The organism is Streptomyces sp. NPDC028635 (assembly GCF_040637635.1).
Lineage (GTDB): Bacteria > Actinomycetota > Actinomycetes > Streptomycetales > Streptomycetaceae > Streptomyces.
Window position 1 is genome coordinate 1 of sequence record NZ_JBEZWX010000024.1, and the last position, 56,827, is coordinate 56,827.

The following is a 56,827-nucleotide window of genomic DNA, read 5'->3' on the forward strand; positions in this document are numbered from 1 at the left end:
TGCGTTTCCGACTCTATCAGATCTTTTCTCGATCCGATTTCCTCGGTGCTTTCCAGGTTTCCGCTCTCGCGTTTCCCTTTCCGGCGGTTCCGACTCTATCAGATCCTTTCGGCGTCTGATCCCCGGTCAGCGGGGTTTGTCTTCCCGGCTGTTGGGCCGTTCCGACGAGTGAGACTTTAGCGGATTCCCGGCCCCCGAGCTAATCGGGGCCCTGCGTCCTTTCGAACGCGGATTCCTCATTTCGCAAATGCGCGCACCGACGACACGACAGCAGCACAGACATACGACTGGCCGTCGAGTAGCTGGTGGGACTTGCGGAATGGCTGTCCGGGGACCGACCGGAGTCGGCTCTCACGTCGGACAACTCGAAGAACCTTACGGATGCCACCGGGGCGTGTCAACTCGCGGCGGGAGCACACCCCGGCGGGCGTTCCGGACCTGCGGCCCTGCCTGCGGGCGGGCTCAGTCCTTGGTGCCGGAGGCCAGCTCGCGGCTGCGGTCGCGGGCGGCTTCGAGGGCGGCGATCAGGGCAGCCCGTACGCCGTGGTTCTCCAGCTCGCGGATGGCGTTGATGGTCGTACCGGCGGGAGAGGTGACGTTCTCGCGCAGCTTGACCGGGTGCTCGCCGCTGTCGCGGAGCATGGTCGCGGCGCCGATCGCCGACTGGACGATCAGGTCGTGGGCCTTGTCGCGGGGCAGGCCGAGCAGGATGCCGGCGTCCGTCATGGCTTCGACGAGATAGAAGAAGTACGCCGGGCCCGAGCCGGAGAGTGCGGTGCAGGCGTCCTGCTGGGACTCCGGGACGCGGAGCGTCTTGCCGACGGCGCCGAAGATCTCCTCGCAGTGGGTCAGGTGCGCCTCGGTGGCGTGGCCGCCGGCGGAGATGACGGACATGGCCTCGTCGACGAGGGCGGGGGTGTTCGTCATGACGCGCACGACCGGGGTGCCCGCGGCGAGGCGCTCCTCGAGGAATGCGGTGGTGATGCCCGCGGCGCCGCTGACGACCAGGCGGTCGGCGGGGACGTGGGGGGCGAGTTCGTCGAGGAGGGTGCCCATGTCCTGCGGCTTGACCGTGAGGATCAGGGTGTCCGCGGTCTTGGCGGCTTCGGCGTTGGTGACCGGGGTGACGCCGTAACGGGTGCGGAGTTCGTCGGCGCGTTCCCGGCGGCGGGCCGTGACGAGGAGGTCGGCCGGGCTCCATCCGCTGCGGATCATTCCGCTGAGCAGGGCTTCGCCGATCTTGCCGGTGCCGAGAACTGCGACTTTCTGCGTCATGGCTGGGGATGCCTCCGAGGGGTGCGTCGTCCTGGAGGCATCCTCGCACCCGGGGCGGGGGCGGGCCCGGGTTGTCCGGTGGGCGGGACGGCGTGCGGGGCGGCGTGCGGGGCAAAGGGCCGGACGTCTCGGTGGCCGTCCGCCGTCAGGCCGTACGGCGTCGCAGGGTGGCCGCGCCGAGGGCGAGGACGAGCAGGGCGCAGCCGGCCACGATCAGGATGTCGCGGACGAAGGTGGCGGTCATGTCGGTGTGGTGGAGGACCTCGTTCATGCCGTCGACGGCGTACGACATGGGGAGGACGTCGGAGACGGCTTCGAGGGCGGGGTGCATGTTCGACCTCGGGGTGAACAGGCCGCACAGGAGGAGCTGGGGGAAGATCACGGCCGGCATGAACTGCACCGCCTGGAATTCCGAGGCCGCGAAGGCCGAGACGAAGAGGCCGAGGGCCGTGCCGAGGAGGGCGTCGAGCAGGGCCACCAGGAGGAGCAGCCAGGGGCTGCCGGTGACGTCCAGGCCGAGGACCCACAGCGCGAGGGCGGTGGCGAGGGCGGACTGGACGATCGCGACGGCGCCGAAGGCGAGGGCGTAGCCGGCGATCAGGTCGCCTTTGCCGAGGGGCAGGGAGAGGAGGCGTTCGAGGGTGCCCGAGGTGCGTTCGCGCAGGGTGGCGATGGAGGTCACCAGGAACATCGTGATCAGCGGGAAAATGCCGAGCAGGGACGCGCCGATGGTGTCGAAGGTGCGCGGGCTGCCGTCGAAGACGTAGCGCAGCAGGAAGAGCATCACGCAGGGGGTGAGGAGCATCAGCGCGATGGTGCGCGGGTCGTGGGTGAGCTGGCGCAGGACCCGGGTGGCGGTGGCGGCGGTGCGCGCGGGGTGCAGGGCGCGGGTGGGGGCCGGTGCGGTCGTGGTGGTGTTCATCGGGTGGTCTCCTGGGCGCGGGCCGCGGCGGTCGCCTGGTCGACCAGGTGGAGGAAGGCGGCTTCGACGGTGTCTGCGCCGGTGCGCGCGCGCAGGGCGTCGGGGGTGTCCTCGGCGAGGATGCGGCCGTCGCGCATGAGCAGCAGGCGGTGGCAGCGCTCGGCCTCGTCCATGACGTGGGAGGAGACGAGGAGGGTGGCGCCGCGGTCGGTGAGGGTGTGGAAGAGGTTCCACAGGTCGCGGCGCAGGACGGGGTCGAGGCCGACGGTGGGTTCGTCGAGGACCAGCAGTTCGGGGGTGCCGAGCAGGGCGACGGCGAGGGAGACGCGGCTGCGCTGGCCGCCGGAGAGGTTGCCGGCGAGGGCGTCGGCGTGGTGGGTGAGGTCGACGTCGGCGAGGACGCGGTCGACGTCGGCGCGGCGGTCGGGGGTGGCTTGTGCGGGGTTGAGGACGGCCGCGAAGTAGTCGAGGTTCTGGCGGATCGACAGGTCGTCGTAGACGGACGGGGCCTGGGTGACGTAGCCGATGCGGGTGCGCAGGGCGGGGTGGCCGGCGGGGTGGCCGAGGACGTCGAGGGTGCCGGTGACCTTGGCCTGGGTGCCGACGATCGCGCGCAGCAGGGTGGATTTTCCGCAGCCGGACGGGCCGAGCAGGCCGGTGATGCGGCCGCGCGGGACGGAGAAGTCCAGGCCGTGCAGGACGGTGCGGGGGCCGCGGACGGCTGTGAGTGCGGTGGCGTGGACGGCTGGGGGTGGTGACGGCACGGGGTTCGTCGGGGGTGTGCCGGACACGTAATTCATCATGCGATGAATAATGCGCCGGGTGCCGGAGAACGTCAAGCGCCCGCGGGGCTCGGGCCTCGCGGGCGCAGGGAGTGGGTGTGAGGGGGTGGTTGTGGATGGGGGGTGGGCGTGAGGGGGTGGGTGCGGATGGGGGCGCGTGTGGATGGGGGGGTAGGTGTGGGTGGGGGTGAGCGGTCAGGCGGTGCGGGCCACCAGCAGCTCCACGTCGTACGCCTCCTCCACCACGCCGTCCGGGAAGGCGGTCAGCAGGCGGGCGCGCTCGGCGGTGAGGAAGGCACGGGCGCCGGCCTCGCCGTGGACGAGGAAGACGGAGTGACTGCCGATGTTGGCGAGGTGGGTGTCGACGGGGACGCGGCGGCTCCAGCGCACCCGGCGGTGTGTGAAGCGGAGGCGGCCGGTGGGGTCGGCGGCGGCCGGGTCGAAGGCGCCCTTCTTCACGTGGGCGTCGTCGATGCCGAAGTGGCGGGCGATGCGGACCGACTGGTCGGCGATCCACGGCACGTCGAGGACGGTGGTGTTCCACCACAGCGCCAGCGCGCCGCCCGGGCGCAGCACGCGCAGGGCCTCCGGGACCGAGCGGACCGGGTCGGTCCAGTGCCAGGACTGGGCGTAGGTGAGGAGGTCGACGCAGGCGTCGGCGAGCGGCAGGGCGTTGCCGTCGCCGCGGACGAGCCGCACCCCGGGCAGACTGCGGCGCAGCTCGGCCGCCATGCCGGCGCCCGGCTCCACGGCGAGGACGTCGGCGCCACGGCGGGCAAGGAGTCCGGTCGCGATACCGGTGCCCGCGCCCACGTCGGCGACGCGGGCGCCGCGCAGGGGGCGGCCGGCGAGATCCTGGACGGCGTCGAACAGCGTGTCGGGGTACGACGGGCGGTGGGCGGCGTACTGGGCCGCGGCGGCGTTGAAGGAGTGGGCGCGGGCGGCGTGCAGGTGAGCGAGGTCGCGGGGCTCCCCGGGGGCGACGCGGGCGGGTTCCGACGTGGAGGTCATGCGGCCATGGTGGCCGAGCCGCCGGCCGGGAGCAGGCGGATTTCGCCCACCGTCCTCCCGCCCCGCGGCGGCTCCTAGGAACGCCGCTTCTTCTTGGTGGGGTTGCCCGAGCGCTTCGTGGAGCGGCGTCGGTGCCGGTCGAGGGCTTCCTCGTACTCGGCGCGGTGCAGCTTCTCGCCGGGGGCCTCGCTCAGGGAGCGGAAGAAGTAGGCGAGGAGCGAGCCGACGAAACCGATGGCGAGCAGGCCGCGAAGATTGGCGTGCCGTTCCGGGTCGGGCCGCTTGCCGAAGGAGTCCCAGGTGTGCCGGAAGGCGAGCGCGCTGCAGATCGCGAACATCGCGACGACCAGTACGGTCACGAAGCTGCCGGTGTCGGCGAGCGCGAGCCCCTCGTAGGCGAAGCGCAGCACCAGGCAGGCGGCCGCCGCGGCGACGAGGGAGCCGACGGCCACGCCGAGGCGGCGTGCGGTGTAGCCGTGCGTGTGGTCGACCCAGGTGGTGCCGAAGAAACGCAAGGGTTCCGGCCGGGGGCCGGCGGACGTGTCCAGGGTGCCGTTCTCGTCGCTCACGCCCTCGATTATGGCGCTGTGCGCGCGCCGGCCCCGGGTCGCGGCTCCGCCATGGCACTGCTGTACGTGCGCCGGCCTTGGGTCACGGCTCCGCGCCGGTGCCGGGGTCGGGGCCCGGTGCCTGGGCCCAGGGCCCCGGCCGGGGCTGTGTGGCCGGCGGGGCTGTGTGACCGACACGGGACCGTGTGGCCGACGCGGGACCGTGTGGCCGACGCGGGGATGTGCCCGGCGGCCCCGCTCAGGCGCAGCGCGGGGCTATGTAGCCGTCGCTGCCCGTGTGCACGTACGCGTCGGAGACGAACTCTCCGTTGCCGATGTTGTCCCAGATGCTGGTCGTGCCGTAGTAACCGGAGACCCGGGTGCCCGGGGTCTGGCAGTAGACCGGCACCTTGATGCCTTCCGGCAGGATCTTGACGATCGGGTAGCCGGTGCCGGGGCCGCTGCGCACGTTCAGCCGGACGCCGGGCGCCACGTCGTAGTAGCGCAGCGCCGTCGCGGCCTGGGTCCGCAGTGCCTCACCTGCGGTTTCGTCGACATGGTCGACCGACATGATGACCTCCCCCGTTGCACCCCACGGCAGATGTGGGGCGCGTCGATTCCCTCTTGTCGCGCGGTGGAACACCTGCGCGCGACTCGCACGCGAACGCTAGCAAGCCGCCTCTGTCTTGTTCGAGTCATCGACTAGGCTCCGTGCGTCGCGCGCGCGGACGAAGAGCACGGGGGGTCCCATGGCGCCACAGAGGAACACCGGGGCGGGCGCGGAAGCGGAACTTCCGGAATACGCCGGTCACTATCTGCTGGAGTCCCGTCTGGGCTCGGGCGGCATGGGCGTCGTCCACCTCGCCCGCAGCGCCTCGGGCATGCGGGTCGCGGTGAAGGTCGTGCACGCCGAGTTCGCCCGGGATCCGGAGTTCCGGGGCCGTTTCCGGCAGGAGATCGTGGCCGCGCGCCGGGTGAGCGGCGCCTTCACCGCGCCCGTCGTCGACGCCGATCCGGATGCCGAACGGCCATGGATGGCCACCCTGTTCATCCCCGGGCCGACGCTGTCCGAGCACGTCAAGCACAACGGCCCGATGCCTGCGGCGGAGTTGCGCCGGCTGATGGCGGGGCTGGCGGAAGCGCTGCGCGACATCCACCGGGTCGGGGTGGTGCACCGGGACCTGAAGCCGAGCAACGTACTGCTCGCCGAGGACGGTCCGAAGGTCATCGACTTCGGCATCTCCCGGCCCAAGGACAGCGAACTGCGCACCGAGACCGGCAAGTTGATCGGGACGCCGCCGTTCATGGCACCGGAACAGTTCCGCAGGCCCCGGCAGGTGGGGCCCGCGGCCGACGTCTTCGCGCTGGGTTCGGTGATGGTGCACGCGGCGACCGGGCGGGGCCCGTTCGATTCCGACAGTCCGTACGTCGTCGCCTACTCCGTCGTGCACGACGAACCGGATCTGACCGGCGTGCCGGGGAACCTGGCGGCGCTGGTGGGACGTTGTCTCGCCAAGGAGCCGGAAGAGCGGCCGACACCGGACGAGCTGATGCGGGAGCTGCGCTCGGTGGCGGCCTCGTACGACACACAGGCGTTCATACCGGCTCAGCGGACGGAGGCCCGGCGGACCGGGGGCGGACCGTCGCCGTCCGCGTCGAAGGAGAGCCCGGACAGCGAGGCGGCGGGAGGTGGCGCAGGGGCACCGGACGGCGGGGAGACGGGAGCAGCGGAGACGGGAGCAGCGGGCGCGGGCGACCGGGCGCGCGGGCGCCGGCTCGGGCGGATCGCCGCCGCCGTGGGCGCGGTGGCGCTGGTCGCGGGCGGTGCCTTCGCCCTCGTACCGCTGATCGACGGCGGACCCGCGGCGGGGAGTACGGCGCCGCGGTCCGCGCGGGACGGCCTCGCCGGGTGGGAGGCCGCGGCGGTGGCGGGGAGCGGCGGTGCCGCCGAGTGCGCCCCGGGCGCAGGGCGGCTGCTGTGCGCCCGGCCCGGTGTGGTCTTCGCGCTCGACCCCGAGGACGGCCGGCTGCTGTGGCGGCACCCCGCCGCACGGGGACGCGCCGGCGGCCCGCCGGTCGTCGCGGGCGGGCTCGTGTACGCCCCCGCGGACCAGGGCCGGCGACTGGAGGCGCTCGATCCGGCCTCCGGCGACGTGCGCAGGCAGCAGGCCGTGCCCGCGTACGCCGGGTTCCGGGCCGTCGGGGACATGCTGCTGCTCACCGGTGCGCACGGCACGGTGACGGGCGTGAACGCGGCGACGGGTGCCACGGTCTGGAGCCACCGGATCGCGGGGCAGGCCATGCCGTCGTTCGAGTCGTTCGCGGGGGACGCGCTGGCGTTCGCGGCGAGCGTGTCGGGCGACGGGAAGCACACCCGCCTCACCGCCGTGGATCCGCGCACCGGTGCGGTGCGCTGGGAGACCCGGCTGGACGGGATGCTCGACCTCTTCGGCGCCCGGGACGGCTCGGTCTACCTGCTCGCCCTCGACCGGGCCTACGGCGAGGCGGCGGCCGTGGTCCGCTACTCCCCCGCGACCGGGGAGACGCGCCGGGTCACGCTGCCCGTCGCCCGGCAGGGGGTGCAGGCCGCGGTGCGGGGGGGCGTCGTCTACCTCATGGGGGTCGGAGGCTCCCTGGACGCGGTGGACATGGGTGCGCGCAGGCGGCTGTGGTCGCTGGAGACCTCGGTGAGCCGTGCCTCGGCGCCGGCCACCGACGGCACCCATGTCTACGTCACGGCGGCCGACGGACGGCTGCTCGGCGTCGACGCCCGCACGGGCCACCTCGTCGGCCAGACCCGCGCCCGGCTGGGCACCGGCACGGACCGCATCGCCGCGAGCCTGCCCACACCGGTGATCACCGACGGCCGCGTGTACGCCTCGGCCCCCGACGGCACGGTGTTCGCGGCACCCGCGGGGGCGCCGGGGGCCTGGTAGCGACGGGGCCGGCGGCGGACGGCACGGTGTTCGCGGCGCCCGGTCGGGACCGGCGGCCGCCTCGCCCTCGGCCGGTCCCGGGCAGCCCGCACTCGGTCACGGGCAGGCGCTAGCAGCGCCGTCCGGACACCGGACACCGGGCCCGGTGTGGCCGTACGCGGGCCAGGCAGGCGGAAGGGCCGCCCCCTGGGGAGCGGCCCTTCGTCGTCGTAGTAGCCCTTCGTCGCCGTACGGACTGGCCCGTCGGCCGGAGGCGGTCAGCCCAGCTTGGAGACGTCCCGGACCGCGCCCTTGTCGGCGCTGGTGGCCATCGCGGCGTAGGCGCGCAGGGCCGCCGAGACCTTGCGGTCGCGGTTCTTCGGACGCCAGGCGCCGTCCAGGGCCTGCTCGCGGCGGGCCAGTTCGGCGTCGTCGACCAGCAGCTCGATGGAGCGGTTCGGGATGTCGATGCGGATGCGGTCGCCGTCCTCGACGAGGGCGATGGTGCCGCCCGAGGCCGCCTCCGGGGAGGCGTGGCCGATCGACAGGCCGGACGTGCCGCCGGAGAAGCGGCCGTCGGTGACCAGCGCGCACGCCTTGCCCAGGCCCCGGCCCTTCAGGTACGAGGTCGGGTAGAGCATCTCCTGCATGCCGGGGCCGCCCTTGGGGCCCTCGTAGCGGATGACGACGACGTCGCCCTCCTTGACCTGCTGGGTGAGGATCTTCTGGACGGCCTCCTCCTGCGACTCGCAGACGACCGCGGGGCCCTCGAAGGTCCAGATCGACTCGTCGACGCCGGCCGTCTTCACCACGCAGCCGTCGACGGCGAGGTTGCCGCGCAGGACCGCGAGGCCGCCGTCCTTGGAGTAGGCGTGCTCGGCGGAGCGGATGCAGCCGCCCTCGGCGTCGGTGTCCAGCGCCTCCCAGCGCTCGGACTGCGAGAAGGCCTCGGCGGAGCGGACGCAGCCGGGCGCCGCGTGCCACAGCTCGACGGCCTCGGGCGACGGGGAGCCGCCGCGCACGTCCCACGTCTTGAGCCAGTCGGCCAGGGACGGGCTGTGCACCGAGTGCACGTCCTCGTTCAGCAGGCCCGCGCGGTGCAGCTCGCCGAGGAGGGCGGGGATGCCGCCGGCGCGGTGCACGTCCTCCATGTAGTACGTGCGGTCCTTGGCGACGTTCGGCGCGACCTTCGCCAGGCACGGGACCCGGCGGGAGACCGCGTCGATCTGCTCCAGGCCGAAGGGCACTCCGGCCTCCTGGGCGGCGGCCAGCAGGTGCAGGATCGTGTTGGTGGAGCCGCCCATCGCGATGTCGAGCGCCATGGCGTTCTCGAACGCCTGGAAGGTGGCGATGTTGCGCGGCAGGACCGACTCGTCGTCCTGCTCGTAGTAGCGGTGGACCAGGTCCATCACGGTGCGCGCGGCGTCGACGTAGAGCTGCTTGCGCGCGGTGTGGGTGGCCAGCACCGAGCCGTTGCCCGGCAGGGACAGGCCGATGGCCTCGGTCAGGCAGTTCATCGAGTTGGCCGTGAACATGCCGGAACAGGAACCGCAGGTCGGACAGGCGTTCTCCTCGATACGGAGGATGTCCTCGTCCGAGATCTTGTCGTTCACCGCGTCGGAGATCGCGTCGACCAGGTCGAGCGTGCGGACCGTGCCGTCGACGAGCGTGGCGCGGCCGGACTCCATCGGGCCGCCGGAGACGAACACCGTCGGGATGTTCAGCCGCAGGGCCGCGTTCAGCATGCCCGGCGTGATCTTGTCGCAGTTGGAGATGCAGACCAGGGCGTCGGCGCAGTGCGCCTCCACCATGTACTCCACGCTGTCCGCGATCAGGTCACGGGAGGGCAGGGAGTACAGCATGCCGCCGTGGCCCATCGCGATGCCGTCGTCGACGGCGATCGTGTTGAACTCGCGCGGGATGCCACCGGCCTCCTTGATCGCCTCGCTGACGATCCGGCCGACCGGCGCCAGGTGCGTGTGACCCGGGACGAACTCGGTGAAGCTGTTGGCCACCGCGATGATGGGCTTCCGGCCGATGTCCGCACCGGGTACACCGGAGGCGCGCATCAGGGCGCGGGCGCCCGCCATGTTGCGGCCGTGGGTGACTGTGCGGGACCTCAGCTCGGGCATCGTCGCTCGCTCCTTCTAAGACCTTCGGTCAGAGAATTCTGACTGCACTCGAGCGTACGCCGGTCATCCAGGGACCGGGACGGGGTGTCCGGAATGCGGGACGAGTGTCTCGCCGTTCAGTTCCTTCCAGCCGCTCCTCGGCGCCGTGCGGCCGCCGCTCATGGGCCCGTCAGGTGCGTCTGTACGACCGGGGCGAGGCGGGCGACGATCTGTTCGACGTCCACCGAGGCCAGCGGCTCCACCTTGATGACGTACCGCAGCATCACCGTACCGACCAGCTGCGCGGCGGCCAGCTCGGCGCGCAGCTCGGCGTCCGCGGTCTTCAGCTCCCCGGAGACCCGGCGCAGCAGCTGCGCGGAGACCAGGCGGCGCAGGGCGGCCGCCGCGGTCTCGTTGTTCACCGCCGAGCGGACGATGGCGAGCAGGGGTGTCCGGGTGGCCGGGTTCTCCCACAGGCTCAGGAGGAGCCGGGTCATGCGCTCACCGACATCGGCGAGCGGGCCGGCGAGGGCCGTGTCACGCAGCGCCAGGGCCGGGGCGAAGGCGACCTCGATGGCCGCCTCGAAGATCTGTTCCTTGGTGCCGAAGTAGTGGTGGACGAGCGCCGAGTCGACGCCGGCGGCCTTGGCGATGCCGCGCACGGACGTCTTCTCGAAGCCGCGCTCGGAGAACTCCTCGCGGGCCGCGGTCAGGATGCGGTCACGGGTGCCGGCCGACTCGGTGCGGGGCGGGCGTCCCCGGCGGCGGGTGCCCGCGGCCGCCTCCGTGGCGGGGGCGGCGTCGCGCTCGGTCATCGCCGGGGCACCTTCACGGCGGACGCCAGGTGCAGGCGGGTGAAGGCCAGGGCTTCGGCGAGGTCGGCCTCGCGCTCGGCGCCGGACATGGCGCGGCGGGTGTTGACCTCGATGACGACATGGCCGTCGAAGCCGCTCACGGCGAGCCGCTCGAGCACCTCCGCGCAGGGCTGCGTGCCGCGGCCGGGCACGAGGTGCTCGTCCTTGGCGGAGCCGCGGCCGTCGGCGAGGTGGACGTGGCCGAGACGGTCGCCCATGCGGTCGATCATCTCTATCGCGTCGCTGCGGGCGGTCGCCGTGTGACTGAGATCGATCGTGAAGTGGCGGTAGTCGTCCTTCGTGACGTCCCAGTCGGGGGCGTACGCGAGCATCTCGCGGTCGCGGTAGCGCCAGGGGTACATGTTCTCGACGGCGAACCGCACGTCCGTCTCGTTCGCCATGCGCCAGATTCCGTCCACGAAGTCCCGGGCGTACTGGCGCTGCCAGCGGAAGGGCGGGTGGACGACGACCGTGCTCGCGCCGAGCTTCTCGGCCGCCGCCTGGGCGCGCTGCAGCTTGGTCCACGGGTCGGTGGACCACACCCGCTGCGTGATCAGCAGGCAGGGGGCGTGGACGGCGAGGATCGGGATGCGGTGGTAGTCGCTGAGTCTGCGCAGCGCCTCGATGTCCTGACTGACCGGGTCGGTCCAGACCATGACCTCGACACCGTCGTAACCGAGGCGCGCGGCGATCTCGAAGGCCGTGGCCGTCGACTCCGGATACACCGAGGCCGTCGACAACGCGACCTTCGCATCCGGGATCCGCACGACTGGCTCTGCCATGGGGGACAGGTTACGGGGTGCGGGTGCGAGGACGTGGGGTCCCTGTTCGCCGTTGTGGGCATTGCCATACGCGGCTGCGGGCGGGGGTGCCGGCTCTGCGGGTGCGGCGAGCGTCGGGCGGCGGCGGTGGGGGCGGGGGCCGCGCTTGTGTCGTTGCGGCGAACGCCGGGGGCGGCTGCGGGACGTCAGGGGCGCTCGTCCACCGCTGCGGGCGAGCGCCGCTCGCGGCCGTGGGCTAGGGCGGGTCTACGTCCCCCTACGACCGGGACGTCGCACGCCGCTGCAGTGAGCGGCGTGCGCACAGGAGCCGTACACCCGCGCCGCCCCCGCGCCAGGGTTACGCCGAACCCATGTGGTCCAGGCGTCGGAGGATCACTCCCTCGCGCAGGGCCCATGGGCAGACCTCCAGGGCCTCCACCTCGAACAGATCCATCGCGCCCTCGGCGACCAGCGCCCCGGCGAGGAGCTGGCCCGCGCGGCCCTCGGAGACGCCGGGGAGCTCGGCGCGCTGGGCGGTGGTCATGTCGGCGAGTTTGGGGACCCAGGCCTCCAGGCTCTCCCGCTTCAGCTCCCGCTGGGCGTACAGGCCCTCCGCGGAGCGCGCCGCTCCGGCGATGCGGGCCAGCTGCTTGAAGGTCTTGGAGGTGGCGACCACGTGGTCCGGGGCGCCGAAGCGGCTGAATTCGCCGACCGTGCGGGCGATCTGCGCGCGGACGTGACGGCGCAGCGCGCGGACGTCCTCGGGGTCGGGCGGATCGCCGGGCAGCCAGCCGGCGGTGAGACGGCCGGCGCCCAGCGGCAGCGAGACCGCCGTGTCCGGTTCCTCGTCCATGCCGTAGGCGATCTCCAGGGAGCCGCCGCCGATGTCGAGGACGAGCAGTTTCCCGGCGGACCAGCCGAACCAGCGGCGGACGGCGAGGAAGGTGAGCCGGGCCTCCTCCTCGCCGGTGAGAACCTGCAGCTCGACGCCGGTCTCGGCCTGCACGCGCGCGAGGACGTCGTCGGCGTTGCCTGCCTCGCGGACGGCGGAGGTGGCGAAGGGCAGCAGGTCCTCCACGCCCTTGTCCTCGGCGGCCTGGAGGGCCTCCTTGAGGACGGTGATCAGTTTGTCGATGCCCTCGGCGCCTATGCAGCCGTCGTCGTCCAGGAGTTGGGCGAGCCGCAGCTCCGTCTTGTGCGAGTGCGCGGGCAGCGGGCGTGCGCCGGGGTGCGCGTCCACCACCAGCAGATGCACCGTGTTCGATCCCACGTCGAGGACACCGAGTCTCATGTAGGGAACGCTACTGCCAGCGGCGCTGTGTTCGGTCCCCCGTGCGGTGCCGGGACGGGCACCCGGCGACTTACCCTGGACGGGTGCCAAAGACGAAAAAGGCGAAGGACGACATTTCGGCCAAGGCGGCGAAAGCCGGTAAGCCGACCAAGGACTCCAAGGTTCCTTCGCAGGCGAAGGTGGTGAAGGCGGCGAAGAAGCCGAAGAAAGCCATGCCGGGCCCTCCGGCACCGGTGGCCGACGAGAAGGGCCTCGACTTCGCACGCGCGTGGGTGGAGTTCCCGGATCCGGCGGACGACGAGCAGGTCTTCCGGTGCGATCTGACATGGCTGACCTCTCGCTGGAACTGCATCTTCGGCAGCGGCTGCCAGGGCATCCAGGCGGGCCGCGCGGACGACGGGTGCTGCACGCTGGGCGCCCACTTCTCCGACGAGGACGACGAGAAGCGGGTCGCCGGGCATGTGGCGCGGCTCACGCCGGAGATCTGGCAGCACCACGCCGAGGGCACGAAGAACGGCTGGGTGTCCGAGGACGAGGACGGTGAGCGGCAGACCCGTCCCTACCAGGGCTCCTGCATCTTCCAGAACCGGCCCGGCTTCCCGGGCGGCGCGGGCTGCTCGCTGCACATCCTGGCCCTGCGCGAGGGCCGCGAGCCGCTGGAGACCAAGCCGGACGTGTGCTGGCAGCTGCCGATCCGGCGGACCTTCGACTGGATCGAGCGGCCCGACGACACGCGCGTGCTGCAGATCTCCATCGGGGAGTACGACCGCCGGGGCTGGGGTCCGGGCGGCCACGACCTGCACTGGTGGTGCACGTCGGCGACCTCGGCGCACGGCGCGGGCGACCCGGTGTACGTCTCCTACCGGGCGGAGCTGACCGAGCTGATGGGCAAGGCCGGCTACGACCGGCTGGTCGAGCTGTGCGAGGAGCGGCTGGCGTCCCGGCTGCCGCTGCTCGCCCCGCACCCGGCGGACCCGGCACGCTGACCCGGCCCGCGAGCGCGGAGCCCGTGGACGCGGAGCCCGTGGCGGGGTCCGTGGGCGCGGGGTCCGTGGCGGGGTCCGTGGGCGCGGGGTCCGTGGGCACGGGGTCCGTGGGCGCGGCAGCCGCGAGGTGGGTTTCGGCGCCGTACGCGTAAGGCGTACGGCGCCGTATCGCGTCCGGCGTCACGACGCCGACGGGCTCGGGTCGCCGCCGTCGCCGGGCGGCGGGGTCGAGCCCCCGGGGTCGGTGGAGCCGCCCGGGTCGGACGGCGTGGACGCGGTGGGCGTGGGGTCGGGCGACGACGGCGGGCTGCTCGGGGTGGGCGAGCCGCCGGAGTCCGTGGGGGCCGAGGTGGTGGGCGTCGGGTCCGGGCCGGACGAGGGCGGGTCCGTGGGGCTGCCCGGGCCGGTGCCGGGGTCGGAGGGGCTGGGCGCGGTGCCGTAGCCCTCGATGGAGACGACGGCGCCGGCGGGTGCGATCGCCACCCGCGCGCTCCAGTGGCCGGACGGCTCGCGCAAGGGGTCGACGTGCACCTGGATCGTGAACGACTCACCGGGCTGGAGCGTTCCCGAGGACTGACTGAGATAGAGCCAGGGGGCCGCCGTGGTGGCCGACCAGCGCACGGGGTCCGAGCCGGTCGCGGTGAGGGTGATCAGCGTGGTGTCGCCCCGGCCGGCGGCGGTGACCTCCAGGTCCGCGCCCTGGGTGCCGGCTCCGGCCACGCTGACGACCTCGACGGAGACGTCACTGTCGGCGCCCTGACCGAAACGGGCGCCGGGCCGGGTGCTGGCGTTGCCGGCGTTCTCGTAGCCGCCGCTCGCCGTCTCGCCGTCGAGCATGCCCGCGCCGTGGTCGTGGCGGGTGGTGGCCGGGCCGCCGGCGGTGTCCTCGCCGGCCGGTGCGCCCCGGTAGGCGGCCCACAGGGCGAGCACGGGAGCGGCGACGACCGTGGCGACGACGGTCGTGGTGACGGCACGCGCGCGCAGCCGGTCGCGGCGGGCCGCGCGGTCCTTGGGATCCATCGGGAAGCCGCGCCGGTCGAAGCGCGGCACGGCGAGACCACGCGCGCGTGGGTGGTGCGCGAGGGCGACGTGCAGGGCCGCGCGGGGCGCCTCCAGCACCGGCAGCTCCGCGGGGGTGACGCTGGCGCCGGGCCAGCGGCCGGGGACCGCGCGCTCGGCGGTGCGGCGGCAGCGGGGGCAGTCGTCGACGTGCCGGACCAGTTCGCGGCGCAGGGTGCTGCTCAGCACGAACCGGCCGTCGCCGGTCAGGCGGGCCACGCTCGCGCAGGCGCCCGTCTCCACGACGGCCAGCGCCGCGCGCGTGCGCTCCACCTCGCAGGCCGCGGCGGCCAGGAGCTCGCGGGCGGCGGCGAGATCCATGCCGAGCACGGCGGCGACCTCGTGGGCGGCCAGGTGGTGGCGCACGGCCAGCTCCAGGGCCTCGCGCTGCTCGGGCGTGGTGCCGGCGGCCTCCGGCCAGGCGAGCAGGCCCAGTTCACGGCGCCGCTGCTCCTGGACCTCCGGGGAGACCGGCACGGTGTCCTCGGGCTGCCCGCCGGTGCCGGGACGGCCCGCGGCGTGGGTGGCCTGACGTTTCTGCTTGGCCTCGGCGAGCTTGCGCTGGCACGCCCAGCGGGCCAGCGCGTACAGCCAGGCGCGGCGGTCCCCGGCGGCCTCCGGCACGCGCGTGCCGCGGCGCTCGGCGAGGGCGAGCGCGTCGGCGAGGGCGGCGGTCGCCGAGTCGTGGTCGCACAGGACGGACAGGCAGTAGGTGAACAGCCCGTCGAGATACGGCTCGTAGCGCGCGGGCGGGCGCTGCGCCAGCGTGCGCGCCGCAGCGCGGTCGCGCGCCTCCCGGTGCGCCCGGTGTGCGCCGGTGGTGCGGGTCGAGGTCTCCGGACTGCTGCTCATCACCCGTGCGACCGTAGGCGGCACGAGCAGGGCCTCTCGGGCGCCTTGAGCACTTTTAATCCGTACGGGTGAAACGATCCCTCAATAGGGGACAGGAGCTCTCCGTTCCGTGGCCGGTTCCGGGCGCGGGGTGGCCGGTTCCCGTCGCGCGACCCCTTCGTCGGCGGTACGGCCGCACAGGCGCGGGACGGCCCGCTGTCAGACCCGGCCGCTACGGTGTGGTCCATGGCTGCCCGTACCAAGACCACCAAGGACCGTCCCTCCTACCGCTGCACGGAATGCGGCTGGCAGACGGCGAAGTGGCTCGGCCGCTGCCCCGAATGCCAGGCCTGGGGCACGGTCGAGGAGTACGGCGCGCCCGCGGTCCGTACGACGACGCCGGGCCGGGTCACCACGTCCGCGCTGCCCATCGGCCAGGTCGACGGCCGGCAGGCCACCGCCCGACCCACCGGCGTCCCGGAGCTGGACCGGGTCCTCGGCGGCGGCCTCGTCCCCGGCGCGGTCGTGCTCGTGGCCGGTGAGCCCGGCGTCGGCAAGTCCACCCTCCTCCTCGACGTCGCCGCCAAGTCGGCCAGTGCCGAGCACCCCACCCTCTATGTCACCGGCGAGGAGTCCGCGAGCCAGGTCCGGCTGCGCGCCGACCGGATCAACGCCATCGACGACCACCTCTACCTGGCCGCCGAGACCGACCTCGCGGCCGTGCTCGGCCACTTGGACGCGGTCAAGCCGTCGCTGCTGATCATGGACTCGGTGCAGACGGTGGCCTCGCCCGAGATCGACGGCGCGCCCGGCGGCATGGCGCAGGTCCGCGAGGTGGCCGGCGCCCTGATCCGCGCCTCCAAGGAGCGCGGCATGTCCACGCTGCTGGTGGGCCATGTCACCAAGGACGGCGCGATCGCCGGACCCCGCCTGCTGGAGCACCTGGTGGACGTGGTGCTCCACTTCGAGGGCGACCGGCACGCGCGTCTGCGCCTGGTGCGCGGCGTGAAGAACCGCTACGGCACGACGGACGAGGTCGGCTGCTTCGAGCTGCACGACGAGGGCATCACGGGCCTCGCCGACCCGAGCGGGCTCTTCCTGACCCGTCGTGACGAACCCGTCCCGGGCACCTGCCTGACGGTCACCCTGGAGGGCCGCCGCCCGCTCGTGGCCGAGGTCCAGGCGCTCACCGTGGACTCGCAGATTCCCTCCCCGCGCCGTACGACCTCCGGCCTGGAGACGTCCCGGGTGTCGATGATGCTGGCGGTGCTGGAGCAGCGCGGCCGGATCAGCGCCCTGGGCAAGAGGGACATCTACTCCGCGACGGTCGGCGGTGTGAAGCTGTCGGAGCCCGCCGCGGACCTCGCGATCGCGCTCGCCCTGGCCTCCGCCGCCAGCGACACGCCCCTGCCGAAGAACCTGGTCGCGATCGGCGAGGTGGGCCTGGCGGGCGAGGTCAGACGGGTCACGGGCGTGCAGCGGCGCCTGTCCGAGGCGCACCGGCTGGGCTTCACGCACGCGCTCGTACCGGGCGATCCGGGGAAGATCCCGGCCGGTATGAAGGTCCTGGAAGTCGCCGACATAGGGGACGCCCTGCGGGTGCTGCCGCGCTCCCGTCGCCGAGAGGCCCCACGGGAGGCGGAAGACCGCCGGTAGACTTTGCCCTGGTCTCGCCCGTCCGTACGAACCGAGTGCGCAACGGGAGCGCCCCAGAACCTGCGACCGGAGGAGTGCAGTGGCAGCCAACGACCGGGCAGCAGCTCCCGGAAAGTCCGGTGGGAGTGCCGGTTCCGATGGCCTGATGCGCGCCTCGCTGAGCGCTGTGGCACCGGGCACGGCCCTGCGGGACGGCCTCGAGCGGGTGCTGCGCGGCAACACCGGCGGCCTGATCGTGCTCGGCTTCGACAAGACGGTCGAGACGATGTGCACAGGTGGTTTCGTCCTGGACGTGGAGTTCACCGCGACCCGGCTGCGCGAGCTGTGCAAGCTGGACGGCGGCATCGTGCTCTCCTCGGACCTGTCGAAGATCCTGCGGGCGGGTGTCCAGTTCGTCCCCGACGCGACGATCCCGACGGAGGAGACCGGCACCCGGCACCGCACCGCGGACCGCGTCTCCAAGCAGGTCGGCTTCCCGGTCGTCTCCGTCTCCCAGTCCATGCGCCTGGTCGCCCTGTACGTCGACGGGCAGCGCCGCGTCCTGGAGGACTCGGCGGCGATCCTGTCCCGCGCCAACCAGGCGCTGGCCACCCTGGAGCGCTACAAGCTGCGCCTGGACGAGGTCGCCGGCACCCTGTCGGCACTCGAGATCGAGGACCTGGTGACGGTCCGGGACGTCTCCGCGGTGGCGCAGCGGCTGGAGATGGTGCGCCGCATCGCCACCGAGATCGCCGAGTACGTGATCGAGCTGGGCACCGACGGGCGGCTGCTCGCCCTCCAGCTCGACGAGTTGATCGCCGGGGTCGAGCCCGAGCGGGAGCTGGTCGTGCGGGACTACGTCCCCGAGCCGACCGCGAAGCGTTCCCGCACGGTCGACGAGGCGCTGGCCGAGCTGGACAAGCTCACCCACGCCGAGCTGCTGGAGCTGTCCACGGTGGCCCGCGCCCTGGGGTACACGGGCTCCCCCGAGGCCCTCGACTCCGCGGTCTCGCCGCGCGGCTTCCGGCTGCTGGCGAAGGTCCCGCGACTTCCGGGCGCCATCATCGACCGTCTGGTGGAGCACTTCGGCGGCCTGCAGAAGCTGCTCGCCGCCAGCGTCGACGACCTGCAGACCGTCGACGGCGTCGGCGAGGCCCGCGCCCGCAGCGTCCGTGAGGGCCTGTCGCGGCTGGCGGAGTCGTCGATCCTGGAGCGGTACGTCTAGCCTCCGGCGGTTCGCGGACCGTTGACACGCACAAGGGGTGCCTGCCCGAGCCGGGCGGCACCCCTTGGCGTGTCCGTACGCGTCCGTCCGTGTCCGTGCGTCGGGCCCCGCCTCAGTCGGCCGCGAGGACGAACGACGTCTGCGCCTTCTCGAACCCGGGCGCCTTCGCCTCCACCAGGTACGTCCCCGGTGTGGCCGTCCGGGCCGGAGGCGTCGCGCACTGCGGCGCGCTCGCCCGTCGGTCCCACGTCACGACGTACGTGATGCTGCTGCTCGCCGGCACCCGGTACAGCAGGCTCCCGTTGCCCTTGGGGCAGTCGGCGGACGACCAGAAGTGTTCGCCTTCCTGACTGACCGTCACCACCGCGTTCTTCGGCCCGAGGTCGACCTTGCAGTCGTGGGCGGAGGTGTTGCGCGCGACGATCTGGAACGTCGGCGTCTGGTCCGGGGTGTAGCTGTTGCGAACGCTGCGCAGCGTCAACGTCACGTCACCGGCGGTGCAGTTGGGCAGCGGGGAACCGGCCGGGAGCACCGCGCCCGCACCGCTGCCGCCGCCCGCGCTGCCGTTGATCCCGTCGTCCGCTCCGCCGGCCGAGCCCGTACCACCGGCACCACCGGCGCCGCCGGCCCCACCGGAACCGTCCGCACCGCCGGTGCCGCCCGAGCCGGAGCCGCCGCCCGCACCGGAGCCGGCCCCCGAGCCGCTGGAGTCACCACCGCTCGACTCGTCGCGCCCGCCCGGATGTTGGCTGATCGCCGGTCCCGAGCCGGACGGTCCGGGCGTGATCGAGGACGCGGGATTCTTGCCGTTGGACCCACCGGCGTCGTTCTTGCCGCCGCCGTCACCCGAGGTGACGACCCATGTGATCAACAGCGCCAACAGCGCGACCACAGACAGCAGTACGGCCCTCCGTCGCCAATAGATGGAGGAGGGAAGCGGCCCGACCGGATTGCGCAGAGATCCCACGGCGCAAACTGTACGAGAGATCGCTGCGTTCGCTTGCGTCACCCGCCGCCCGCGGCACAACTTTTCCGGATCATCATCCCGGAGACCACTCTCGAACACACCTGGGCGCTCCGGTGCGTTCACGATCGCAGCCCTTGCACCTGTGGCCACGGCCGGGGGGTGCGGGTTTCCAAGTGATCAAGGCGCGTGAGGAGTTCGCGGCTCGCCGGCCGACCGGCGAGCGAGGCCCGACGTCCGGCGTGTGCGGTACACGGCGGGGTCGCGGCCGCGGTCGCCGAGACGGGACGCGCGCGGCCGGGCGCAGGGGCAGGAGCGCAGCCCGTCGTCCGGCACGCGCGGATGCGGGGCGGCGCCGACGCCGCGAGAACCACCACTCGTGCCGCGCCACCACCCCGACACCACCACCCGCTCACCCCGGCCACCACCCCGACACCACCGCCGGCTCACCCCGGCCGCCACCCCTCCCCCGGCCACCGCCGCCCCCTGTCCGCAGCCGCCGCCCCGCCGCCTCCGCACCCTCGCCCCGCCACCTCCGTCCCCTCTCCCGCCGCGCGTCCCGCACCGGCGGACGCCGCCCGCGCTCCGACCCGCCCCCCGTCGGTGCGCACGCGCGCGTGGTCGTGCATGGCAGGATCGGTAGCGCCATGACTGCGCCCACGAAGCTTTTGCACAGCAGCCCCGTCCCGTCGGCCGTGCCGGCCGGGGAGGAACTGCACACCCCTGTCATCGCCTGGTTCGACGCGCACGCGCGGGATCTGCCCTGGCGGCGCCCGGAGGCGGGTGCCTGGGGTGTGATGGTCAGCGAGTTCATGCTCCAGCAGACGCCGGTCAGCCGGGTGCTGCCCGTCTACGAGCAGTGGCTGGCCCGCTGGCCCCGCCCCGCCGACCTGGCCGAGGATGCGCCCGGTGAGGCGGTACGCGCCTGGGGCCGGCTCGGCTACCCGCGCCGCGCGCTGCGTCTGCACGGCGCGGCGGTGGCGATAACGGAGCGGCACGGCGGTGACGTACCCGCCGACCACGCCCAGCTGCTCGCGCTGCCCGGCATCGGCGAGTACACGGCCGCGGCGGTCGCGTCGTTCGCCTACGGGCAGCGGCACGCGGTGCTGGACACCAATGTGCGCCGGGTCTTCGCCCGCGCGGTGAGCGGTGTGCAGTATCCGCCGAACGCGACCACGGCCGCCGAGCGGCGGCTCGCCCGCATGCTGCTGCCGCAGGACGAGCGGACCGCCGCGCGCTGGGCCGCGGCCTCGATGGAGCTGGGCGCCCTGGTGTGCACGGCGAAGAACGAGGACTGTCACCGCTGCCCGATCGCCGCGCAGTGCGCGTGGCGGCTCGCGGGCAAGCCGGAGCACGACGGGCCGCCGCGGCGCGGCCAGACCTACGCCGGTACCGACCGGCAGGTGCGCGGCAAGCTGCTCGCCGTGCTGAGGGAGGCGCACGCGCCCGTGCCGCAGGCCGCGCTGGACCGGGTGTGGCACGAGCCGGTGCAGCGCGCCCGGGCGTTGGACGGCCTCGTCGCGGACGGTCTGGTGGAGCCGCTGCCGGGCGGGCTGTACCGGCTGCCGCTGAGCTGACGCACGGGCTCCGTCGAACACGCGGCCGGTCCGCGCACGGTCCGCCCCGGGCTGACGTACAGACACTTCACAGTGCCCGGCCGCGTGTTACGGTCCATCACAGAACCCAAATCGGGTCATACTCCGAAAAATCGGCCAGCCCCTTTACCCACGACCGGCTTCCGTTACACAACCGACGTACAGCCGAGCGCTGGCCGCAGGCTGCTCCGCACAACGCCGTGACAACGCCTCCGTACCTTCGTTGTCGTGCCCGTCAGGGACACGACGACCACAGGCAGGACACCGGCAGCAGGCAGCCGGCACCACGGGGACTTTTCGGAGGCGGTTGATCATGGCGCAGGGCGAGGTGCTCGAGTTCGAGGAGTACGTCCGCACCCGGCAGGACGCGCTGCTGCGCAGCGCTCGCCGGCTGGTTCCGGACCCGGTCGACGCCCAGGACCTGCTCCAGACCGCCCTGGCCCGCACCTACGGCCGCTGGGAGGGCATCGCCGACAAGCGGCTGGCCGACGCCTACCTGCGCCGCGTCATGATCAACACGCGTACCGAGTGGTGGCGCGCCCGCAAGCTGGAGGAGGTGCCCACCGAGCAGCTCCCGGACGCCTCCGTGGACGACTCCACCGAGCAGCACGCCGACCGCGCCCTGCTGATGGACATCATGAAGGTGCTCGCCCCGAAGCAGCGCAGCGTGGTCGTGCTGCGACACTGGGAGCAGATGTCCACGGAGGAGACGGCCGCCGCCCTCGGCATGTCGGCCGGAACGGTCAAGAGCACGCTGCACCGGGCGCTCGCCCGGCTCCGCGAGGAGCTGGAGGCCCGCGATCTGGACGCACGCGCGCTGGAGCGTGAGGAGCGGGAGCGGTGCGCGGCCTGACGGACGGGGACGTCTCCCCGTCCAGGGGGAGTCTTCAGGCGGTGATCACGGCGGCGGCCGTGCTCGCCGCCCTCGCCCTTTTGGTCTCCGCGTGCGCCACCGGCGGCACCGGGACCCGTGACGAGGGCCCCGCCCGCGCCGACTCGGTCGCGGGCGCGGCGGCCTCGCCCTCCCCCAGCCCCGTGCACACCATGCAGAGGGTGGACCCGGTCCGGCTGGTCAAGGCGGACCCGCTGGTCTCGGACGCGGTCAAGAAGAGCCTGCGTCCGTGTGTGGGGGACGACTACCCCGTCGACGTGTCGTACGGCGACCTGACCGACGGATCGGTCGACGACGTCGTCATCAATGTGCTGACGTGCGGTGACGCGGTGGGCGTCGGCTCGTACGTGTACCGCGCCAACGGCGACCGGTACCAGAATGTGTTCCAGTCCGAGGAATCCCCGGTCTACGCCGAGATAGACCGAGGCGCTCTGATGGTGACCAAGCAGGTGTACAAGAATGGCGATCCGGTGTCGAACCCGTCCGGCGAGAACGTGATCACGTACGTCTGGAAAGCGGGCCGGTTCGTGCAGGACGACTTCCACCACACCGACTACGGCACCACGGTGGACACCACTCCGGCACAGACGCCCGCACCGGCGCCGGCGGACAACTGACGCGGACATCGCGGCGGGCGTGAACCGATCGGACCACTCGTTCCGATGGAGGAGTGAACGCACCGCGAGATCCACGCGTCCACGTAGAGAGCCTTACGACCGAGAAGCACACAAGGACTGAGAGCACCGGGATGGCAGACCAGACCCACGTCCTGTTCGTCGAGGACGACGACGTCATCCGCGAGGCCACCCAGCTCGCCCTGGAGCGGGACGGCTTCGTGGTCACCGCCATGCCCGACGGCCTGTCGGGCCTGGAGGCGTTCCGGGCGAACCGCCCCGACATCGCGCTGCTGGACGTCATGGTCCCGGGCCTGGACGGCGTCAGCCTGTGCCGGCGCATCCGCGACGAGTCCACCGTGCCGGTGATCATGCTGTCGGCGCGCGCCGACGCGATCGACGTGGTCCTGGGCCTGGAGGCGGGCGCCGACGACTACGTCACCAAGCCGTTCGACGGGGCGGTGCTGGTCGCCCGCATCCGCGCGGTGCTGCGCCGCTTCGGACACGCGGGCGGTGACCGTCAGGCGGACGGCGCGGGCGCGGCGGACGAGGGCGGCGTGCTGACCTTCGGCGATCTGGAGGTCGACACGGACGGCATGGAGGTACGCCGGTCCGGCCGCCCGGTGGCGCTGACCCCGACCGAGATGCGCCTGCTGCTGGAGTTCTCCTCCGCGCCGGGCACGGTCCTGTCGCGGGACAAGCTCCTGGAGCGCGTCTGGGAGTACGGCTGGGGCGGGGACACCCGTGTCGTCGACGTCCATGTGCAGCGGCTGCGCACCAAGATCGGCCAGGACCGCATCGAGACGGTCCGCGGCTTCGGCTACAAGTTGAAGGCCTGAGCGGGGCCCGGCATGCGGGGGATCGTGCGAAGTCTGCTTCCGGGGCATCTGGAGCGGGCGGGTATCCGGACGGGGCTGAGATGGAAGCTCAGCGCTGCGATCGCGCTGGTCGGCGCGCTCGTGGCGATCGTGCTGAGCCTGGTCGTCCACAACGCGGCACGGGTGTCGATGCTGGACAACGCCCGCGATCTGGCCGTCGAGCGGATCAAGATCGCCCAGCGGAACTACGACCTGACCCACCGGGCGAACTTCCCCGGCGTCGCGATCAACGACGCCGGCCTGCCCGAACCGCTGCGTGAGCGGGTCCTGGCCAACCGGGTGGCGACCTATGTCTCCGACCACCAGGGCCACCCGCCGGACATCTGGGCCGCCACCCCGGCGAAGGACGGGCGCATCCTCTCGCTGCACACCCACTTCACCGACCGCAGCACGGACATCCTGCGCGACCTCGACCAGGCACTCGTCATCGGCTCCATCGCGGTCGTCCTGGGCGGCAGCGCGCTCGGCGTACTCATCGGCGGGCAGCTGTCGCGCCGGCTGCGCAAGGCGGCGGCCGCCGCCAACCAGGTCGCCCGCGGGGAGACCGAGGTACGGGTGCGGGACGCCATCGGCGGGATCGTCCGGGACGAGACCGACGACCTGGCGAGCGCCGTGGACGCCATGGCGGACGCGCTCCAGCAGCGCCTGGAGGCCGAACGCCGGGTGACCGCCGACATCGCGCACGAGCTGCGCACCCCGGTCACCGGGCTGCTCACGGCGGCCGAGCTGCTGCCGCCCGGCCGCCCGACCGAGCTGGTGCTGGACCGGGCGAAGGCGATGCGCACCCTGGTGGAGGACGTCCTGGAGGTGGCCCGCCTGGACGGCGCTTCGGAGCGGGCGGAACTGCAGGACATCCTGCTCGGTGACTTCGTCGCCCGCCGGGTGGCGGTCAAGGACCCGGAGATCGAGGTCCGGGTCGTCCATGAATCGGAGGTCACCACCGACCCGCGCCGCCTGGAGCGCGTGCTGTTCAACCTGCTGGCCAACGCAGCCCGGCACGGCAAGCCGCCCATCGAGGTGACCGTGGAGGGCCGGGTCATCCGGGTGCGCGACCACGGCCCCGGCTTCCCCGAGGACATCCTCGCCGAGGGACCGAGCCGCTTCCGCACCGGCAGCACCGACCGCGCCGGCCACGGCCACGGCCTGGGCCTCACCATCGCCGCCGGCCAGGCCCGCGTCCTCGGCGCCCGCCTGACCTTCCGCAACATCCGCCCAGCCGGCGCCCCACCCCACATACCGGCCGAGGGCGCGGTAGCAGTCCTCTGGCTCCCGGAACACGCCCCCACCAACACAGGCAGCTACCCCGTCCTCCCGTAGCCCCCCGCTGCACGGCACCACGCACACCTGCCGCACACCACGGCATCGGTGCCGAGCGCCACAACGCCGCCGCACCCGCGTACGGCGGGAAGGGGCCGGGGTGGGGGGTGTCCGCCCGCAGCGTCCGGCACCGGGCAAGGGCGCCCCTCGTCGGGAACGGGCGGCCGGACCGAGGACGGACACCCCCCGCCCCGGCCCCGACCCACAACGAACCGTTGGCGAGACACCAGCCCACCACGCACCGCAACGGGCCGCCGCAGGCCCCAAAGGGGCGCGGGGAACGGCGCGACCAGCCACAACGCACCGGCAGACGAAACACAACCAGGCGCCGCAGGCCCCCCCGCCCCCCGCCCAGACCCCACACCCCAGACAACAACGAGGCGCCCGCCGGAACCCCGGCGAGCGCCCCACAACAACCGACGGAGTCACACCGCCTCAACCGACGGAGTCACACCGCCTCGACCACCGCCGCCTGCGCAGCAGCCTCCGTGCCGCCCGCCTGAGGCCCGGCCCCCCGCAGCGGCACCTCCTTGACGAACAGCGCCGCCACCAGCACGACCACCGCAACCACCGCACCGAGCAGGAACGCCGCATGCGTCCCGGAGGACACCGCATGCTGGTACGCCTCGCGCGCCGCGGCCGGCAGCTTCGCCAGGCTCGCCGCATCCAGCTGCGCGGACCTCTCCGTGATCTTCGAGCCCAGCGCCCCGGCCTTCTCGGCCATGACGTCCTGCACCCGGTGGTTGAACAGCGCGCCCATGATCGCGACACCGAACGAGGAACCGAGCGTCCGGAACAGGGTGGTGGAGGAGGACGCGACGCCCATGTCCTTCATCTCCACGCTGTTCTGCGCGACCAGCATGGTGATCTGCATGAGGCAGCCCATGCCGAGACCGAGCACGGCCATGTAGAGCCCGGACGTGAACCGCGTGGTCCCCGTGTCCATCGTCGACAGCAGGTACAGCCCGACGACCATCAGCACACCGCCGACGATCGGGAAGGCCTTGTAGCGGCCACTGTTGGTAGTGATCCGCCCGGCCACCATCGAGGTGACGAGCATCGCGCCGAGCATCGGCAGCAGCAGCAACCCGGAGTTCGTGGCGGACGCCCCCTGCACGGCCTGCTGGTACAGCGGCAGGAACAGCGTGGCGCCGAACATCGCGAAACCGGTGATGAAGCCGATGACCGACATCAGCGTGAAGTTGCGGCTGCGGAAGATGTGCAGCGGCACGACCGGCTCGGCGGCCTTGGTCTGCCAGAAGACGAACCCGATCAGCGCGACGACGCCGATGCCGATCAGTTCCATGATCCGCGCGGAGGTCCAGGCGTACTCCGTACCGCCCCAGGTGGTGACCAGGACGATGGAGGTGATGCCGACGGTCAGCAGCAGGGCGCCGAGGTAGTCGATGCGCGCCTTGGCCCGCTTCTTCGGCAGGTGCAGCACCACGCTGATCAGGCCGAGCGAGACGACACCGAGCGGCAGGTTGATGTAGAAGGCCCAGCGCCAGCCCCAGTGGTCGGTGATCGTGCCGCCCACCAGCGGGCCGCCGATCATCGCCAGCGCCATGACGCCGGCCATCATGCCCTGGTACTTGCCGCGCTCACGCGGCGGGATCAGGTCGCCGATGATCGCCATGACGCCGACCATCAGACCACCGGCGCCGAGGCCCTGCACGGCCCGGAAGCCGATCAGCTGCCCCATGTCCTGCGCCATGCCGCTGAGTGCGGAACCGACCAGGAAGATCACGATGGAGCCCATGAACGAGCCCTTGCGCCCGTACATGTCGCCGATCTTGCCCCAGAGCGGGGTGGAGGCGGCGGTGGCCAGGGTGTAGGCGGTGACGACCCAGGAGAGATGCTCCAGGCCACCCAGCTCACCCACGATGGTCGGCATCGCGGTGCCGACGATCATGTTGTCCAGCATGGCGAGCATCATCGTGATCATGAGCGCGAGCAGAACGACCCGAACACTCCTGGGGCGCTTGCCCGCTTCTGTCTCGACTGATTCCGTGGCGGTCATCGTCCCTACTTCCCCCAGCGACTACTACTTACTTGCCGACCGGCTAGTTATCCCTACACTGGGAAGGTAGCTCCGTAACTAGCCGGTCGTCAAGTAAGTTTTACCAGCCGGGCGGCAGGTAAGTTTCCGGGGAAGCCCTAGGAGGACGAGGATGGACGTCACCATGGACGGCACCAAGCAGCAGCGTCGCGGGAACACCCGCCAGCGCATCCAGGACGTCGCGCTCGAACTCTTCGCCGAGCAGGGCTACGAGAAGACCTCCCTGCGGGAGATCGCCGAGAGCCTGGACGTCACCAAGGCGGCGCTGTACTACCACTTCAAGACCAAGGAAGAGATCCTCGTCAGCATCTTCGAGGATCTGTCCCGGCCGATCGAGGACCTGATCGAGTGGGGGCGGCAGCAGCCGCACACCCTCGAGACCAAGCAGGAGATCGTCCGCCGCTACAGCGAGGCCCTCACCGGGGCGACCCCGCTCTTCCGCTTCATGCAGGAGAACCAGGCGACGGTCCGCGAGCTGCGCATCGGCGAGATGTTCAAGGAGCGCATGCTCGGGCTGCGGGACATCCTCGTCGACCCGGACGCGGACCTGGTCGACAAGGTCCGCTGCATCAGCGCGCTGTTCACGCTGCACGCCGGGATGTTCGTCCTGCAGGACGTCGAAGGCGACCCCGAGGAGAAGCGCAGGGCCACCCTCGAGGTCGCGTTCGATCTGGTGGCTCAGGCCCACAAGGGGGCCTGAGCGTCCGCCCGCGTGGGGCGGCGGCGGGTCAGACGGACACGCCCTTGGATCGCAGGAAGGCGACCGGGTTGATCGCGGAGCCGTAGTTCGGCGTCTTGCGGATCTCGAAGTGCAGGTGCGGGCCGCTGGAGTTGCCGGTGTTGCCGGACTTGGCGATGTGCTGGCCGGTGGCCACGACCTGGCCGATCTTCACGTCGATGCGGGACAGGTGGGCGTACTGGGAGTACGTGCCGTTGCCGTGCCGGATGACGATGGCGTTGCCGTAGGCGGGGCCGTCACCGGCGCCGTTCGGGCCGGCCTTGACGACCGTGCCGCCGTGGGCGGCGACGACGTTGGTGCCGAGCGGCACCGCGAAGTCCTGGCCGGAGTGGCGGTGCGACCACATGCCGCCGGCCTGGTTGAAGCTCGCGGACAGCGTGTAGTGCGCCACCGGGTGGACCCAGGAGGCGGCCTTCTTCTTGGCGGCGGCCTTCTGCGCGGCAGCCTTCTTCGCGGCGGCCTGCTTGGCGGCCTGCTCGGCGGCGGCAGCGGCCTTGGCCTTGGCGGCCGCGGCGGTCTTCGCGGCCTGGGCGGCCTTGGCCTGCGCGGCGGCCTGCGCCTCGACCGCGGTGGCGGTGGCGGTGGTGGAGGCGGACGTGGCGTCGGCGGCGGCCGCGACCCCGGCTCCCAGAGCGACCGAGACCCCGAGACCGGCGGCCAGCACAGCGGCGCGGGTGCGAAGGGTGGACGTACGGGACTGACGGGACGTGACGCGCTGGGACATGTGAACCTCGTGAAGCCGGGGACAGAGAAAAGCCACCCGACGCACAGGCATCCCGCCGGATGGGCTCATCCTTGGTAACCCCACGGCGCAGATCAGCTCAAATGTGTGATCTACGACGACCTCTAGTAGTCCAACACAAAACCTTCAACTTCCGACGCAACCAACATTTCGGGCAAAACGCACCTGAGCACCCTGCAAGCAGGGCACTTCCGTGCCGAAAGTCCGTTTTATGGATCTCCCGAGCCCACTATTCCGCCTCGTAAGTGACGCAGGTCGCGTGCGGCACGTCACCGGGGAGCCCCACGGACGCCCGTACGAATGTGGCGCAAACCTCTAGCCACTTACCAGTCGGTAACCCTACGGTTCCTCCCGCGCCACCCTCACCGAAGAGCATGCACACGACACCACCGTGTGCACGGACGGGAGAGGAACCCCCACATGACGATCAGACGCGCCTGGCTGCGCCGGGCCTCGACGGCCGCCGTCTCCGCGGCCGCCCTGACGGCGCTGGCCACCCCCGCGCACGCCGCGGAGCCGGCGGCCCCCGCGGCGCCCACCGCGGCCGGCACGGCGACGGCCGGGGCCGTCGACCACGCCACCTGGCAGCGCGACTGCCAGAGCGTGATGGACCAGGCGCTGCCGTATCTGCAGCAGCGGATCGCCGCCGCCCGGCCGGGCGAGCGCCAGGCGATCGTCCTCGACATCGACAACACGACCCTGGAGACCGACTTCGGCTTCCACTTCCCCCAGCCGGCCAACAAGCCGGTCCTCCAGGTGGCCCGCTACGCCCAGGAGCACGGCGTCTCGCTCTTCTTCGTCACGGCACGCCCCGGCATCCTCTACGCGCCCACCGAGTTCAATCTGGAGTACGACGGCTACGACGTCGCCGGTCTGCGCGTGCGCGGCCTGTTCGACCTGTTCAAGGACGTCGCCGCCTACAAGACCGCACAGCGCGCCCAGATCGAGACCCAGGGCTACACGATCATCGCGAACATCGGCAACAGCGCCACGGACCTCTCCGGCGGCCACGCCGAGAAGACGTTCAAGCTGCCGGACTACGACGGACAGCTGTCCTGACGGACGGCAGCGGGCAGCGAAAAGGGAGCTGCCCCGGGACGTGAGTCCCGGGGCAGCTCCCTTTCGCTTTCCGGCCGGTGCCGAGCGCGGCGCTTACGCGTCCTTGCTCAGGTTCGGTCCGGCACCGCCGGCCGCCTGCTCGATCGGCGGGACGTCGGGCAGCGCCGACTTCTCCTCACCGCGGAAGGTGAAGGTCTTCTCGTCGCCCTCGCCCTCGGTGTCCACGACCACGATCTGACCGGGACGCACCTCGCCGAAGAGGATCTTCTCCGACAGCGAGTCCTCGATCTCCCGCTGGATCGTGCGGCGCAGCGGCCGCGCGCCCATCACCGGGTCGTAGCCCTTCTTGGACAGCAGCTCCTTGGCGGCCTGGGACAGCTCGATGCCCATGTCCCGGTCCTTCAGGCGCTCGTCCACCTTGCCGATCATCAGGTCGACGATCCGCAGGATGTCGTCCTGGGTCAGCTGCGGGAAGACGACCACGTCGTCGACGCGGTTGAGGAACTCGGGACGGAAGTGCTGCTTCAGCTCGTCCGACACCTTGTTCTTCATGCGCTCGTAGTTGGTCTTCGTGTCGCCCGCGGCGGCGAAGCCCAGGTTGAAGCCCTTGGAGATGTCCCGGGTGCCGAGGTTGGTCGTCATGATGATGACCGTGTTCTTGAAGTCCACGACCCGGCCCTGGGAGTCGGTCAGGCGACCGTCCTCCAGGATCTGCAACAGCGAGTTGAAGATGTCCGGGTGGGCCTTCTCGACCTCGTCGAAGAGGACGACCGAGAACGGCTTGCGGCGCACCTTCTCCGTCAGCTGGCCGCCCTCTTCGTAGCCCACGTAGCCGGGGGGCGAACCGAAGAGACGCGACACCGTGTGCTTCTCGCTGAACTCCGACATGTCGAGGGAGATCAGCGCGTCCTCGTCACCGAAGAGGAACTCGGCGAGGGCCTTGGACAGCTCGGTCTTACCGACACCGGACGGGCCGGCGAAGATGAACGAGCCACCGGGACGCTTGGGGTCCTTCAGACCGGCACGCGTACGGCGGATCGCCTTCGACAGCGCCTTGACGGCGTCGTTCTGGCCGATGACCCGCTTGTGCAGCTCCTCCTCCATACGGAGCAGGCGGCTGGACTCCTCCTCGGTCAGCTTGAAGACCGGGATGCCGGTGGCCGTGGCGAGGACCTCGGCGATCAGCTCGCCGTCGACCTCCGCGACGACGTCCATGTCGCCGGCCTTCCACTCCTTCTCCCGCTTGGCCTTCGCCGCCAGCAGCTGCTTCTCCTTGTCGCGGAGAGACGCCGCCTTCTCGAAGTCCTGGGAGTCGATGGCGGACTCCTTGTCGCGGCGGACACCCGCGATCTTCTCGTCGAACTCGCGCAGGTCCGGCGGAGCGGTCATCCGGCGGATGCGCATCCGGGAGCCGGCCTCGTCGATCAGGTCGATCGCCTTGTCCGGCAGGAAGCGGTCGGAGATGTAGCGGTCGGCCAGGGTGGCGGCCTGGACCAGCGCCTCGTCGGTGATGGAGACACGGTGGTGCGCCTCGTACCGGTCGCGCAGGCCCTTGAGGATCTCGATCGTGTGCGGCAGGGACGGCTCGGCGACCTGGATGGGCTGGAAGCGGCGCTCGAGGGCCGCGTCCTTCTCCAGGTGCTTGCGGTACTCGTCCAGCGTGGTCGCACCGATGGTCTGCAGCTCACCGCGGGCCAGCATCGGCTTCAGGATGGAGGCCGCGTCGATGGCGCCCTCGGCGGCACCCGCACCGACCAGCGTGTGCAGCTCGTCGATGAACAGGATGATGTCGCCGCGGGTGCGGATCTCCTTGAGCACCTTCTTCAGGCGCTCCTCGAAGTCACCGCGGTAGCGGGAGCCGGCGACCAGCGCGCCGAGGTCCAGGGTGTAGAGGTGCTTGTCCTTGAGGGTCTCGGGCACCTCGCCCTTGACGATGGCCTGGGCGAGGCCCTCGACGACGGCGGTCTTGCCGACGCCGGGCTCACCGATCAGGACCGGGTTGTTCTTGGTACGGCGGGACAGCACCTGCATGACCCGCTCGATCTCCTTCTCGCGCCCGATGACCGGGTCGAGCTTGGACTCACGGGCGGCCTGGGTGAGGTTCCGGCCGAACTGGTCGAGGACCAGGGACGTGGAGGGGGTGCCCTCGGCAGGACCACCGGCAGCGGCGGTCTCCTTGCCCTGGTAACCGGAGAGCAGCTGGATCACCTGCTGCCGCACGCGGTTCAGATCAGCGCCCAGCTTGACCAGGACCTGGGCGGCGACGCCCTCGCCCTCACGGATCAGGCCGAGCAGGATGTGCTCCGTGCCGATGTAGTTGTGGCCCAGCTGCAGCGCCTCGCGCAGCGAGAGCTCCAGCACCTTCTTGGCACGGGGGGTGAAGGGGATGTGGCCGGACGGGGCCTGCTGGCCCTGGCCGATGATCTCCTCCACCTGCTGGCGGACCGCCTCGAGCGAAATCCCGAGGCTCTCAAGGGCCTTGGCGGCGACACCCTCACCCTCGTGGATCAGGCCCAGGAGGATGTGCTCGGTGCCGATGTAGTTGTGGTTGAGCATCCGGGCTTCTTCCTGAGCCAGGACGACAACCCGCCGCGCGCGGTCGGTGAACCTCTCGAACATCGTTAATCGCTCCTCAGAGCGGTCAGGCAGTGGGGGGAACTTCCCCTCCCTGTCCTTCCGCAGCTTAGTCCCGCAAGCGGGGACCGCTCATTCCAACTGCCGACACCGTCGATGGCCTCCTGACCCCGAACGCCGACATCTGCTCCAACCCGATGGTGCGAGACGATGTTCCCGCAGGCCAGGCAGTTACCCCAGTCGCCAGTACGCCGATGGCGAACGGGAGACCTCCCGGGCCGCGTGTCGCCCCCTCCCACTAGGGATGTCTTACCCGCTGCGACGGACAGTCCATGCCGCGTGCACGGCTTCCCTCCGCTACGGGCGAACAACCTTGCGCCTCCTGGCGTCCCCGCGCACCCCCGGGACCGGAACTCTGCGCACTCATCGGAGCACCCAGCGTAACCCGCACGGGTTTCCGGCTGTTGCACTTGGCATGGCTGGCGCAGTCCCCCCATGGCCCACGGTCCCCTTCCCCCGGCGGTCACCCGAGCGGGCCGATCCGCTCCGGCACTGGTACGAGAACGAACTGGGCTGGCCGGTGGTGCCCGGAGAGCCGGTACGACTTTCCGTGGGCCCGCGCTTCGACGTCCTGGACGTCCCGGCCGAGGCGGGGCGGGCGGCGCTGCGCCATCTGGCGCCCACGTCGCCCGTGGCCCTGCACGGGGACCGGATGCGGCTCCTGCTGGCCCCGGGCAGTGCCGAGGAGCTGCCGGGCCTGCTGGAGTGGCTGGAGTGGGGCCCGCTGGCCGCGTCCCTGGACCTCAGGGCCCTGGGCCCGGGAAGCACGCTGGAGGCCCCTGCGCCGGTGCCGTTCCCCGGGGAGCCGCCGGGGGCGTCCTGCGTGAGTGCGCCGGCGTGGTCGGCCGAGGGGGCCGGGCAGTGGACCGCCGGCGTGCCGGGAGGGCCCGCCGCAGCCGGGATCAAGGGGCCGCAGAGGCTGGAGGGGCCGACGGCCTCCCGAGCGGGGGCGCGGGCCGGAGCCGGGCCGGAAGAGGCGGCCGTGACAGGCCCGCCGACCGGCCCCCGAGGGGTCGGCACACGGGCGGCCGGAACCGGGGCGGTCGGCGCGTGGGCGGCCAGGATCGGCCGCTCAGCCGCTTCGCAGGGGGCCGCCGTATGGCTGCGGCCCCCCGTTCCGGGGAGCGAGGCCGAGTCCTCGCTGCCGACGATGTCGGCGCTGGGGGGCCGTGCGGGCACCCCCGATCTCGTACGCGTGGTGGACACGGTGGCCACGCGGTGCCACCGGATCCGCCTGCGGCGCGCGTGCGCTCAGCCGTTGGCCTTCTCGTAGGCCTCGCGAATGGACGCGGGAACGCGGCCGCGGTCATTGACCTCGTAGCCGTTCTCCTTGGCCCAGGCGCGGATCGCGGCGGTGTCCTGCGTACCGCCGGAAGCGGCGGCGCGGGCCTTTCCACGACCGCCCGAGGCGCGGCCTCCGGTACGACGCCCATTCTTCACGTACGGCTCGAGAAGGCCGCGCAGCTTGTCCGCATTGGCGGTCGTGAGATCGATCTCGTACGTCTTGCCGTCCAGCGCGAACGTCACGGTCTCGTCTGCCTCGCCGCCGTCGAGGTCGTCGACAAGAAGGACCTGAACCTTCTGTGCCACCGGATTTCCTTTCATCGAAAACGCTGAGGGTCGGGGTGCGTGGCGTCCGCCCGTTTCGCCACCGCCCCTGTTATATGCAGTACGGCAGTACGTCGGAAAGCAAACCGCTTTTGCCGGAAAAACACAAACCCCTGGCAGAGACCGCTCCGCCCGCTCCGGGACGGAAACATGTGCGTTTCGGACATAGGGAACCGGGGCAGCCTGCCGTCGCGCCGAATAGGCGTTGACCCGCTTGCCCGTTGGCCCCGGCGATCACAGATGGAGAAGCATCCGGCTGTTGCCCAGGGTGTTCGGTTTCACTCGTTCGAGACCGAGGAACTCCGCGACACCCTCGTCATAGGAACGCAGGAGCTCCGCGTACACATCGCGGTCGACCGGTGTCTCACCGATCTCCACGAAGCCGTGCTTGCCGAAGAAGTCGACTTCGAAGGTCAGACAGAATACGCGGCGAACCCCCAGCCAGCGGGCGGTCTGCAGCAACTTCTCCAGCACCCGGTGGCCGACGCCCGCCCCCTTCAGACCGGGCTTCACGGCGAGAGTGCGCACTTCCGCGAGGTCTTCCCACATCACGTGCAGCGCGCCGCAGCCGACCACCTCGGCGTTGTCGTCGCGTTCCGCGACCCAGAACTCCTGGATGTCCTCGTAAAGCGTCACCATCGCTTTGTCGAGCAGGATGCCGTCACGGGCGTAGGCGTCGAGGAGTCGGCGCACGGCGGGGACATCGCTGGTGCGCGCCCGCCGGACGGTGATGGCTTTAGCGGTGGGTTCCGGGCTTCGTGCGGACATGACGGGACGCTATCGCCCGCCGCCTCGCGTTGCCGAGTCGGGGTTCTCCTGTGCGTCGACCGCATCGGCGGCGTTCGGGCCGGCGCCTTCCGTGCCTTCGGGAGCGGCCGCTGTTTCGGCTACGGGTTCCTCGCCGGCGTCGCGGATGATGCGCAGGGCGTCCCGCAAGGCCTGCCGTTGTTCGTCGCTCATCATGCCGAAGAAGGCGACGAGAGCGGCGGCGGGGTTGTCGCTCTGCGCCCACGCGTCGTTCATCAGGGCGGCGGCGTAGGCGGCCCGCGTGGAGACCGCCTCATATCGATAGGCCCGGCCTTCCGCTTCGCGGCGCACCCAGCCCTTCTGATGGAGATTGTCCAAAACGGTCATGACCGTGGTGTAGGCGATCGACCGTTCCTGTTGCAGATCTTCAAGGACTTCTCGAACCGTGACGGGGCGGTTCCACTTCCACACCCGCGTCATGACCGCGTCTTCGAGTTCTCCCAATGGGCGAGGCACAGCTCGACAATAGTGGGACATCTCCCCATTGGCGTGCCGGACGTGCGCTTTCGACGGCAAACGCGAACAAAAAGGGCGTACGACTCGGCAGCGGAAGCTGTGCGGGGAGTCGTACGCCGGGACGCGGCCGCGGGGCCGGCCGACACGGTGGACGGCTGCGTCAGCCTGCCATCAGGCGGCCGTCCAGTGGTCGCCGAGCAGCTGCGAGGCGATCGTACGGCGGCCGGGCGGCGGTCGGTCAGGCGTCGCCGGCGGCGGAGGCCTGGCGGGCCCCCTCGGCGCGCGCGAGGGCGGCGTCGACGGCCGCATCCTCCTTGGCCTTGTTGGCGCCGCCCTGGGTCTTGACGATCACCCGGATCACGCCGATGAAGAACACGGCCATCACGACCGGGGGCAGGAGCGCGGAGACGTAGTCCATGGCTCCAGAGTAGCCACGCGCGCGTGCGGAATCCGGGCGGGGTCGGACGATTCGGCCGCTCCCGCCCGGATGGATGAAATGGGAGGCGTCAGCCGGCCACCAGCTGCTGGGGCGGCTTGCCGGGCGAGGGCGCGGGCTTGCGGCGGGGGAAGACCTCGCCGGGGGTGGGGATGGGGCGGCGGTCCGGGGCGGGGCCCGAGGGCGACGGCGGGGTGGCGGGCGACGGCTTCTGCGCGGGTCGCTTCTCCTGCTTGTCGCCGTCACCGGCCGCGGGGCGGTCGTCCGCCGCCGTACGGCCGCCCGGCAGCGCGAGCAGACGGGTGCGGCAGGCGGGCACGGTCGGTACGGCCGTGACGGTGGCGCCGCGAGCGGCCGTGCCGCGCGCCAGGCGGGCCCGCACATCCTGCTCGGCCATCACCCGGCATCGGTCGAGCAGTGCGGCCGCCACGGGGTTGGCGCGCAGGGCGCGCAGGGCGGCCAGGTCGTCGGGGTCCGGCCGGTATCCGGCACCCAGCGCCTCCTCGAGCAGGGTGAGGTAGCCGGCGGCGGTGCCCGGAAGCGCGGCGCGGTAGCGGCCGAGGTCGGCCACGAGGAAGGCCCGCAGGCGGGCGCCCTCGCGCATCGCCTCGTCGAGGGACTCGGCGAGGCGGAGACAGTCCTGGACGTCCTCGGCCGAGGCGGGGGCGGGGTTCAGGGCGAGGGCGAGAGCGCGGCGGAGCACACGCAGCTCCTCCACGCCGAACGCCATGCCGCCGCGGGATCCGTATGGCGTGGGCATGCGGCGACCATACGCGCTAATCAGACAAACCAGACACATCGCCGGGGCGTGGCGCACCGAGCCACCCGGGTGGGCGCCGCATGATCACCCGCGTGCTGCGGGACCGGCGCCTCGCGGCACACGGCCCCTGTCGTCCCGACGCGGCGCGGGTGCACCGACGCTGAGACCGCGCCGCTCTCCGGCCTGCGGTCCGGACGGCCGACCGGCCACCAAGGGGGCCGGAATCCGGCCGCCCCCGGACGGACGCACGCGTGCCGGTACGCGGCCCGCACGCCTGCCGCCCGGACCGGGTCCGGGGCGAACGCACGGCGCCGGTGCACGACCCGGCCGGCCCGGGTGCAAGGCGAACCCGCGGTGCCGGTGCGCGACCCGGCCGGCCCGGGTGCAGGGCCAACGCGCGGTGCCGGTGCACGACCCGGCCGGCCCGGGCGCAAGGCGAACGCGCGGTGCCGGTGCGCGGCCCGCCGGGTGACCCGCCGCGGGACGGACACGCGGTACGCGGTGCGGTTCGGGGTGCGCGGCCCGCCCCTCGCGGGGGTGGCCGCCGCCGTATGGAAAGGCGGCCGGGCCACGCCGCCCGGGAGGGGTGCTCCCAGATGATCAGCGGGCCCGGCCGGGCCGACGCCGCCGATGGGATGGCCGCCGCCGGGGCGACGCGGCGAGGTTGCGCCGCCCACGCCCCTGCCTGGGCGGCGTGCGCCGCAGGGGCAGGTCCGCCTCGGCGTCCTCCGGCACCGGAGCGCGTCGCCCCGTCACCGCACCGGGGCCGGCGGCGCGCGGTCTCAGGTGCGGGAGACGTTCCGCTCGTAGACCATGCGCAGGCCGATCAGCGTCAGCCACGGCTCGTGCTCGTCGATGACCGAGGACTCGCCGAGCACCATCGGGGCCAGGCCGCCCGTGGCGATGACCGTGACGTCCTCGGGGTCGTCGGCGAGTTCGCGGGCCATGCGGCTGACGACGCCGTCGACCTGGCCGGCGAAGCCGTACACGATGCCGGCCTGCATGGCCTCGACGGTGTTCTTGCCGATGACGCTGCGCGGCCGGGCGACCTCGATCTTGCGCAGCATCGCGGCCCGCACGCCGAGCGCCTCGACGGAGATCTCGATGCCGGGCGCGATGACACCGCCGACGTACTCCCCGCGCGCGGAGACCGCGTCGAACGTGGTCGCCGTCCCGAAGTCGACGACGATCGCCGGGCCGCCGTACAGCTCGTTCGCCGCGACCGCGTTGATGATGCGGTCGGCGCCGACCTCCTTGGGGTTGTCGAAGAGGATCGGCACGCCCGTCTTCACACCGGGTTCGACGAGGACCGCGGGGACGTCGCCGTAGTAGCGGCGGGTGACCTCGCGCAGCTCGTGCAGCACCGACGGGACGGTCGCGCAGATGGCGATGCCGTCGATGCCGTCGCCGAGGCCGTCGCCGAGCAACGGGTGCATGCCCATCAGGCCCTGGAGGAGGACCGCCAGCTCGTCGGCGGTGCGGCGGGCGTCGGTGGAGATGCGCCAGTGCTCGACGATCTCCTCCCCGTCGAACAGCCCGAGGACGGTGTGCGTGTTGCCTACGTCGATCGTCAGCAGCATGGCCGGTCCCTACTCCGCCTCGCGCAGGTCCAGGCCGATGTCGAGGATCGGCGAGGAGTGGGTGAGGGCGCCGACGGCGAGGAAGTCCACGCCGGTCTCGGCATACGCGCGCGCGGTGTCGAGCGTCAGTCGGCCCGACGCCTCCAGCAGCGCCCGCCCGCCGACGATCCCGACGGCCTCGGCGCACTCGGCCGGCGTGAAGTTGTCCAGCAGGATCAGGTCCGCGCCGGCCTCCACGACCTCGCGCAGCTGGTGCAGCGTGTCGACCTCGACCTCGATCGGCACCTCCGGGAACGCCTCGCGTACGGCCTTGAAGGCCTGGGCGACACCGCCCGCGGCGACGACGTGGTTGTCCTTGACCAGGGCGGCGTCGGACAGCGACATACGGTGGTTGACGCCGCCGCCGCAGCGCACCGCGAACTTCTCCAGCGAACGCAGGCCCGGCGTCGTCTTGCGCGTGTCACGCACGCGTGTCTTCGTGCCGTCCAGCACGTCGGCCCACGCGCGCGTGGCGGTGGCGATGCCGGACAGGCGGCACAGGATGTTCAGGGCGCTGCGCTCGGCGGTGAGCAGGTCACGCGTGCGCGTGGTGACCGACAGCAGCTTCTGCCCGGCCTCGACGCGGTCGCCGTCCTCGACGTGGCGCTCGACCTCGAACTCGTCGGTGCACACGACCGAGAGCACCGCCTCGGCGACCCGCAGGCCGGCGACGACGCCCGCCTCACGCGCGGTGAAGTCGGCCGTGGCGACGGCGTCCTCGGGGATGGTCGCGACGGTCGTCACGTCCACGCCGCCGTCCAGGTCCTCCTGGATGGCGACGTTGGCGATGTCCTCGACCTCGACCGGGTCGAGTCCGGCATCGGCCAGGAGTTCGGCGAGCGCGGGGTCGAGGCCGCACTCCAGGTACTCCTCGTCGGTGTCCGCGCCGCACGCGCAGCCGTCGCCGCAGCCGCCGTTCGAGGCGAGGGGAAGGTCCTGATCGGTCACTTGGGTCACTGCTCCTGGGGACGCCGGGGCGCGGGGGCCTCGGGGCGGGTCGGGGGGAAGTCGGCGGTGTCGGTGGTGTGCACGGCGAGCGACCGGTCCGGATTCAGCGTCACGACGATGTGGCGGCGCCAGTGGGTGTCGTCGCGCTCGGTGCGGTCCTCGCGCCAGTGGCAGCCGCGGGTCTCCTCGCGCTGCTGGGCGGCGGCGACCAGGACGCGCGCCACGCACAGGAGGTTGGTGGCCTCCCAGGTGTCGACGCCGGGCTCGGCCGTCTTGCCGTTCTCCTCCAGCGCGTCGCGGGCCTCGGCGTGCAGGCGCTGGAGCTGGTCGGCGGCCCTGGCGAGGGACTCGGCGGAGCGCAGCACGCCCGCGCCCTCGGTCATGATCCGCTGGACGGCGAACCGGGTCTCGGGAGCGAGCAGCGGGAACGCCGGCTTGTCCGGGTACGGCACCGGCTCGGGCACACGCGCGTGCAGGCCGCTCGCGGCGTGGCTGGCGGCGATGTCGGCCGCGATGCGCTCGGCGTAGACCAGGCCCTCCAGCAGCGAGTTGGAGGCGAGCCGGTTCGCGCCGTGCACGCCGGTGCAGGCGACCTCGCCGCACGCGTACAGCCCGGGCACGGTGGTGCGGCCCCGGGGGTCGGTGCGCACGCCGCCGGAGGCGTAGTGCGCGGCCGGGGCGATCGGGATGGGCTCGTGGACGGGGTCGATGCCGTGGGCGCGGCAGGCGGCGAGGATGGTCGGGAAGCGCTGCTCCCACATCTCGGCGCCGAAGTGCCGGGCGTCGAGGAACATGTGCTCGGCGTCCTGCTCCAGCATGCGGCGCAGGATGCCCTTGGCGACGATGTCGCGCGGCGCCAGCTCGGCCAGTTCGTGCTGCCCGACCATGAAGCGCACACCGTCGGCGTCGACCAGGTGGGCGCCCTCGCCGCGCACCGCCTCCGAGACCAGCGGCTGCTGGCCTTCGGCGTCGGGCCCGAGGAAGAGCACGGTCGGGTGGAACTGCATGAACTCCAGGTCGGAGATCTCCGCGCCCGCGCGCAGGGCGAGCGCCACACCGTCGCCCGTGGACACGGACGGGTTGGTGGTCGCGGAGAACACCTGGCCCATGCCGCCGGTGGCGAGGACGACGGCGGGCGCGTGCACGGCGCCCACGCCGTCGTGCTGGCCCTCGCCCATGACGTGCAGGGTGACGCCCGCGGTGCGGCCGTCGGCGTCGGTGAGCAGGTCGAGCACGAGCGCGTTCTCGATGGTGCGCATCCCCCGCGCGCGTACGGCCTCGACGAGGGCCCTGGAGACCTCCGCGCCGGTGGCGTCGCCGCCCGCGTGGGCGATACGGCGCCGGTGGTGGCCGCCCTCGCGGGTGAGCTGGAGGCCGCCCTCGTCGGACTCGTCGAAGTGGGCGCCGGTCGCGATGAGCCGCCGTACCGCGTCGGGGCCCTCGGTGACCAGGACGCGCACGGCTTCCTCGTCGCACAGGCCGGCACCGGCGACGAGGGTGTCCTCGAGGTGCTCCTCGGGGGTGTCGCCCTCGCCGAGGGCGGCGGCGATGCCGCCCTGCGCCCAGCGGGTGGAGCCGTCGTCGAGGCGGGCCTTGGTGACGACGACCGTGTTCAGGCCGGCGGCCTCGCAGCGCAGGGCCGCGGTCAGGCCGGCGACGCCGGAGCCGACGACCACCACGTCCGCGGCGATGGACCACCCGGGGGCGGGCGCGTGCAGTCGTATGCCTGTGCTGGTCACGAGGCGGCTCCGAAGGTGAGAGGAAGGTTGTCGATCAGCCGGGTCGCGCCGACCCGGGCGGCGACGGCGAGGACGGCCTCGCCGGTGAAGTCGTCCTCGATCTCGGTGAAGTCGGACGGGTCGACGAGTGCGAGGTAGTCCAGTACGAGCGGCGGGTCCAGGCGGGCGGCCTCGTCGAGGACGGCTCGCGCGGCGGCGCGTACGGCGGCCGGGCCGCCGGGGGCGACGGTCGCCACGGCGTGCGCGTCGGCGGCGGCGCGGGACTCGCCGAGGGCGCTGAGGGCTTCGGCACGCGCGTGCGTGGCGGGCACCTCACGCGCGCGTGCGCGCAGCGCCTCCTGGGCGGCGTGCCGGTCGCGGCCGGCGAACAGCGCGCGGGACAGCGCGAGCGCGGTGTGCCGCTCCTGCGGGGACAGGTAGCGGTTGCGGCTGGACAGGGCGAGCCCGTCGTCCTCGCGGACGGTGGGCACGCCGACGATCTCGACGCCGAAGTTCAGGTCGCGCACCATGCGCCGGATCAGGGCGAGCTGCTGGGCGTCCTTCTGGCCGTACAGGGCGACGTCGGGGCGGGTGAGGTGCAGCAGCTTGCCGACGACGGTGAGCATGCCGTCGAAGTGGCCGGGGCGCGAGGAGCCCTCCAGCCGCTCCCCCATGGGGCCGGCGCTGATGCGGACCTGCGGTTCGCCGCCCGGGTAGACCTCTTCCACGGACGGCGCGAAGACGGCGTCCGCTCCGGCCTGCTCGGCGATCTTGAGGTCGGCGTCCAGGGTGCGCGGGTAGCGGTCGAGGTCCTCGCCCTTGCCGAACTGCAGGGGGTTGACGAAGACGGTGACGACGACCTCGCCGTCGGCGCCGGCGACCCCGCGCGCGGTGCGGATGAGCGTGGCGTGACCCTCGTGCAGGGCGCCCATGGTCATCACGACGGCGCGGCGGCCGCCACGCGTGCGTGCGTGGAGTTCGCCGGCGGTGCGCAGCAAGGTGATGGTCATCGGGCGTCCCCTTCGGTGCCGTCGATCCCGTCGGTGCCGGTGGCGAGTACCCCGAGGAGGTCCTGCGCGAGTTCCGGCTTGAGCAGTCCGTGGGCGAGCGCCCGGTCGGCGGTCGCACGGGCCATCGCCAGGTACCCGGCGACGGTCTGCGGCGCGTGCTTGCGCAGCTCTTCGACGTGCGCGGCGACCGTGCCGGCGTCCCCGCGCGCGACGGGGCCGGTCAGGGCGGCGTCGCCGGAGCGCAGGGCGTTGTCGAGGGCGGCGCCCAGCAGCGGGCCGAGCATCCGGTCGGGGGCCTCGACGCCGGCCTCGCGCAGCAGTTCCATGGACTGGGCGACCAGGGTGACCAGGTGGTTCGCGCCGAGGGCGAGCGCCGCGTGGTACAGCGGGCGCCTCTCCTCGGCGATCCACTCCGGTTCGCCGCCCATCTCGATCACCAGGGCCTCGGCGGCCAGCCGCAGCTCCTCGGGCGCGGTGACGCCGAAGGAGCAGCCGGCCAGGCGCTGCACGTCCACGGGCGTGCCGGTGAACGTCATCGCCGGGTGCAGGGCCAGCGGCAGCGCGCCCGCGCGCAGCGCCGGGTCGAGCACCTTCGCGCCGTACCGACCGGAGGTGTGCACGAGGAGCTGGCCCGGCCGGACGGCGCCGGTCTCGGCGAGGCCCGCGACGAGGGCGGGCAGGGTGTCGTCGGGGACGGTGAGCAGGACCAGGTCGGCGCGCTGGAGGACCTCGGCGGGCGGCACGAGGGGCACGTCGGGCAGCAGGAGCGCGGCGCGCCGGCGGGAGGCGTCGGAGACCCCGGAGACGGCGACCGGGCGGTGCCCGGCGAGCTGGAGGGAGGCGGCGAGCGCGGGGCCCACGCGCCCGGCGCCGACGACGCCGACAGTGAGCCGCGCGGGGCGGTCCCTGGGATCTGGCTGCTGGCTTGTACTCACGCGACGGGGGCCTTCCGTTCCAGTCCGCTCCGGGTACCGGACGATTTCTCGTCATGTTAACGCTATCGGGTCGCCAGGCGTCCGTTCGTCCACAGGCTGTGGGTTACGCCACGCCCCGCGCGGAGGCCCTGCGGTGGGGGCGAGGCAGGGACCTGCGCATGCCTGCGGTGGGGGCGAGGCAGGGACCTGCGCATGCCTGCGGTGGGGCGCGGCGGGGCATGCGCGTGCCTGCGGTGGGGCGCGGCGCGAAATGCGGATGCCCGCCTCACCCGGCGCACGGCATGATCGCGCGCATGAGCGATGCGGCGGAGCAGGACGGACGGCGGGCGGACGAGACGAGCGACCCGGCGCGGCACACGGACGAACCGGCGGCCGACGGGTTGCGCGAGCAGATGCGCGACCGGCGCCTTGTCGCACACAGGGGCGCGCAACGGGTGCTCTCACGCCCCGGCTATCTGGCCACCCTGCGGGAGCGCCTGGCGTTCCTGGAGCGCGCGGCGCAGCTGCACGACCTCGACGACCGCCCCGATCAGTACGGCGACGGCATCGTCGAGACCCTGGAGGCCCGGGTCGCGGAGCTGCTCGGCACCGAGGCGGCCGCGTTCTTCCCGACCGGCACGATGGCACAGCAGGTCGCCCTGCGCTGCTGGGCGGCCCGCACCGGCGACCCCACCGTCGCCCTGCACGCGCTGGCCCACCCCCAGGTGCACGAGGGCGGGGCGTTCTCCGTGGTCAGCGGGTTGCGCACGGTCCCGGTGACGAGCGCGCCGCGGATGCCGACGGCCGAGGAGGTGCGTGCCTTCCCGGAGCCGTTCGGGGCGCTGATGCTGGAGCTGCCGCTGCGTGACGCGGGATTCCTGCTGCCGTCCTGGGAGGAGCTCACCGGGGTCGTGGAGGCGGCGCGCGAACGCGACGCGGTGGTGCACATCGACGGCGCGCGGCTGTGGGAGGCAACGTCCCACTTCGGCCGCCCGCTGACGGAGATCGCCGGCCTGGCCGACAGCGTGTACGTGTCGTTCTACAAGTCCCTCGACGGCTTCGGCGGCGCCGCCCTCGCCGGCCCCGCGACGCTGGTGGAGGAGGCGAAGACCTGGCGGCACCGGTACGGCGGCATGATCCTGCAGCAGTTCCCGGCCGTGCTCACGGCGCTCGCCGGTCTCGAGTGGGAGCTGCCCCGGCTGCCGGAGTACGTGGCGCACGCGCGCGTGGTCGCCACCGCTCTGCGCGAGGGGTTCGCCGAGTCCGGCCTGCCCTGGGCGCGCGTGCACCCCGAGGTGCCGCACACCCACCAGTTCCAGGTCTGGCTGCCCTACGACCCTCGGCCGCTGTCCGAGGCGGCGGTGCGTCAGGGTGAGGAGACCGGGACGCTGCTCTTCCAGAGCCCGTGGGAGCAGGCCGGACCGGGTCTGTCCCGCACCGAGGTCACGGTGCGCGCCGCCGGCCTGGAGTGGAGCGAGGCCGACGTGCGCGCCGCGGTGGCCGACTTCGTCACACGCGTGCGTGCGCTCGCCGGCTGACGTCCGCGCGCCGCGACCGCAGCCGCCACCACAGCCGACCGCGGGCCGGGCGCCCGGCGAGCACCGCGCGGAACCGGCCGTGGTCGCGCAGCTCGCGCACCAGCCGCCACGCGTGGCTGCCCGGCGCGGGCGGGGCCGCCTCGCCGTGCTGCCGGGCGCGGTGGGCGTCGAGGAGGTACTGCTGGGTGATGCTCATGGCGGATCGCCTCTTCGGGGTGTGACGTGCGGGGACAGGGAGTTCGGGAAGGGTCCGGAAGGCTCCGCGGCGGCCCCGGTGCCTCCAGCCTGCGTCCGGTCCGCCGCGTACGTCCCGCCGATTGACGGTCGCCGTCAATCGGCGGGGGCGCTGTCAGTGGTGGGGTGCACGATGGGCACATGAGCGTGCGCATCGACATCACGGGGCTGCGGCCGGAGCAGGTGGCCGTCGTGCCCTCCGCCCTGGCCGAACTCGGCATGGCGCTGCACGCGCTGTCCGAACCGGGCCACCATCCGGGACTGCAGGGCTGGGTGACCGGGGTGACGGCCCGGCTCGACCCGCATCTGGCCGACCGGATGTGCGAGGCCGACTTCCTGTGGCGGACGACGTTCTCCGACCTGTTCCTGCCCTTCGCCGGCATCCCCGGCGGCAGCACCCTGCCCGGGGCCACGCTCGCCGAGGACCTCGACCTGCTGGACGAACTGACGGACGCGCAGTTCGTCGACGCCGCCCTGGAGTTCACCTGCACCCCGGCGACCGCCGCGCCGCAGGTCGGAATCCTGGACGATCCGGCGGTGCGCTGCCGGGCCCTGGAGGTGGCCGCCTCCCGAGGGCCCCGGCAGGTGCGTTTCACCAAGCGGCTGCTGGACGACCCGCCCAGCGTCCGGGCGTGGCTGCGTCGCTTCCTTCAGGACTGCGAGGAGGCGTTCTTCGCCGACGTCTGGGCGCGACTGCGCCACCAACTGGCCGCCGATGCCCGGCACAAGACGGATCTGCTGCGACGCAAGGGACTCGCGGAGGCCCTGGCCGCGGTCTCGCCCGCGACGAGCCTCGACGAGGAGCGCGGGCACATCGTCGTGGACAAGCTGGCCCAGGCCCTCACGATCACCGCGGGCGGCGGCCTGCTGCTCGTCCCGACCAGTCTCGGCTGGCCGCATCTGAACGTCCTGCACCGAGCGGGCTGGCAGCCCCTGCTGCACTACCCCGTCGGCTCCCCCGACCTGACCGCGCCCACCTCGGTCGAGGAACTCACCCTGCGGATGACCGCCCTGTCCCACCCGGTGCGCATGCGCATCTGCCGCCACCTGGCCCGCAGCGCGTACACCACGGGGGAGCTGGCCCGTGTGCACGACATGTCGCCGCCCGAGATATCCCGCCACCTCGGCGTGCTGAAGAAGGCCGGCCTGATCACCACCCGCCGCCGCGGCCGCTACGTCCTGCACCAATTGGACGTGACGGTGGTGGCCCGGCTCGGCAGCGACTTCCTGGAAGGGATCCTCCGGTAGGCCACCGCTTCGGGGCCGCCGGAAGGGCGGGCGTCAGTCGAAGCGGATGTGGCGCAGCCCCACCGCCGTCCGCCGCAGCCGCGTCCGCAGCCGGCTGTCGGTGTTCGGGGTCAGCCGCAGTCCGGCCAGGACGGCGATGCGGTCGGCCGTCTTGGGCACCGTGGTGTCGTCGGTCCACAGATGCTCCGCGAACTCCGGTTCCCGCAGGCTCTCCAGGCAGTGGTCGAGCTGCTGCACCGCCCAGCTCTCGCGGCGCAGCCCGGCGTTCTTCCCGGCGGCGAACAACAGGAGGTGACCGAAGCCGCGCTCACGCAGCCGCCTCAGTACGGTCTCCCGCTCGGCGAGCAGCGTGAAGTGCCGTACGTCATGGCCCCGTTCGCGCAGCCGGCCGACCGTTTCGGCGAAACAGCCGGAGTCGGTGACCGTCATGGGGACGATCACCACACCCTCGTGCCCGGTCAGCGCGAGGTCGAGCACCTCGACGACACCCTGCCGCCAGGAGAGCAGGTCACGGAAGTCTCCGCGCAGTCCGGGCGGCAGCATGCGACGCAGGCCGAACCCGGCGTGCTCGGGGTCGCAGATGACGCTGCCGGGAAGCCGGCGCCGTATCTCATGAGCCGTCTGTGTCTTGCCGCCACCGAAGGGGCCGTTGATCCACAGGAGCATGGCCCGACACCCTACCGGCGCCGCACCACCCGGTCAGCCGTGTCCGCCGGCCCGCACCAGCCCGGTCTCGTACGCCAGGACCACCACCTGCACACGGTCGCGCAGCCCCAGTTTGGTCAGGATGCGGCCCACATGGGTCTTCACGGTCGCCTCCGACAGCACCAGCCGGGCGGCGATCTCGCCGTTGGACAGGCCCTGCGCGACCAGCACCATCACCTCGCGCTCCCGCTCGGTGAGCCGCTCCAGCTCCTTGGCCTGCGGCTCCCGGCCCGAGGACGGCAGCATCGGCGCGAACCGGTCCAGCAGCCGGCGCGTGGTGGACGGCGCGACGACCGCGTCACCGCTGTGCACGGCCCGGATCGCGGCGAGCAGGTCGCCGGGCGGCACGTCCTTGAGCATGAAACCGGAAGCACCCGCCTTGAGCCCGGAGAAGGCGTACTCGTCCAGGTCGAAGGTGGTCAGGATGAGCACCTTGGGCGGTTCGGGCTCGGAGCAGATGCGCCGGGTGGTCTCCACGCCGTCCAGCTTCGGCATGCGCACGTCCATCAGGACGACGTCGACGGCCGTCGAACGCAGCACCTGCAGGGCCTCGACGCCGTCGCCCGCCTCCGCGACGACCTCCATGTCCGGCTGGGCGGCAAGCACCATCCGGAACCCGGTGCGCAGCAGCACCTGGTCGTCGACGAGCATCACGCGGATCGTCATCGGGCCTCTTCCGTTCGAAGTCACAGGGTCGGTGAGTGGGCCGGGCCGGTCACATAGCCGGTCAGTGGGCCGGCTTGAGCGGCAGGAGGGCGCTGATGCGGAATCCTCCGCCCGGGCGCGGCCCGGCGTCCAGGGTGCCGCCGACCATGCCGACCCGCTCGCGCATGCCGATCAGACCGTGCCCCCTGCCGTCGATGCCGCCCTCCTCGTACAACTCGTGCGGGGCGCCCTTGCCGTCGTCCTCGATGAGCAGGCCGAGCCCGTCGTCGAAGTACACCAGGCGCACGCTGGCGCCCGCGTTCGGCCCGCCGTGCTTGCGGGTGTTGGTGAGCGCTTCCTGCACGATCCGGTACGCGGTCAGCTCGACGCCACTGGGCAGCGGGCGCGGCGTGCCCTCGACGCGGAAGTCGACGGGCAGTCCGGAGCCCCGGCACTGCTCGACCAGGTCCTCGATCTGCTCCACATCGGGCTGCGGGACGTACTCGCCGCCCTCCTGGTGCTCGCCGGTGCGCAGCACGCCGAGCAGGCGGCGCATCTCGGCGAGGGCCTGCCGGCCGGTGGAGGAGATCGTCTCCAGGGCCTTCTTCGCCTGGTCGGGGGCCGCGTCCAGCACATAGGCGGCGCCGTCGGCCTGGACCACCATCACGGACACGTTGTGCGCGACCACGTCGTGCAGCTCGCGCGCGATCCGGGCGCGCTCGGCGGCCACCGCCACCTTCGCCTGCGCCTCGCGTTCCTTCTCCAGGCGGGCGGCGCGCTCCTCCAGCTGGGCGTAGTAGGCGCGCCGGGTGCGTATCGAGTCGCCGAGCACCCAGGCCAGGGCGAAGGGCACGGTCTGGAACACCACCAGGGCGACGTTGCCCGCCACGCTCGCGTTCTCGTTGGGCCAGCGCAGCTGCGCCACGGTGGCCGCGCTCAGGCCCATGGCCAGCGCGAGCCGGGAGGCCCAGCGCGCGCCGGTCGCGGCGACCGTGTAGACGATCACCAGCATCGCGAAGTCCGGGGTCATCGTGTCGACGTCCAGCGCGAGCTGCGCCACCCCGAGCGCGACGGCCAGCAGCAGCATCTTCTCCGGCATGCGCCGGCGCAGCGCGACCACCAGGCACAGCAGCAGCGTCACCGGCACGAGCAGCGCGGCGGCGTCGGTGCCCCGGTTCGCCTGACCGGCCCCCGCGGCCATCAGCGAGACCCCGAACAGGGCGACGGCCCAGAAGGCGTCGACACCGGTCGGGTGTCTGCGGAGGAAGTCGTAGAGGCGCTGCACGTAACCCAGCGTAGGCAAGCGGGATAGGTGCAGGGGTCAACCGGAGGGTCGATCCCCGCCCGGCGAGCGTACTCCCCAAGGTGGAGGCCGCGATCACCTGTACGCCTACTCTGTGCGCGTGGGTGAGGAGACGACGGACCGCGCGGGCGGCGCGAACGGCCGGCGCGGCTGGCGGGCCGCGACCGAGGAGGCGCTGTACGGCGCGCACGGTTTCTACCGTCGGCCGGAGGGCCCGGCCGGGCACTTCCGTACGTCGGTGCACGCATCCCCGCTGTTCGCACGAGCCGTGGCGGCGCTGCTGGTACGGGTGGACGAGGCCCTGGGCCGGCCCGCCGGACTGGACTTCGTGGACATGGCCGCGGGGCGCGGGGAGCTGGCCGCCGGGGTGCTGGCCGCTCTGCCCGCCGAGGTGGCCCGACGCACGCGCGTGTGCGCCGTCGAGATCGCCGCCCGTCCCGCCGGGCTCGATCACCGGATCGAGTGGCTCACCGAGCCGCCGCGGGAGATCACCGGGCTGCTGTTCGCCAACGAGTGGCTGGACAACGTCCCCGTCGACGTCGCCGAGGTGGACGCGTCGGGCACCGCGCGGCTGGTGCTGGTCCGGCGCGACGGCACCGAGCGGCTCGGCGAGCCCGTGTCGGGCGCGGACGCCGCGTGGCTGGCGCGCTGGTGGCCGCTGGCCGGGGAGCCGGGGCTGCGCGCGGAGATCGGGCGGCCGCGCGACGAGGCGTGGTCGGCGGCGGTGGGCCGCGTCGCGCGGGGGCTCGCGGTGGCCGTGGACTACGCGCACACGGCGGCGGCACGCCCGCCGTTCGGCACGCTGACGGGCTTCCGGCAGGGGCGCGAGATGGCTCCCGTACCGGACGGATCGTGCGACATCACGGCGCACGTGGCGCTGGACGCGTGCGCCCTGCCGGGCGGGCGGACCCTGACCCAGCGCGAGGCACTGCGCGCCCTCGGCATCACCGGCGCACGCCCCCCGCTCACCCTCGCCTCCACGGACCCCGCCGCTTATGTGCGCGCCCTCGCGAGCGCCGGTGAGGCCGCCGAGCTGACCGCGCCGGGCGGCCTCGGCGACTTCGGCTGGCTCCTCCAGCCCGTCGGCGTCCCCGACCCGCTGACCGCCGGGTGACGCCACGTGCCGGTGCCGGCCGTGCGACCTACTTGTCGATGTCGCCGACCACGAAGAACATCGACCCCAGGATCGCCACCATGTCCGCGACCAGCGTCCCGGGCAGCAGCTCGGTCAGCGCCTGGATGTTGTTGTACGACGCCGAGCGCAGCTTCAGCCGGTACGGCGTCTTCTCGCCCTTGCTGACCAGGTAGTAGCCGTTGATCCCGAGCGGGTTCTCGGTCCACGCGTACGTGTGGCCCTCGGGCGCCTTCAGGACCTTCGGCAGCCGCTGGTTGATCGGTCCCGGCGGCAGTTCCGCGAGCCGGTCGAGGCAGGCGTCGGCCAGGTCGAGCGCATTGTGCGTCTGTTCCAGCAGGCACTCGAAGCGGGCCAGGCAGTCGCCCTCGGTCCGGGTGACCACCTTCAGCGTGTCCTGCAGCTCCCCGTAGGCCAGGTACGGCTCGTCGCGGCGCAGGTCGAAGTCGACGCCGGAGCCGCGCGCGATGGGGCCGCTCACGCCGTACGCGTGCACCGTCTCGGGCGCGAGCGTGCCCACGTCGCGGGTGCGCCCGCGGAAGATCTCGTTGCCGAGGACGAGGTCGTCGAAGACGTCCATACGGGAGCGCACGGCGGCCACCGCCTCACGCGCGCGTGCGCTCCAGCCGGCCGGCAGGTCCTCCTTGAGGCCGCCGACGCGGTTGAACATGTAGTGCATGCGTCCGCCGGAGACCTCCTCCATGACGTTCTGCAGCACCTCGCGCTCGCGGAACGCGTAGAAGACCGGCGTGATCCCGCCCAGCTCCAGCGGGTAGGAGCCGAGGAACATCAGGTGGTTCAGCACCCGGTTCAGCTCCGCGAGCAGCGTGCGCGTCCACACAGCGCGCTCGGGCACCTCCATGCCGAGCATCCGCTCGACGGCGAGCACCACGCCCAGCTCGTTGGAGAACGCCGACAGCCAGTCGTGGCGGTTGGCGAGCACGATGATCTGGCGGTAGTCGCGCGCCTCGAACAGCTTCTCCGCGCCGCGGTGCATATAGCCGATCACCGGCTCCGCGCGCATGATGCGCTCACCGTCCAGCACGAGCTTCAGCCGCAGCACGCCGTGCGTGGACGGGTGCTGAGGCCCGATGTTGAGCACCATGTCGGTGCTCTCCGCGGCGCCGCCGATCCCGACCATGGTCTCCGTCGTAGGAGTCATGGACACAGTCTCTCCTACGTACGCTGGCCGCATGGAGACGGGGAGCCCGCACGACCGGCGGGATGCGGCGGACACGGGGACGACGGCGCAGGGGGTGGAGCCCGTGTGGACGGGCCTGCCACCGGGGCTGCTGCGGATGCGACGGCTGCTGCTGGTGGCGTGGCTGGGGGTGATCGCCCTGACCGGCGGGCTGCTGCTGGGGCTGCTCGTCGGTCCGGCGTGGGCGGCCTTCGCGGTGCTGCCTTCGGCTGCGGCGGCGGTATGGGGCTGGGTGCTGCTCGGCCGCAACTGGCGCTCCTGGCGGTACGCCGAGCGCGCCGACGACCTGCTGATCAGCCGGGGTGTGCTGTGGCGCGAGGAGACCGTCGTGCCGTACGGGCGGATGCAGCTGGTGGAGGTCACCTCCGGTCCCGTCGAGCGGTACTTCGGGCTGGCCGGCGTGCAGCTGCACACGGCGGCCGCGGCGACCGACGCGGCCATCCCCGGCCTGGACCCGGCCGAGGCGGAACGGCTGCGCGACCGGCTCACCGAGCTGGGCGAGGCCCGATCGGCGGGACTGTGACGGCGCACGGGGCCGCCGGCGGCACGGGCGCGGAGCCGGCCGTCGTCGGTGCCGGCGGGGAGGTGGCCGTCGTCGAGCGGCGGCTGCATCCGGTGACGCCGTTGCGGCGGGCGTGGGCGCCGATCGCGGTGATCGTGGGCTGGGCGGTGCACGACCCCGACCAGGCGCAGCGGCAGCTGACCCGGCTGACCACCACCACGCTGCTGCTCGCGCTCGCCGTCATCGTCCCGGCGGCCGCCCTGTACGGCTTTCTGACCTGGTGGTTCACGCACTACGCGGTGACCGACTCGGAGCTGCGCATCCGCACCGGCCTGCTGTTCCGCCGGAGCGCGCACATCCGGCTGGAACGCATCCAGGCGATCGACGTCACGCAGCCGCTGCTCGCGCGGATCGCGGGGGTGGCGAAGCTGCGGCTCGACGTGGTCGGCGCGGAGAAGAAGGACGAGCTGGCGTTCCTCGGCGAGCGCGAGGCGCGCGCGCTGCGCGCGGAACTGCTGGCGCGCGCCGCCGGGTTCGCGCCCGAGACGGCGCACGAGGTCGGGGAGGCGCCGGCCCGCGAGGTGCTGCGCGTGCCGCCGCGGGTGCTCGCGCTGTCGCTGGCTCTGACGGGGGCCACATGGGGTTCGCTGGTCGCCGCGCTCGTCGTCCCGCCGGTGCTGTGGCTGGTCACCCACAGCCTGTGGACGGTCCTCGCGACCGCGGCGCCGCTGCTCGGTACGGCCGGGGCGAGCAGTGTGGGGCGGTTCGTGGCGGAGTACGACTGGACGGTCGGCGAGTCGCCGGACGGGCTGCGCATCGACCGGGGCCTGCTGGACCGCAGCCACGAGACGGTGCCGCCGGGGCGGGTGCAGACGGTGCGGATCGTGCAGCCGCTGCTGTGGCGCCGCCGGGGGTGGGTGCGGGTGGAGCTGGACGTGGCCGGGTCGTCGAACTCGGTGCTCGTGCCGGTCGCGCCGCGCGAGGTCGCCGAGGCGGTCGTCGCACGCGTGCTGCCCGGGGTGGTCGTACCGGCGATGCCGTCGCTGTCACGGCCTTCGCGGCGGGCCGGGTGGTGCGTGCCGGTGTGGTGGCGGGGCTACGGGCTCGCGGTCACCGGAGAGGTGTTCGCCGCGCGGCACGGCTTGCTGCGACGGCGTCTCGCGCTCGTGCCGCACGCCAAGGTGCAGAGCGTACGGGTCACGCAGGGGCCGTGGGAGCGGCTGTGGGGGCTGGCCGACGTGCACGTGGACACGGGCGCCGACAAGACGGTCACGGCGCGGTTGCGGGATGCGGGGGAGGCGGCGGAGTTGCTGCGAAGCCAGGCGGAACGCTCCCGAACGGGCCGACGGGCTGCGCGGGCGGACCGCTGGATGACGTGAGCCTGCGGCGCTGGGTGCGTTGTGCCTGCGGCGCCAGGGGTGCGTTGTCGGATGCGGGTGCGTCGTGGCTGGTCGCGCAGTTCCCCGCGCCCCTAGGTGTCTACGGTGACCGCCCGCCTGAACGGACCGCCCGCCCCGCGCCCCGCACCGGACCCAGTAGGTGCGACGGGCCGCAGGCGCCGACGGCGGGAAGGGGACGGGGTGGGGGGTGTCCGCCCGCAGCGTCCGGCACCGGGCAACGGCGCCCCTCGTCGGAAACGGGCGGCCGGACCGAGGACGGACACCCCCCACCCCGGCCCCGACTCACAGACCACCGCAGGCGAGACCGCAACCACCCACCGGACAGCAAGGGGCCGCCGCAGGCACAAAAGGGGCGCGGGGAACGGCGCGAGCAACCACCCACGCACCCGCAGACGACGACACACCCGCTCCGGGCGCCCAGGAAACGGACAACCACAGCACCGCCCACCACAGAGCGCAGGCCCCGCCCAGCCCACCCCTCCTGACAAACCGACGGAGTCAGGACGCTGCGCTGCGCAAGCTCTGCACGTCGATCTGCTCCGTCTCGTCGTGGGCCGTCAGGTCGATGACCTGGCCCGCGCGGGGCGTGGTGTCGTCGGCCGGCTTGAAGGCGGACTCCGCCTTGTGCAGCGCGAGCGCCTCCTGGCCGACCACGTCGGCGAGGTCCTCGTTCTGCACGGCCTCCAGGGCCGCGGGCGTCGGCGACGACTTCGTACCGAAGAAGTCGAACTCGCCCTCCGTCACAGGACGTCGTACCGGCGGCGCCGGCGGTACGACGGCCACGGCGGTCGGCACGGCGAAGTGACCGCTGCCCTGGCTCTCCGGCTTCTCGCCGGCGGCGGCCGCGTGCTCCTGCGCGTCGGCCGCCCCGGACTTCCCCTCGTCCTCGTCCTCCCGCTCGGCGCCGGTGGCGAGGCGGATCAGCGCCGCGTTCGCCGCCTGGAACAGGCGCGCGCCCTCCCGGGAGAAGGCCGCCGGGGCCGGGCCCACCGGCTTGTCCGCGGCGTCGTCCTTCGGGGCCGCCGGCGGCAGTGCGCGTACCGGGGCCTCGAGTTCGAGCAGGCGCCGGCCCTCCAGGGCGCTGGCCCGCTCCGTCTCCGCCGTGGCGTAACGGCGCAGCAGGGCCGCGTGCTCGTTGCGCAGGCCCGCCAGCTCCGTGCGCTTGGCCCGCAGCCGCTGCTCGAGCTTGGCGCGCAGTTCGCGCGACTCCTCCAGGTCGGTCTCCAGTTCGGCGACCCGCTCCTCGTAGCGCCACTCGTCGCTGGCACGCGCGCGCGTGAGGTCGGCCACCTGCTTGCCCGCCTGGATGTCCCAGCGCCGCATGACGAACGCGCCGAGGACGGCCGTCACCGCGCCCGCCCCGGCCAGGATCCGCAGCACCAGGGCGTCCGTGGACACCCAGGGGCCTAGGGCGCAGACGACCGAGACACCTGCGATCGCCGACGGCGGCAGCACCCTGTGCAAGGGCGGGGAATGGCGGTGACGTCCACGTGGCATGGCCAGAAACTTACCGCGCGTAGGCGGCTCGTGAAGCCCCGCCCCGTAAAAACAGAGCCATGGGCAAGGGTTCACGGAGCATCAGCAAAAGGCAAGGGGCGCAAGGGCTGCGGTCGGCCCGCGTCAGCCCGCCGTCAGCCGGCCGCTGAGCCACGCCAGCGACTCGGGGATCTCGCGCCGCCACGTGTTGAAGTTGTGCCCGCCGCTGTCGAGGATGATCGACGAGATACGGGTCGTACCGGTCGCCTTCACCGCGTCGATGAACTTCGTCGTGCTCTTGTAGTTGTTCTCCCCCACCTTGCTGCTGGTGACGAGCAGTGAGGTGTCGGGCGCCGGCATGTGCTTGAGGCACCACATCAGGTCGGCGCGGTTGCGCAGCTGCTTGTCACCGTGGAAGAGGTCGCCCGTGGTCGGGTCGACGGGCGCCTTGTAATAGGGGGAGAGGCCCACGGCCGCCGCGTACGCGTCCGGGTGGTGCATGGCGAACTTCAGAGCGCAGTAACCGCCGGTGGAATCACCTATGACGCCCCAGGAGCCCGGGCCGTGACCCACCCGGTAGTGGGCCGACACCGCCTGCGGCAGGTCCTTGGCGAAGAACGTCTCCGTCTGCGGGCCGCCCGGCACGTCCACACACTCGGTGTCGCGCGGGGGCGCGACCGTCGGCCGCATCATCACCAGGATCATCGGCTGCATCCGGCCCTGCTTGGCGAGATCGCGCGCGGTGCGCGGGTAGTGCAGCTTGTCCACGAGCGCCTCCGCCGTCCCGGGGTAGCCCGTCAGGACGACGGCCGCGGGGAACGCGCGCTTGGCGTACTGCTTCTGGAAGTACTCCGGCGGCAGGTAGACGTACGCGGGCGTGGCGATGCGGGTCTTGGCGCCGGTGATGGCGACCTTCTGGATCTGCCCACCGATCTCCGGCCGGCCCCCGCCCGCCTTGCTGACCTTGCGGGTGTCGAGCACCTGGAGCGGGCCGCCGTCGGGGCCGTGCGCGTTGTGGTCGACGACCACACCGGCACCGTTCTCCTGCCCGAAGAGGTCGGCCCAGCTGGCGTAGAAGCCGAAGGAACGGTTCGCCGCGAGTCCCACGCACGCGAACAGCGTCACCTGCGTGACGAGCAGCAGCCCGACCCGCCCGGCGATCGCGCGCCAGTTGCGGCGCGACAGACGCGGCCACAGCCACACCGTGCCGACGAACAGCACCGCGGCGACCACGATCGCCAGCAACAGCACCTTCTTGCTCGTGAGACCCATGGGGTGTTCCTGCCTGCGCTTTCCATCCGGGACCGGCGCATCCCCCCGCTTCCTTCGCGAAGGCTTGCCCCGGACTTTTCTCGGCCTTTGAACCGGCTTTGACGGGGCGAGTGAACCTCTCTCCCCTGGACACCGTCCTAGAGGACGCAATGTCGCCGGATGCCCGATACGGCACCGGGTTCAAGGTCTCTCGCAGAACTACGGGATGCGATGTCTGTCAGGGAAGATGGGGAAATGTCGGACGGGGTTCCGAGCCGATCAAGCCGGGTACGGCGCTTCGTGCGCGGCCCGCGCCCCGAGGCCAGTCCGGTCCTCGTCGGCAGAGCGGCCGCGCTCGTGGGTGTCCTGGACATCGCCGCGGGGGTCTTCCCGCGGTTCAGGCACAGCCGTATGCACGCGATCGCCGAAGTGCTGCCCGGCTCGTTCGGGCCGTTCGCGGCGGCGGTCTCGCTGGCCGACGGAATCCTGCTGCTGCTGCTCGCCCACGGCCTCAAGCGCGGCAAGCGCCGCGCCTGGCGCGCCGCCGTCGTGCTGCTGCCGGTCGGCGCCGTGGCCCAGTTCGTGTACCGGCACTCGGTCATCGGGGTGCTGATCTCCGCCGCGCTGCTCGCGCCGCTGATCCTGCACCGCGACCAGTTCACGGCCCTGCCCGACCCGCGCAGCCGCTGGCGGGCCCTGGCCAACTTCGTCCTCATGAGCGCCGGATCCCTCGTGCTGGGGCTGATCATCGTCAGCGTCCACCCGAACCGGATGGTCGGCGACCCGAGCCTGGCCGACCGGATCACGCATGTGATCTACGGCCTGTTCGGCTTCGAGGGACCGGTCGACTACCAGGGCAACACCTCCTGGACCGTCGCCTTCTCCCTCGGCGCGCTCGGCTGGCTCACCGCCGTCACCACCATCTACCTGGCCTTCCGCCCCGAGCACCCGGCCGCCCGCCTCACCGAGGACGACGAGGCACGGCTGCGCGACCTGCTCGCCAAGCACGGCGGACGCGACTCCCTCGGCCACTTCGCGCTGCGCCGCGACAAGGCCGTCGTCTTCTCCCCCAGCGGCAAGGCCGCCGTCACCTACCGCGTCGTCTCCGGCGTCATGCTCGCCAGCGGCGACCCCATCGGCGACGTCGAGGCCTGGCCGGGCGCCATCGAGCGCTTCATGGACGAGGCCAAGGCCCACTCCTGGACGCCCGCCGTGGTCGGCTGCTCCGAGACCGGCGGCGAGGTATGGACCCGCGAGACCGGCCTCGACGCCCTCGAACTGGGCGACGAGGCGGTGGTGGACGTCAAGGATTTCTCCCTCTCCGGGCGTGCGATGCGCAACGTGCGCCAGATGGTCAAGCGCATCGAGCGGGCCGGTTACGAGACGCGAGTACGGCGTATCGGTGACCTCGGCGAGGCCGAGCTGGATCGCATCCGGCGCGCGGCCGACGACTGGCGCGGCACCGACACCGAGCGCGGCTTCTCCATGGCGCTGGGCCGCCTCGGCGACCCCGCCGACGCGGACTGCCTCGTCGCCACCGCGCACAAGGCCGACGACGAACCCGGCGCGTACGGCGACCTCAAGGCGATCCTGCACTTCGTGCCCTGGGGCAAGGACGGCGTCTCGCTCGACCTGATGCGACGCGACCGCAGCGCCGACCCCGGCATGAACGAACTGCTGATCGTGGCCGCCCTGCAGGCCGCCCCGAAGCTCGGCATCGAGCGCATCTCGCTGAACTTCGCCGTCTTCCGCTCCGCGCTCGCCCGCGGCGAGAAGCTCGGCGCCGGCCCGGTGCTGCGCACCTGGCGCGGGCTGCTGATCTTCCTCTCGCGCTGGTTCCAGATCGAGTCGCTGTACAAGTTCAACGCCAAGTTCCAGCCGCGCTGGGAGCCGCGCTTCATCGTCTACCGCGCCTCCGCCGACCTGCCCCGCATCGGCTTCGCCTACATGCAGGCCGAGGGCTTCGTGAACCTCGCCCCGCCGCTGCCGCGCTTCCTGCGCCGCCGCACCGCCGCCCAGCGCCCGTGCGCCCACGGCGTGGCCGAACGCGACGTACGCGCGGCCTGACCCCCGCGCGCATGCCGCCCACCCGTCCACGCACGCGTGGACACCCGCCCCGCGTCCCCGCGCGCGGGGCGCCCCGGCCGACCCGGACGGCCCGCGCACGGGTCCCCGCCGTCACCGGGGCCCGCGCCCGGGCCGTCCGGCGATACGGCC

50 protein-coding genes are annotated in these 56,827 nt (G+C 72.7%); 18 read left to right on the forward strand and 32 right to left on the reverse strand.

All coding sequences use genetic code 11. The features are described from left to right. Positions 1–462: 462 nt before the first annotated feature. The 6 genes from proC to AB0E88_RS23715 form a co-directional block, all read right to left on the reverse strand. On the reverse strand, positions 463–1,275 hold the full coding sequence (proC, locus tag AB0E88_RS23690) for a pyrroline-5-carboxylate reductase (RefSeq protein WP_361633655.1): 813 nt from the start codon (positions 1,273–1,275) through the stop codon (positions 463–465). A 145-nt stretch (positions 1,276–1,420) separates the two neighbouring features. After that, complete coding sequence (locus tag AB0E88_RS23695) at positions 1,421–2,197, reverse strand: ABC transporter permease (RefSeq protein ID WP_361633657.1); 777 nt, start codon at positions 2,195–2,197, stop codon at positions 1,421–1,423. Beyond that, positions 2,194–3,000 carry an ABC transporter ATP-binding protein gene (locus tag AB0E88_RS23700; RefSeq protein WP_361633660.1) on the reverse strand — a complete coding sequence of 269 codons (807 nt, stop codon included), beginning with the start codon at positions 2,998–3,000 and terminating at the stop codon, positions 2,194–2,196. Before AB0E88_RS23700 ends, AB0E88_RS23695 begins: the two co-directional genes overlap by 4 nt. 174 nt (positions 3,001–3,174) lie before the next feature. Further along, positions 3,175–3,990, reverse strand: coding sequence for a class I SAM-dependent methyltransferase (locus AB0E88_RS23705; RefSeq protein ID WP_361633663.1), 816 nt, complete (start codon positions 3,988–3,990; stop codon positions 3,175–3,177). A 74-nt stretch (positions 3,991–4,064) separates the two neighbouring features. Beyond that, positions 4,065–4,559 carry an EamA/RhaT family transporter gene (locus AB0E88_RS23710; protein ID WP_361633666.1) on the reverse strand — a complete coding sequence of 165 codons (495 nt, stop codon included), beginning with the start codon at positions 4,557–4,559 and terminating at the stop codon, positions 4,065–4,067. Between the two features lie 238 nt (positions 4,560–4,797). Further along, complete coding sequence (locus tag AB0E88_RS23715; protein WP_361633669.1) at positions 4,798–5,109, reverse strand: SH3 domain-containing protein; 312 nt, start codon at positions 5,107–5,109, stop codon at positions 4,798–4,800. Positions 5,110–5,287: 178 nt separating this feature from the next. Between AB0E88_RS23715 and AB0E88_RS23720 the strand changes: the two genes are divergently transcribed. Next, entirely contained in the window at positions 5,288–7,474 is a 2,187-nt protein-coding gene (locus AB0E88_RS23720; RefSeq protein ID WP_361633671.1) for a serine/threonine-protein kinase, read from the forward strand. 257 nt (positions 7,475–7,731) lie between these two features. Here AB0E88_RS23720 and ilvD read toward each other — a convergent pair whose 3' ends face one another. The 4 genes from ilvD to AB0E88_RS23740 form a co-directional block, all read right to left on the reverse strand. After that, positions 7,732–9,585 (reverse strand): dihydroxy-acid dehydratase, encoded by a 1,854-nt coding sequence (gene ilvD / locus AB0E88_RS23725; protein ID WP_361633674.1) that lies wholly within the window; start codon positions 9,583–9,585, stop codon positions 7,732–7,734. Between the two features lie 158 nt (positions 9,586–9,743). Further along, a complete protein-coding gene (locus AB0E88_RS23730) occupies positions 9,744–10,379 on the reverse strand; it encodes a TetR family transcriptional regulator (RefSeq protein WP_361633677.1) in 636 nt (211 codons plus the stop codon). Continuing rightward, complete coding sequence (locus tag AB0E88_RS23735; RefSeq protein ID WP_361633680.1) at positions 10,376–11,200, reverse strand: sugar phosphate isomerase/epimerase; 825 nt, start codon at positions 11,198–11,200, stop codon at positions 10,376–10,378. Before AB0E88_RS23735 ends, AB0E88_RS23730 begins: the two co-directional genes overlap by 4 nt. Before the next feature lie 337 nt (positions 11,201–11,537). Further along, positions 11,538–12,470, reverse strand: a complete 933-nt coding sequence (locus AB0E88_RS23740) for a Ppx/GppA phosphatase family protein (RefSeq protein ID WP_361633683.1) — start codon at positions 12,468–12,470, stop codon at positions 11,538–11,540. Positions 12,471–12,682: 212 nt separating this feature from the next. Here AB0E88_RS23740 and AB0E88_RS23745 point away from each other — a divergent pair, with 212 nt between their 5' ends. After that, entirely contained in the window at positions 12,683–13,456 is a 774-nt protein-coding gene (locus tag AB0E88_RS23745; protein ID WP_361633917.1) for a hypothetical protein, read from the forward strand. Positions 13,457–13,636: 180 nt separating this feature from the next. Here AB0E88_RS23745 and AB0E88_RS23750 read toward each other — a convergent pair whose 3' ends face one another. Beyond that, positions 13,637–15,370 (reverse strand): hypothetical protein, encoded by a 1,734-nt coding sequence (locus tag AB0E88_RS23750; protein WP_361633686.1) that lies wholly within the window; start codon positions 15,368–15,370, stop codon positions 13,637–13,639. A gap of 222 nt (positions 15,371–15,592) precedes the next feature. Between AB0E88_RS23750 and radA the strand changes: the two genes are divergently transcribed. Beyond that, positions 15,593–17,002 (forward strand): DNA repair protein RadA, encoded by a 1,410-nt coding sequence (gene radA / locus AB0E88_RS23755; RefSeq protein ID WP_361633689.1) that lies wholly within the window; start codon positions 15,593–15,595, stop codon positions 17,000–17,002. 79 nt (positions 17,003–17,081) lie between these two features. After that, entirely contained in the window at positions 17,082–18,206 is a 1,125-nt protein-coding gene (gene disA / locus AB0E88_RS23760) for a DNA integrity scanning diadenylate cyclase DisA (protein WP_361633692.1), read from the forward strand. A gap of 112 nt (positions 18,207–18,318) precedes the next feature. Here the strand turns inward: disA and AB0E88_RS23765 are convergent, their stop codons facing one another. After that, positions 18,319–19,173, reverse strand: coding sequence for a hypothetical protein (locus tag AB0E88_RS23765; protein ID WP_361633695.1), 855 nt, complete (start codon positions 19,171–19,173; stop codon positions 18,319–18,321). Between the two features lie 644 nt (positions 19,174–19,817). Here AB0E88_RS23765 and AB0E88_RS23770 point away from each other — a divergent pair. The 5 genes from AB0E88_RS23770 to cseC all read left to right on the forward strand — a co-directional run bounded on the left by AB0E88_RS23770 (position 19,818) and on the right by cseC (position 24,466). Continuing rightward, the gene (locus AB0E88_RS23770; RefSeq protein ID WP_361633698.1) at positions 19,818–20,747 is read left to right on the forward strand and encodes an A/G-specific adenine glycosylase; all 930 of its coding nucleotides are present in this window, start codon (positions 19,818–19,820) and stop codon (positions 20,745–20,747) included. 331 nt (positions 20,748–21,078) lie between these two features. After that, entirely contained in the window at positions 21,079–21,618 is a 540-nt protein-coding gene (locus AB0E88_RS23775) for a SigE family RNA polymerase sigma factor (RefSeq protein ID WP_361633701.1), read from the forward strand. Further along, on the forward strand, positions 21,606–22,274 hold the full coding sequence (locus tag AB0E88_RS23780) for a hypothetical protein (protein WP_361633704.1): 669 nt from the start codon (positions 21,606–21,608) through the stop codon (positions 22,272–22,274). The genes AB0E88_RS23775 and AB0E88_RS23780 overlap by 13 nt, the downstream gene beginning before the upstream one ends. Before the next feature lie 131 nt (positions 22,275–22,405). Next, a complete protein-coding gene (gene cseB / locus AB0E88_RS23785) occupies positions 22,406–23,110 on the forward strand; it encodes a two-component system response regulator CseB (RefSeq protein ID WP_361633707.1) in 705 nt (234 codons plus the stop codon). Positions 23,111–23,122: 12 nt separating this feature from the next. Then, positions 23,123–24,466, forward strand: coding sequence for a two-component system sensor histidine kinase CseC (gene cseC / locus AB0E88_RS23790; protein ID WP_361633709.1), 1,344 nt, complete (start codon positions 23,123–23,125; stop codon positions 24,464–24,466). A 448-nt stretch (positions 24,467–24,914) separates the two neighbouring features. Here the strand turns inward: cseC and AB0E88_RS23795 are convergent, their stop codons facing one another. Then, a complete protein-coding gene (locus AB0E88_RS23795) occupies positions 24,915–26,486 on the reverse strand; it encodes an MDR family MFS transporter (protein ID WP_361633712.1) in 1,572 nt (523 codons plus the stop codon). A gap of 151 nt (positions 26,487–26,637) precedes the next feature. Between AB0E88_RS23795 and AB0E88_RS23800 the strand changes: the two genes are divergently transcribed. Continuing rightward, positions 26,638–27,225, forward strand: a complete 588-nt coding sequence (locus tag AB0E88_RS23800) for a TetR/AcrR family transcriptional regulator (protein WP_361633715.1) — start codon at positions 26,638–26,640, stop codon at positions 27,223–27,225. Positions 27,226–27,253: 28 nt separating this feature from the next. Here AB0E88_RS23800 and AB0E88_RS23805 read toward each other — a convergent pair whose 3' ends face one another. Next, positions 27,254–27,988: a M23 family metallopeptidase gene (locus AB0E88_RS23805; RefSeq protein ID WP_361633718.1), complete on the reverse strand. Its 735-nt coding sequence runs from the start codon at positions 27,986–27,988 to the stop codon at positions 27,254–27,256. 438 nt (positions 27,989–28,426) lie between these two features. On the opposite strand from AB0E88_RS23805, the gene AB0E88_RS23810 reads away from it, so the two are divergent. Beyond that, entirely contained in the window at positions 28,427–29,065 is a 639-nt protein-coding gene (locus tag AB0E88_RS23810) for an HAD family acid phosphatase (RefSeq protein WP_361633721.1), read from the forward strand. Positions 29,066–29,158: 93 nt separating this feature from the next. Here AB0E88_RS23810 and AB0E88_RS23815 read toward each other — a convergent pair whose 3' ends face one another. Then, positions 29,159–31,684 (reverse strand): ATP-dependent Clp protease ATP-binding subunit, encoded by a 2,526-nt coding sequence (locus AB0E88_RS23815; protein ID WP_361633724.1) that lies wholly within the window; start codon positions 31,682–31,684, stop codon positions 29,159–29,161. A 430-nt stretch (positions 31,685–32,114) separates the two neighbouring features. Here AB0E88_RS23815 and AB0E88_RS23820 point away from each other — a divergent pair, with 430 nt between their 5' ends. After that, the gene (locus tag AB0E88_RS23820) at positions 32,115–32,972 is read left to right on the forward strand and encodes an SCO3374 family protein (RefSeq protein WP_361633727.1); all 858 of its coding nucleotides are present in this window, start codon (positions 32,115–32,117) and stop codon (positions 32,970–32,972) included. Here AB0E88_RS23820 and AB0E88_RS23825 read toward each other — a convergent pair. From AB0E88_RS23825 to AB0E88_RS23870, 10 genes are all read right to left on the reverse strand, one after another. Continuing rightward, positions 32,951–33,289, reverse strand: coding sequence for an Lsr2 family protein (locus tag AB0E88_RS23825; protein ID WP_361633730.1), 339 nt, complete (start codon positions 33,287–33,289; stop codon positions 32,951–32,953). The two genes, AB0E88_RS23820 and AB0E88_RS23825, sit on opposite strands and share 22 nt — an antisense overlap. A 252-nt stretch (positions 33,290–33,541) precedes the next feature. Beyond that, positions 33,542–34,075 (reverse strand): amino-acid N-acetyltransferase, encoded by a 534-nt coding sequence (locus AB0E88_RS23830; RefSeq protein WP_361633733.1) that lies wholly within the window; start codon positions 34,073–34,075, stop codon positions 33,542–33,544. A gap of 9 nt (positions 34,076–34,084) precedes the next feature. Beyond that, positions 34,085–34,570, reverse strand: a complete 486-nt coding sequence (locus AB0E88_RS23835; RefSeq protein WP_361633736.1) for a BlaI/MecI/CopY family transcriptional regulator — start codon at positions 34,568–34,570, stop codon at positions 34,085–34,087. 238 nt (positions 34,571–34,808) lie between these two features. After that, positions 34,809–34,988, reverse strand: a complete 180-nt coding sequence (locus tag AB0E88_RS23840; protein WP_361633739.1) for a hypothetical protein — start codon at positions 34,986–34,988, stop codon at positions 34,809–34,811. 88 nt (positions 34,989–35,076) lie between these two features. Further along, positions 35,077–35,736 carry a hypothetical protein gene (locus AB0E88_RS23845; protein WP_361633920.1) on the reverse strand — a complete coding sequence of 220 codons (660 nt, stop codon included), beginning with the start codon at positions 35,734–35,736 and terminating at the stop codon, positions 35,077–35,079. Between the two features lie 812 nt (positions 35,737–36,548). Then, a complete protein-coding gene (locus AB0E88_RS23850; RefSeq protein ID WP_361633742.1) occupies positions 36,549–37,346 on the reverse strand; it encodes a type III pantothenate kinase in 798 nt (265 codons plus the stop codon). Positions 37,347–37,355: 9 nt separating this feature from the next. Then, a complete protein-coding gene (gene nadC / locus AB0E88_RS23855) occupies positions 37,356–38,333 on the reverse strand; it encodes a carboxylating nicotinate-nucleotide diphosphorylase (protein ID WP_361633745.1) in 978 nt (325 codons plus the stop codon). A 5-nt stretch (positions 38,334–38,338) separates the two neighbouring features. Further along, positions 38,339–40,072 carry an L-aspartate oxidase gene (locus AB0E88_RS23860; protein WP_361633747.1) on the reverse strand — a complete coding sequence of 578 codons (1,734 nt, stop codon included), beginning with the start codon at positions 40,070–40,072 and terminating at the stop codon, positions 38,339–38,341. Beyond that, positions 40,069–41,061 carry a pantoate--beta-alanine ligase gene (panC, locus tag AB0E88_RS23865; RefSeq protein ID WP_361633750.1) on the reverse strand — a complete coding sequence of 331 codons (993 nt, stop codon included), beginning with the start codon at positions 41,059–41,061 and terminating at the stop codon, positions 40,069–40,071. Before panC ends, AB0E88_RS23860 begins: the two co-directional genes overlap by 4 nt. Continuing rightward, entirely contained in the window at positions 41,058–41,996 is a 939-nt protein-coding gene (locus AB0E88_RS23870) for a DUF2520 domain-containing protein (RefSeq protein WP_361633753.1), read from the reverse strand. The genes panC and AB0E88_RS23870 overlap by 4 nt, the downstream gene beginning before the upstream one ends. Positions 41,997–42,289: 293 nt before the next feature. On the opposite strand from AB0E88_RS23870, the gene AB0E88_RS23875 reads away from it, so the two are divergent. Then, positions 42,290–43,513, forward strand: coding sequence for a beta-eliminating lyase-related protein (locus AB0E88_RS23875; RefSeq protein ID WP_361633755.1), 1,224 nt, complete (start codon positions 42,290–42,292; stop codon positions 43,511–43,513). Here the strand turns inward: AB0E88_RS23875 and AB0E88_RS23880 are convergent. Continuing rightward, positions 43,485–43,709 carry a hypothetical protein gene (locus AB0E88_RS23880; protein WP_361633758.1) on the reverse strand — a complete coding sequence of 75 codons (225 nt, stop codon included), beginning with the start codon at positions 43,707–43,709 and terminating at the stop codon, positions 43,485–43,487. The genes AB0E88_RS23875 and AB0E88_RS23880 overlap by 29 nt on opposite strands. Before the next feature lie 179 nt (positions 43,710–43,888). On the opposite strand from AB0E88_RS23880, the gene AB0E88_RS23885 reads away from it, so the two are divergent. Further along, positions 43,889–44,995, forward strand: a complete 1,107-nt coding sequence (locus AB0E88_RS23885; RefSeq protein WP_361633761.1) for a DUF5937 family protein — start codon at positions 43,889–43,891, stop codon at positions 44,993–44,995. A gap of 33 nt (positions 44,996–45,028) precedes the next feature. On the opposite strand, the gene AB0E88_RS23890 is transcribed toward AB0E88_RS23885, so the two are convergent. The 3 genes from AB0E88_RS23890 to AB0E88_RS23900 form a co-directional block, all read right to left on the reverse strand. Next, on the reverse strand, positions 45,029–45,661 hold the full coding sequence (locus AB0E88_RS23890) for an AAA family ATPase (RefSeq protein WP_361633764.1): 633 nt from the start codon (positions 45,659–45,661) through the stop codon (positions 45,029–45,031). 33 nt (positions 45,662–45,694) lie between these two features. Continuing rightward, positions 45,695–46,366, reverse strand: a complete 672-nt coding sequence (locus tag AB0E88_RS23895) for a response regulator transcription factor (RefSeq protein WP_361633767.1) — start codon at positions 46,364–46,366, stop codon at positions 45,695–45,697. A gap of 61 nt (positions 46,367–46,427) precedes the next feature. Then, positions 46,428–47,630: a sensor histidine kinase gene (locus AB0E88_RS23900; RefSeq protein WP_361633769.1), complete on the reverse strand. Its 1,203-nt coding sequence runs from the start codon at positions 47,628–47,630 to the stop codon at positions 46,428–46,430. A gap of 118 nt (positions 47,631–47,748) precedes the next feature. Between AB0E88_RS23900 and AB0E88_RS23905 the strand changes: the two genes are divergently transcribed. After that, complete coding sequence (locus AB0E88_RS23905; protein WP_361633772.1) at positions 47,749–48,762, forward strand: SAM-dependent methyltransferase; 1,014 nt, start codon at positions 47,749–47,751, stop codon at positions 48,760–48,762. Positions 48,763–48,790: 28 nt separating this feature from the next. On the opposite strand, the gene AB0E88_RS23910 is transcribed toward AB0E88_RS23905, so the two are convergent. Then, on the reverse strand, positions 48,791–49,942 hold the full coding sequence (locus AB0E88_RS23910; protein ID WP_361633774.1) for an NADH-quinone oxidoreductase subunit D: 1,152 nt from the start codon (positions 49,940–49,942) through the stop codon (positions 48,791–48,793). A 31-nt stretch (positions 49,943–49,973) separates the two neighbouring features. Here AB0E88_RS23910 and AB0E88_RS23915 point away from each other — a divergent pair, with 31 nt between their 5' ends. Continuing rightward, the gene (locus AB0E88_RS23915; protein WP_361633776.1) at positions 49,974–50,504 is read left to right on the forward strand and encodes a PH domain-containing protein; all 531 of its coding nucleotides are present in this window, start codon (positions 49,974–49,976) and stop codon (positions 50,502–50,504) included. A 62-nt stretch (positions 50,505–50,566) separates the two neighbouring features. Continuing rightward, complete coding sequence (locus AB0E88_RS23920; RefSeq protein ID WP_361633923.1) at positions 50,567–51,862, forward strand: PH domain-containing protein; 1,296 nt, start codon at positions 50,567–50,569, stop codon at positions 51,860–51,862. Positions 51,863–52,381: 519 nt separating this feature from the next. Here the strand turns inward: AB0E88_RS23920 and AB0E88_RS23925 are convergent. Both AB0E88_RS23925 and AB0E88_RS23930 read right to left on the reverse strand, forming a co-directional pair. Beyond that, a complete protein-coding gene (locus AB0E88_RS23925; protein WP_361633779.1) occupies positions 52,382–53,380 on the reverse strand; it encodes a hypothetical protein in 999 nt (332 codons plus the stop codon). A gap of 123 nt (positions 53,381–53,503) precedes the next feature. After that, positions 53,504–54,631, reverse strand: coding sequence for an alpha/beta hydrolase-fold protein (locus tag AB0E88_RS23930; RefSeq protein ID WP_361633781.1), 1,128 nt, complete (start codon positions 54,629–54,631; stop codon positions 53,504–53,506). Between the two features lie 234 nt (positions 54,632–54,865). On the opposite strand from AB0E88_RS23930, the gene AB0E88_RS23935 reads away from it, so the two are divergent. Next, the gene (locus AB0E88_RS23935; RefSeq protein WP_361633784.1) at positions 54,866–56,677 is read left to right on the forward strand and encodes a phosphatidylglycerol lysyltransferase domain-containing protein; all 1,812 of its coding nucleotides are present in this window, start codon (positions 54,866–54,868) and stop codon (positions 56,675–56,677) included. Positions 56,678–56,827: the final 150 nt, after the last annotated feature.

Bases quoted from the DNA above. Each gene is read 5' to 3' on its own strand.
- AB0E88_RS23795 (WP_361633712.1), bottom strand. From the start codon at position 26,486: ATGACCGCCACGGAATCAGTCGAGACAGAAGCGGGCAAGCGCCCCAGG.
- AB0E88_RS23915 (WP_361633776.1), top strand. From the start codon at position 49,974: ATGGAGACGGGGAGCCCGCACGACCGGCGGGATGCGGCGGACACGGGG.
- AB0E88_RS23880 (WP_361633758.1), bottom strand. From the start codon at position 43,709: ATGAGCATCACCCAGCAGTACCTCCTCGACGCCCACCGCGCCCGGCAG.
- AB0E88_RS23830 (WP_361633733.1), bottom strand. From the start codon at position 34,075: ATGTCCGCACGAAGCCCGGAACCCACCGCTAAAGCCATCACCGTCCGG.
- AB0E88_RS23810 (WP_361633721.1), top strand. From the start codon at position 28,427: ATGACGATCAGACGCGCCTGGCTGCGCCGGGCCTCGACGGCCGCCGTC.
- AB0E88_RS23890 (WP_361633764.1), bottom strand. From the start codon at position 45,661: ATGCTCCTGTGGATCAACGGCCCCTTCGGTGGCGGCAAGACACAGACG.
- AB0E88_RS23775 (WP_361633701.1), top strand. From the start codon at position 21,079: ATGGCGCAGGGCGAGGTGCTCGAGTTCGAGGAGTACGTCCGCACCCGG.
- panC (WP_361633750.1), bottom strand. From the start codon at position 41,061: ATGACCATCACCTTGCTGCGCACCGCCGGCGAACTCCACGCACGCACG.
- cseB (WP_361633707.1), top strand. From the start codon at position 22,406: ATGGCAGACCAGACCCACGTCCTGTTCGTCGAGGACGACGACGTCATC.
- AB0E88_RS23720 (WP_361633671.1), top strand. From the start codon at position 5,288: ATGGCGCCACAGAGGAACACCGGGGCGGGCGCGGAAGCGGAACTTCCG.
- AB0E88_RS23925 (WP_361633779.1), bottom strand. From the start codon at position 53,380: ATGCCACGTGGACGTCACCGCCATTCCCCGCCCTTGCACAGGGTGCTG.
- AB0E88_RS23770 (WP_361633698.1), top strand. From the start codon at position 19,818: ATGACTGCGCCCACGAAGCTTTTGCACAGCAGCCCCGTCCCGTCGGCC.
- AB0E88_RS23935 (WP_361633784.1), top strand. From the start codon at position 54,866: ATGTCGGACGGGGTTCCGAGCCGATCAAGCCGGGTACGGCGCTTCGTG.
- AB0E88_RS23895 (WP_361633767.1), bottom strand. From the start codon at position 46,366: ATGACGATCCGCGTGATGCTCGTCGACGACCAGGTGCTGCTGCGCACC.
- AB0E88_RS23930 (WP_361633781.1), bottom strand. From the start codon at position 54,631: ATGGGTCTCACGAGCAAGAAGGTGCTGTTGCTGGCGATCGTGGTCGCC.
- AB0E88_RS23875 (WP_361633755.1), top strand. From the start codon at position 42,290: ATGAGCGATGCGGCGGAGCAGGACGGACGGCGGGCGGACGAGACGAGC.
- AB0E88_RS23745 (WP_361633917.1), top strand. From the start codon at position 12,683: ATGCCGGGCCCTCCGGCACCGGTGGCCGACGAGAAGGGCCTCGACTTC.
- radA (WP_361633689.1), top strand. From the start codon at position 15,593: ATGGCTGCCCGTACCAAGACCACCAAGGACCGTCCCTCCTACCGCTGC.
- AB0E88_RS23910 (WP_361633774.1), bottom strand. From the start codon at position 49,942: ATGACTCCTACGACGGAGACCATGGTCGGGATCGGCGGCGCCGCGGAG.
- AB0E88_RS23840 (WP_361633739.1), bottom strand. From the start codon at position 34,988: ATGGACTACGTCTCCGCGCTCCTGCCCCCGGTCGTGATGGCCGTGTTC.
- AB0E88_RS23815 (WP_361633724.1), bottom strand. From the start codon at position 31,684: ATGTTCGAGAGGTTCACCGACCGCGCGCGGCGGGTTGTCGTCCTGGCT.
- AB0E88_RS23730 (WP_361633677.1), bottom strand. From the start codon at position 10,379: ATGACCGAGCGCGACGCCGCCCCCGCCACGGAGGCGGCCGCGGGCACC.
- AB0E88_RS23740 (WP_361633683.1), bottom strand. From the start codon at position 12,470: ATGAGACTCGGTGTCCTCGACGTGGGATCGAACACGGTGCATCTGCTG.
- AB0E88_RS23845 (WP_361633920.1), bottom strand. From the start codon at position 35,736: ATGGCGTTCGGCGTGGAGGAGCTGCGTGTGCTCCGCCGCGCTCTCGCC.
- proC (WP_361633655.1), bottom strand. From the start codon at position 1,275: ATGACGCAGAAAGTCGCAGTTCTCGGCACCGGCAAGATCGGCGAAGCC.
- AB0E88_RS23820 (WP_361633727.1), top strand. From the start codon at position 32,115: ATGGCTGGCGCAGTCCCCCCATGGCCCACGGTCCCCTTCCCCCGGCGG.
- AB0E88_RS23700 (WP_361633660.1), bottom strand. From the start codon at position 3,000: ATGATGAATTACGTGTCCGGCACACCCCCGACGAACCCCGTGCCGTCA.
- AB0E88_RS23715 (WP_361633669.1), bottom strand. From the start codon at position 5,109: ATGTCGGTCGACCATGTCGACGAAACCGCAGGTGAGGCACTGCGGACC.
- ilvD (WP_361633674.1), bottom strand. From the start codon at position 9,585: ATGCCCGAGCTGAGGTCCCGCACAGTCACCCACGGCCGCAACATGGCG.
- AB0E88_RS23735 (WP_361633680.1), bottom strand. From the start codon at position 11,200: ATGGCAGAGCCAGTCGTGCGGATCCCGGATGCGAAGGTCGCGTTGTCG.
- cseC (WP_361633709.1), top strand. From the start codon at position 23,123: ATGCGGGGGATCGTGCGAAGTCTGCTTCCGGGGCATCTGGAGCGGGCG.
- AB0E88_RS23805 (WP_361633718.1), bottom strand. From the start codon at position 27,988: ATGTCCCAGCGCGTCACGTCCCGTCAGTCCCGTACGTCCACCCTTCGC.
- AB0E88_RS23885 (WP_361633761.1), top strand. From the start codon at position 43,889: ATGAGCGTGCGCATCGACATCACGGGGCTGCGGCCGGAGCAGGTGGCC.
- AB0E88_RS23705 (WP_361633663.1), bottom strand. From the start codon at position 3,990: ATGACCTCCACGTCGGAACCCGCCCGCGTCGCCCCCGGGGAGCCCCGC.
- AB0E88_RS23850 (WP_361633742.1), bottom strand. From the start codon at position 37,346: ATGCTGCTGACGATCGACGTAGGCAACACGCACACCGTCCTCGGGCTG.
- AB0E88_RS23695 (WP_361633657.1), bottom strand. From the start codon at position 2,197: ATGAACACCACCACGACCGCACCGGCCCCCACCCGCGCCCTGCACCCC.
- AB0E88_RS23800 (WP_361633715.1), top strand. From the start codon at position 26,638: ATGGACGTCACCATGGACGGCACCAAGCAGCAGCGTCGCGGGAACACC.